General features: G+C 63.0%; 52 protein-coding genes (2 of these 52 cut by a window edge). 27 read left to right on the top strand and 25 right to left on the bottom strand.

The window, feature by feature from the left end; all coding sequences use genetic code 11:
- Window positions 1–9, bottom strand: the 5' end (the start) of a protein-coding gene (locus ACZ881_RS13335; protein ID WP_091466096.1) for a branched-chain amino acid ABC transporter permease. The gene continues 1389 nt to the left of window position 1, outside the view; 9 of the gene's 1398 nt are visible here — the first part of the coding sequence; its start codon is at window positions 7–9; its stop codon lies beyond the left edge, outside the window.
- Window positions 10–351: 342 nt separating this feature from the next.
- Between ACZ881_RS13335 and ACZ881_RS13330 the strand changes: the two genes are divergently transcribed.
- Window positions 352–1263 (top strand): Bax inhibitor-1/YccA family protein, encoded by a 912-nt coding sequence (locus tag ACZ881_RS13330; protein WP_476116123.1) that lies wholly within the window; start codon window positions 352–354, stop codon window positions 1261–1263.
- 59 nt (window positions 1264–1322) lie between these two features.
- On the opposite strand, the gene ACZ881_RS13325 is transcribed toward ACZ881_RS13330, so the two are convergent.
- From ACZ881_RS13325 to galT, 3 genes are all read right to left on the bottom strand, one after another.
- Window positions 1323–2561 (bottom strand): acetyl-CoA C-acetyltransferase, encoded by a 1239-nt coding sequence (locus ACZ881_RS13325; protein ID WP_476116121.1) that lies wholly within the window; start codon window positions 2559–2561, stop codon window positions 1323–1325.
- A 62-nt stretch (window positions 2562–2623) separates the two neighbouring features.
- The gene (gene galK, locus ACZ881_RS13320) at window positions 2624–3784 is read right to left on the bottom strand and encodes a galactokinase (RefSeq protein ID WP_476116119.1); all 1161 of its coding nucleotides are present in this window, start codon (window positions 3782–3784) and stop codon (window positions 2624–2626) included.
- Window positions 3781–4929 carry a galactose-1-phosphate uridylyltransferase gene (gene galT, locus ACZ881_RS13315; RefSeq protein ID WP_476116117.1) on the bottom strand — a complete coding sequence of 383 codons (1149 nt, stop codon included), beginning with the start codon at window positions 4927–4929 and terminating at the stop codon, window positions 3781–3783. Before galT ends, galK begins: the two co-directional genes overlap by 4 nt.
- An 80-nt stretch (window positions 4930–5009) precedes the next feature.
- Between galT and ACZ881_RS13310 the strand changes: the two genes are divergently transcribed.
- The 4 genes from ACZ881_RS13310 to ACZ881_RS13295 all read left to right on the top strand — a co-directional run bounded on the left by ACZ881_RS13310 (window position 5010) and on the right by ACZ881_RS13295 (window position 9237).
- Window positions 5010–5978 (top strand): aldose 1-epimerase family protein, encoded by a 969-nt coding sequence (locus ACZ881_RS13310; protein WP_476116115.1) that lies wholly within the window; start codon window positions 5010–5012, stop codon window positions 5976–5978.
- A gap of 92 nt (window positions 5979–6070) precedes the next feature.
- Window positions 6071–7351 carry an AI-2E family transporter gene (locus tag ACZ881_RS13305; protein ID WP_364308288.1) on the top strand — a complete coding sequence of 427 codons (1281 nt, stop codon included), beginning with the start codon at window positions 6071–6073 and terminating at the stop codon, window positions 7349–7351.
- A gap of 3 nt (window positions 7352–7354) precedes the next feature.
- Window positions 7355–8593, top strand: coding sequence for a threonine ammonia-lyase (gene ilvA / locus ACZ881_RS13300; RefSeq protein ID WP_091466109.1), 1239 nt, complete (start codon window positions 7355–7357; stop codon window positions 8591–8593).
- Between the two features lie 26 nt (window positions 8594–8619).
- Window positions 8620–9237: a rhomboid family intramembrane serine protease gene (locus ACZ881_RS13295; protein WP_476116113.1), complete on the top strand. Its 618-nt coding sequence runs from the start codon at window positions 8620–8622 to the stop codon at window positions 9235–9237.
- Between the two features lie 130 nt (window positions 9238–9367).
- On the opposite strand, the gene greA is transcribed toward ACZ881_RS13295, so the two are convergent.
- Window positions 9368–9862: a transcription elongation factor GreA gene (gene greA / locus ACZ881_RS13290; protein WP_026542824.1), complete on the bottom strand. Its 495-nt coding sequence runs from the start codon at window positions 9860–9862 to the stop codon at window positions 9368–9370.
- Between the two features lie 152 nt (window positions 9863–10014).
- Entirely contained in the window at window positions 10015–10473 is a 459-nt protein-coding gene (locus ACZ881_RS13285; protein WP_091466113.1) for a DUF4307 domain-containing protein, read from the bottom strand.
- A gap of 75 nt (window positions 10474–10548) precedes the next feature.
- Here ACZ881_RS13285 and mca point away from each other — a divergent pair, with 75 nt between their 5' ends.
- The 3 genes from mca (at window position 10549) to ACZ881_RS13270 (ending at window position 14024) form a co-directional block, all read left to right on the top strand.
- Window positions 10549–11454 (top strand): mycothiol conjugate amidase Mca, encoded by a 906-nt coding sequence (gene mca, locus ACZ881_RS13280; protein WP_364308292.1) that lies wholly within the window; start codon window positions 10549–10551, stop codon window positions 11452–11454.
- Between the two features lie 106 nt (window positions 11455–11560).
- On the top strand, window positions 11561–11872 hold the full coding sequence (locus ACZ881_RS13275) for a hypothetical protein (RefSeq protein WP_091466116.1): 312 nt from the start codon (window positions 11561–11563) through the stop codon (window positions 11870–11872).
- Window positions 11850–14024: a thioredoxin domain-containing protein gene (locus tag ACZ881_RS13270; protein WP_476116109.1), complete on the top strand. Its 2175-nt coding sequence runs from the start codon at window positions 11850–11852 to the stop codon at window positions 14022–14024. Before ACZ881_RS13275 ends, ACZ881_RS13270 begins: the two co-directional genes overlap by 23 nt.
- Before the next feature lie 21 nt (window positions 14025–14045).
- On the opposite strand, the gene trhA is transcribed toward ACZ881_RS13270, so the two are convergent.
- Window positions 14046–14687: a PAQR family membrane homeostasis protein TrhA gene (trhA, locus tag ACZ881_RS13265; RefSeq protein ID WP_476116107.1), complete on the bottom strand. Its 642-nt coding sequence runs from the start codon at window positions 14685–14687 to the stop codon at window positions 14046–14048.
- Window positions 14688–14795: 108 nt separating this feature from the next.
- On the opposite strand from trhA, the gene ACZ881_RS13260 reads away from it, so the two are divergent.
- Window positions 14796–15602, top strand: coding sequence for an isoprenyl transferase (locus ACZ881_RS13260; RefSeq protein ID WP_017198688.1), 807 nt, complete (start codon window positions 14796–14798; stop codon window positions 15600–15602).
- 237 nt (window positions 15603–15839) lie between these two features.
- On the top strand, window positions 15840–17234 hold the full coding sequence (locus ACZ881_RS13255; RefSeq protein WP_476116105.1) for a PhoH family protein: 1395 nt from the start codon (window positions 15840–15842) through the stop codon (window positions 17232–17234).
- Window positions 17235–17522: 288 nt separating this feature from the next.
- On the opposite strand, the gene ACZ881_RS13250 is transcribed toward ACZ881_RS13255, so the two are convergent.
- Together ACZ881_RS13250 and ACZ881_RS13245 are read right to left on the bottom strand one after the other, a co-directional pair.
- Window positions 17523–18167, bottom strand: a complete 645-nt coding sequence (locus ACZ881_RS13250; protein WP_476116104.1) for a GNAT family N-acetyltransferase — start codon at window positions 18165–18167, stop codon at window positions 17523–17525.
- A gap of 32 nt (window positions 18168–18199) precedes the next feature.
- The gene (locus ACZ881_RS13245) at window positions 18200–18961 is read right to left on the bottom strand and encodes a hypothetical protein (protein WP_476116103.1); all 762 of its coding nucleotides are present in this window, start codon (window positions 18959–18961) and stop codon (window positions 18200–18202) included.
- 59 nt (window positions 18962–19020) lie between these two features.
- Between ACZ881_RS13245 and ACZ881_RS13240 the strand changes: the two genes are divergently transcribed.
- From ACZ881_RS13240 to ACZ881_RS13230, 3 genes are all read left to right on the top strand, one after another.
- Window positions 19021–19572, top strand: a complete 552-nt coding sequence (locus tag ACZ881_RS13240) for a prepilin peptidase (protein WP_476116101.1) — start codon at window positions 19021–19023, stop codon at window positions 19570–19572.
- Window positions 19573–19908: 336 nt separating this feature from the next.
- Window positions 19909–20226: an META domain-containing protein gene (locus ACZ881_RS13235; protein ID WP_476116099.1), complete on the top strand. Its 318-nt coding sequence runs from the start codon at window positions 19909–19911 to the stop codon at window positions 20224–20226.
- A 4-nt stretch (window positions 20227–20230) separates the two neighbouring features.
- Window positions 20231–20707 carry an NUDIX hydrolase gene (locus tag ACZ881_RS13230; RefSeq protein WP_476116097.1) on the top strand — a complete coding sequence of 159 codons (477 nt, stop codon included), beginning with the start codon at window positions 20231–20233 and terminating at the stop codon, window positions 20705–20707.
- 2 nt (window positions 20708–20709) lie between these two features.
- On the opposite strand, the gene ACZ881_RS13225 is transcribed toward ACZ881_RS13230, so the two are convergent.
- The 5 genes from ACZ881_RS13225 to ACZ881_RS13205 all read right to left on the bottom strand — a co-directional run bounded on the left by ACZ881_RS13225 (window position 20710) and on the right by ACZ881_RS13205 (window position 26084).
- On the bottom strand, window positions 20710–22386 hold the full coding sequence (locus ACZ881_RS13225; RefSeq protein ID WP_091466130.1) for an MDR family MFS transporter: 1677 nt from the start codon (window positions 22384–22386) through the stop codon (window positions 20710–20712).
- Window positions 22383–23069: a TetR/AcrR family transcriptional regulator gene (locus ACZ881_RS13220; RefSeq protein ID WP_476116095.1), complete on the bottom strand. Its 687-nt coding sequence runs from the start codon at window positions 23067–23069 to the stop codon at window positions 22383–22385. The genes ACZ881_RS13225 and ACZ881_RS13220 overlap by 4 nt, the downstream gene beginning before the upstream one ends.
- A gap of 131 nt (window positions 23070–23200) precedes the next feature.
- Window positions 23201–24628, bottom strand: a complete 1428-nt coding sequence (locus tag ACZ881_RS13215; protein WP_091466132.1) for a class II fumarate hydratase — start codon at window positions 24626–24628, stop codon at window positions 23201–23203.
- Between the two features lie 87 nt (window positions 24629–24715).
- Window positions 24716–25330, bottom strand: a complete 615-nt coding sequence (locus ACZ881_RS13210) for a carbonic anhydrase (protein ID WP_011774029.1) — start codon at window positions 25328–25330, stop codon at window positions 24716–24718.
- Window positions 25331–25382: 52 nt separating this feature from the next.
- On the bottom strand, window positions 25383–26084 hold the full coding sequence (locus ACZ881_RS13205; protein WP_370629050.1) for a DUF4245 domain-containing protein: 702 nt from the start codon (window positions 26082–26084) through the stop codon (window positions 25383–25385).
- Window positions 26085–26284: 200 nt separating this feature from the next.
- On the opposite strand from ACZ881_RS13205, the gene glpX reads away from it, so the two are divergent.
- Window positions 26285–27307, top strand: coding sequence for a class II fructose-bisphosphatase (glpX, locus tag ACZ881_RS13200; protein WP_017198677.1), 1023 nt, complete (start codon window positions 26285–26287; stop codon window positions 27305–27307).
- Between the two features lie 582 nt (window positions 27308–27889).
- Here the strand turns inward: glpX and ACZ881_RS13195 are convergent.
- From ACZ881_RS13195 to ACZ881_RS13175, 5 genes are read right to left on the bottom strand one after another with little or no spacing between them, the layout of a single operon-like run.
- Window positions 27890–28825, bottom strand: a complete 936-nt coding sequence (locus ACZ881_RS13195; protein ID WP_476116091.1) for a lipid II:glycine glycyltransferase FemX — start codon at window positions 28823–28825, stop codon at window positions 27890–27892.
- Between the two features lie 3 nt (window positions 28826–28828).
- The gene (gene manA / locus ACZ881_RS13190; protein WP_476116089.1) at window positions 28829–30079 is read right to left on the bottom strand and encodes a mannose-6-phosphate isomerase, class I; all 1251 of its coding nucleotides are present in this window, start codon (window positions 30077–30079) and stop codon (window positions 28829–28831) included.
- Window positions 30080–30129: 50 nt separating this feature from the next.
- Window positions 30130–31752: an LCP family protein gene (locus ACZ881_RS13185; RefSeq protein WP_476116087.1), complete on the bottom strand. Its 1623-nt coding sequence runs from the start codon at window positions 31750–31752 to the stop codon at window positions 30130–30132.
- 14 nt (window positions 31753–31766) lie between these two features.
- Window positions 31767–32330, bottom strand: coding sequence for a 5-(carboxyamino)imidazole ribonucleotide mutase (gene purE / locus ACZ881_RS13180; protein ID WP_091466140.1), 564 nt, complete (start codon window positions 32328–32330; stop codon window positions 31767–31769).
- Window positions 32327–33514, bottom strand: coding sequence for a 5-(carboxyamino)imidazole ribonucleotide synthase (locus tag ACZ881_RS13175; protein ID WP_091466142.1), 1188 nt, complete (start codon window positions 33512–33514; stop codon window positions 32327–32329). The genes purE and ACZ881_RS13175 overlap by 4 nt, the downstream gene beginning before the upstream one ends.
- A gap of 179 nt (window positions 33515–33693) precedes the next feature.
- On the opposite strand from ACZ881_RS13175, the gene ACZ881_RS13170 reads away from it, so the two are divergent.
- Entirely contained in the window at window positions 33694–34260 is a 567-nt protein-coding gene (locus ACZ881_RS13170) for a GtrA family protein (RefSeq protein WP_091466143.1), read from the top strand.
- Window positions 34261–34280: 20 nt separating this feature from the next.
- Here the strand turns inward: ACZ881_RS13170 and ACZ881_RS13165 are convergent, their stop codons facing one another.
- Window positions 34281–34979, bottom strand: a complete 699-nt coding sequence (locus ACZ881_RS13165) for a TIGR03089 family protein (RefSeq protein ID WP_476116084.1) — start codon at window positions 34977–34979, stop codon at window positions 34281–34283.
- Window positions 34980–35355: 376 nt separating this feature from the next.
- On the opposite strand from ACZ881_RS13165, the gene ACZ881_RS13160 reads away from it, so the two are divergent.
- The 3 genes from ACZ881_RS13160 to ACZ881_RS13150 are packed head-to-tail and all read left to right on the top strand — an operon-like array spanning window position 35356 to window position 40983.
- Window positions 35356–35898, top strand: a complete 543-nt coding sequence (locus ACZ881_RS13160; protein WP_091466146.1) for a WhiB family transcriptional regulator — start codon at window positions 35356–35358, stop codon at window positions 35896–35898.
- An 11-nt stretch (window positions 35899–35909) separates the two neighbouring features.
- Entirely contained in the window at window positions 35910–39263 is a 3354-nt protein-coding gene (locus ACZ881_RS13155; protein ID WP_476116082.1) for a glycosyltransferase family 2 protein, read from the top strand.
- The gene (locus ACZ881_RS13150) at window positions 39256–40983 is read left to right on the top strand and encodes a DUF5719 family protein (protein WP_476116080.1); all 1728 of its coding nucleotides are present in this window, start codon (window positions 39256–39258) and stop codon (window positions 40981–40983) included. Before ACZ881_RS13155 ends, ACZ881_RS13150 begins: the two co-directional genes overlap by 8 nt.
- Window positions 40984–40988: 5 nt before the next feature.
- Here the strand turns inward: ACZ881_RS13150 and ACZ881_RS13145 are convergent, their stop codons facing one another.
- A complete protein-coding gene (locus ACZ881_RS13145) occupies window positions 40989–41507 on the bottom strand; it encodes a metallopeptidase family protein (RefSeq protein ID WP_091466152.1) in 519 nt (172 codons plus the stop codon).
- A gap of 121 nt (window positions 41508–41628) precedes the next feature.
- Here ACZ881_RS13145 and ACZ881_RS13140 point away from each other — a divergent pair, with 121 nt between their 5' ends.
- The 5 genes from ACZ881_RS13140 (at window position 41629) to ACZ881_RS13120 (ending at window position 46299) form a co-directional block, all read left to right on the top strand.
- Window positions 41629–42027, top strand: a complete 399-nt coding sequence (locus tag ACZ881_RS13140) for a DUF3499 domain-containing protein (RefSeq protein ID WP_091466154.1) — start codon at window positions 41629–41631, stop codon at window positions 42025–42027.
- A 150-nt stretch (window positions 42028–42177) separates the two neighbouring features.
- Window positions 42178–42396: a Trm112 family protein gene (locus ACZ881_RS13135; protein WP_017198664.1), complete on the top strand. Its 219-nt coding sequence runs from the start codon at window positions 42178–42180 to the stop codon at window positions 42394–42396.
- Between the two features lie 45 nt (window positions 42397–42441).
- Complete coding sequence (ahcY, locus tag ACZ881_RS13130) at window positions 42442–43920, top strand: adenosylhomocysteinase (protein ID WP_476116076.1); 1479 nt, start codon at window positions 42442–42444, stop codon at window positions 43918–43920.
- A 128-nt stretch (window positions 43921–44048) separates the two neighbouring features.
- Window positions 44049–45269: a L,D-transpeptidase gene (locus ACZ881_RS13125; protein WP_256870883.1), complete on the top strand. Its 1221-nt coding sequence runs from the start codon at window positions 44049–44051 to the stop codon at window positions 45267–45269.
- Between the two features lie 187 nt (window positions 45270–45456).
- Entirely contained in the window at window positions 45457–46299 is an 843-nt protein-coding gene (locus tag ACZ881_RS13120; RefSeq protein WP_476116074.1) for a pentapeptide repeat-containing protein, read from the top strand.
- 122 nt (window positions 46300–46421) lie between these two features.
- On the opposite strand, the gene ACZ881_RS13115 is transcribed toward ACZ881_RS13120, so the two are convergent.
- Window positions 46422–47228, bottom strand: coding sequence for an RDD family protein (locus ACZ881_RS13115; RefSeq protein WP_476116072.1), 807 nt, complete (start codon window positions 47226–47228; stop codon window positions 46422–46424).
- Window positions 47229–47333: 105 nt separating this feature from the next.
- Here ACZ881_RS13115 and ACZ881_RS13110 point away from each other — a divergent pair, with 105 nt between their 5' ends.
- Together ACZ881_RS13110 and ACZ881_RS13105 are read left to right on the top strand one after the other, a co-directional pair.
- Window positions 47334–48329, top strand: a complete 996-nt coding sequence (locus ACZ881_RS13110; RefSeq protein WP_476116070.1) for a stage II sporulation protein M — start codon at window positions 47334–47336, stop codon at window positions 48327–48329.
- Window positions 48330–48468: 139 nt separating this feature from the next.
- The gene (locus ACZ881_RS13105; RefSeq protein WP_476116068.1) at window positions 48469–49659 is read left to right on the top strand and encodes a TIGR01906 family membrane protein; all 1191 of its coding nucleotides are present in this window, start codon (window positions 48469–48471) and stop codon (window positions 49657–49659) included.
- A 54-nt stretch (window positions 49660–49713) separates the two neighbouring features.
- Here the strand turns inward: ACZ881_RS13105 and ACZ881_RS13100 are convergent, their stop codons facing one another.
- Together ACZ881_RS13100 and ACZ881_RS13095 are read right to left on the bottom strand one after the other, a co-directional pair.
- Complete coding sequence (locus tag ACZ881_RS13100; protein WP_476116066.1) at window positions 49714–51546, bottom strand: AMP-dependent synthetase/ligase; 1833 nt, start codon at window positions 51544–51546, stop codon at window positions 49714–49716.
- A gap of 13 nt (window positions 51547–51559) precedes the next feature.
- Window positions 51560–53377, bottom strand: a complete 1818-nt coding sequence (locus ACZ881_RS13095; RefSeq protein ID WP_476116064.1) for a dolichyl-phosphate-mannose--protein mannosyltransferase — start codon at window positions 53375–53377, stop codon at window positions 51560–51562.
- A 133-nt stretch (window positions 53378–53510) separates the two neighbouring features.
- On the opposite strand from ACZ881_RS13095, the gene rsmI reads away from it, so the two are divergent.
- Both rsmI and ACZ881_RS13085 read left to right on the top strand, forming a co-directional pair.
- Complete coding sequence (rsmI, locus tag ACZ881_RS13090; protein ID WP_476116484.1) at window positions 53511–54386, top strand: 16S rRNA (cytidine(1402)-2'-O)-methyltransferase; 876 nt, start codon at window positions 53511–53513, stop codon at window positions 54384–54386.
- A gap of 160 nt (window positions 54387–54546) precedes the next feature.
- Window positions 54547–56028 (top strand): NAD-dependent succinate-semialdehyde dehydrogenase, encoded by a 1482-nt coding sequence (locus tag ACZ881_RS13085; RefSeq protein ID WP_026542786.1) that lies wholly within the window; start codon window positions 54547–54549, stop codon window positions 56026–56028.
- Between the two features lie 130 nt (window positions 56029–56158).
- Here ACZ881_RS13085 and ACZ881_RS13080 read toward each other — a convergent pair whose 3' ends face one another.
- On the bottom strand, window positions 56159–57671 hold the 3' portion of the coding sequence (locus ACZ881_RS13080) for a transglutaminase TgpA family protein (protein WP_476116061.1). The gene runs 983 nt beyond the window's last position; only the last 1513 of its 2496 coding nucleotides appear in the window; its start codon lies off the right edge, out of view; it ends in the stop codon at window positions 56159–56161.

The following is a 57671-nucleotide window of genomic DNA, read 5'->3' as shown; positions in this document are numbered from 1 at the left end:
AACGGTCATGGGGCTTGTGAACAGTTCTTGCCTAGCTGCCTCGTTTGTGATCTAAGTCACCCATGTGTGGCCTATGTTACCGTCCGGGGGAGATAATAAATGCCCAGTTCGGGGGTGCGAAGATCGCGATCGGATAACAACTGTGAAGCTATAGGCAACTAGTGATGTAGAAATCCTTAAGTAAACCTTTGTTGTTTAAGGGTGCTACTAAACGTTCCCGAGGCGACAGTCTTCCAATTTCTTGTCACGGTTGAGTTTCGTCTCCGTGAACAAGGGAACTTTCCCTGCCGCGCGCGCGTGGTAATTGGTACCGTGAACTATCACTAGCCCTTTTTCAGGAGGACACCCGCAATGGCACTTGGCGGAAACCCAGTCTTCAACGGAAAGAATTTCCGTGGAGCAAAGCAGGCCCCGCCTGTACCGCAGAACCCGTACGGCCAGCAGTTCAACCAGGCACCCGGCCGTGCACCGAGCCAGGTCATGGACGGCCATGCAGCATGGTCGGCCCAGCAGCAGAACATGACCAATGAGCAGCTGCAGCAGATGTACAACCAGCCCGCTGCTGGCCCGGCCGACACCGGTCGCATGACCTATGACGACGTCATCATGAAGACTGTCGCCTGCCTCGTGGTTCTCATCATCGGTGCCGGCGTCACACTCTTCGTGGCGCCCGCCCTCTCCACCGTGCTCATGATCGTTGGTGCACTGGGTGGATTCGTCCTGGCACTGGTGAACACGTTCAAGAAGCAGCCTTCACCGGCGCTGATCCTTGCCTACGCCGGCCTTGAGGGCCTGTTCCTCGGTGGCCTCACCCGCATCCTGGACGGCATGTACCCCGGCGTCGGTCTCCAAGCCGTCATCGGCACGCTGGCAGTCTTCGGCGTCACCCTGGTGCTCTTCAAGAGCGGCAAGGTCCGCGCCACCCCGAAGATGATGCGCTTCTTCCTGATCGCCACCATTGGTTACGCGGTCTTCGCACTGATCAACATGGTGATGATGTGGACCGGCGCTGTGCAGGAGCCCTTCGGCCTCCGCACAAGCTTCGAGATCTTCGGCATCCCGCTGGGTGTCTTCATCGGCATCCTGGCCATCGGCCTGGCAGCGTTCTCGCTGATCATGGACTTCACCAGCATCGAAGAAGGCGTCCGCGCAGGCGCCCCGGAGCGTTACTCCTGGGTTGCGGCGTTCGGCCTGACGGTCACGCTGGTTTGGCTCTACGTCGAAATCATCCGCCTCTTGGCGATCCTGCGTGGCGACGACTAGCTACAAACAGCTCCAACGCGAAATGCCCCCGAGTTTTCGGGGGCATTTTTGCGTCCTGGCTAGCTCAATCGTTCGAAAACAATGGCCATCCCTTGACCGCCACCGACGCACAAGGTGGCAAGCCCCAGAGTTCCGTCTCGTTCCTTGAGGCCGTTGAGGAGCGTGCTTGTCATCCGGGCGCCGGTCATGCCGAAAGGATGGCCCAGGGCTATGGCCCCACCATGGACGTTGAGCTTTGCGGGGTCAATCCCCAACTCACGGGCGCTCGCCACCACCTGCACAGCGAAAGCTTCGTTGAGCTCCACCAGATCAATGTCATCCATGGTCAGGCCACCCATCCTGAGGGCCCGTCGCGTGGATTCCACGGGCCCCATGCCCATGAGCTCGGGAGAGAGGGCGCTGACGGCGGTTGAAACGACCCGCGCGAGAGGCTGCAGGCCCAGTTCGCGCGCGCGTGAGTCACTCATGACCACTACCGCCGCGGCGCCGTCGTTGAGCGGGCATGCGTTGCCGGCCGTGACGGTCCCTTCTGAACGGAAGACCGGTTGCAGGGCGGATACAGCTTCGAGGGTCACACCCGCGCGGGGGGAGTCGTCCCGCTCCACGACGGTGCCGTCCTTGCGTGTGTAGGGCGTGATGTCCCGGGCGTAAAACCCTGCGTCGATCGCGGCTTCGGCACGATTCTGGCTGAGGACGGCCCACTCGTCCTGCTCGGCCCGGCTGATGCCATAGCTGGTGGCAACGTTCTCGGCCGTCTGGCCCATGGAGATGTAGATGTCGGGCAGGCGGCCGCCAAGCCGGGGGTCGGTCCAAGGGATGTTGGACGCCGCGCGGGAGGCCGTACGTTGGGCTGCCGCCTCGAACAGCGGGTTGTGGTTGGAAGAGTCCGTTTCGCCGGCACCCGCCCAGTTCTGGTACCTGGACACACTCTCCACTCCCGCGGAGACAATGGCGTGGGCTTCCCCGGATCTGATGGCGTGGAAGGCCATCCTCAAGGTTTGCAGGCTCGAGGCGCAGAAACGGTTGATAGTGGCCGCTGGCACGCGGTCCAGCCCGGCAAGGACGGCCACCACCCGTGCCATGTTGGATCCGGCCTCGCCACTGGGTTCAGCGCAGCCCAGCAGGATGTCGTCCAAGCCTCGCCCGTCCTCCGCTGCGGGATCGAAGCCCGGAACCTTCGCGAGGGCGGCCTGCACCATGGCGGTTGCCAGGTCATCCGGACGTTCCTCCTTGAGGGAACCCTTGAAGGCGCGGCCAATAGGGCTTCTTGCAGTAGCTACGATGACAGCCTCAGTCATGGCCCCAGCTTACGCCCGGCATCAGGTGGGACGCCGGGCGCTCGCAGGAGAAACCGGACGCCTCAGGCCAGGCGAAGAGCTCCAGCGGCCGGGGTAACGGTGAAGATGTCAGGGGCAGTGAAGCCCGCCTTCGCGAAGGAACGCACGACGGCGTCGCGTACCTGTTGCTCCTGGCCAGCCGGGGTCAGTGCGATGGCGGAACCGCCAAAACCACCGCCCGTCATGCGGGCTCCGATCGCGCCGTTGGCCCGGGAAGTATCCACTGCAAGATCCAGTTCCGGACAGGAGATCTCAAAATCGTCGCGCATCGAAACGTGGCTGGCATCCAGTAAGGCTCCGATGGCGGCAGGGCCCTCGGTGCCCAGGACTTCCACTGTCTGGAGGACCCGATCGTTTTCCGTGACCACGTGGCGGACCCGCCGAAGGGTAGTTTCGTCGAGCAGGCCTGATGCTTCCTCCAAACGCTCCACGCCGACGTCGCGCAGTGCTTTGACGCCAAGAATCCCGGCACCCAACTCGCAGGACGCACGGCGGGAGGCGTATCCGCCGTCGGCATGCGAGTGCGACACCTTTGTGTCGATAACCAACAGGACCAGGCCGGAAGCTTCTGCGTCGAACGGGACCAACTCCACATGCTGGTCACGGCAGTCCAGGAACACAGCGTGTCCCTTGGCGCCGCGCAGGGATGCTGACTGGTCCATGATTCCGGTGGGTGCGCCAACGAACACATTCTCGGCGCGCTGTGTCGCGAGGACCAGGTCCTCGGCAGCGAAACCGGCGCCCGTCAATTCGTTAAGGGCTGAGATGACGGCGCACTCAATCGCGTGTGATGAAGAGAGGCCAGCTCCGGAGGGAACATCGGAATCAAGCAGGAGGTCAAAGCCGGGCACCTCGATGCCGCGTTCCTTGAGCGCCCAGGCGACGCCGAGCGGGTAGCGGGACCATCCCTCACCGGATCCGGGTTCCGAGTCCGCGAGGTCAGCTTCCACCACGCCGTGCCCGCCAAAGGTGGACAGCATACGCACCCTTGAGTCGTCGCGGACCCGCAGTGCCACCTTTGCCGTCTTATCGATGGCGAAGGGGAGCACAAAGCCCTCGTTGTAGTCCGTGTGCTCGCCGATCAGGTTGACGCGTCCCGGTGCCTGCCACACGCCGTCGGCAGCTGCGCCGAACGTTTCCTGGAAGCGGGCGGCGAGGACGCCGGTCTCGGTGGTGGTGGTCATGCTCGTGTGCCTTCCAGGGTTTTGTTCGAAGGTGATGCGGCGACGCTGCGTAGCCGCTCCGCCACCGCCTCGGGGGTGGTGTCGTTGATGAAGGCTCCCATGGCGGCCTCGGAGCCGGCCAGATACTTGAGCTTATCGGCAGCGCGGCGAGGTGAGGTCAGCTGCAGGTGCAACTGGCCCGCAGGGCGAAGAGCCGGGTCCAGCGGGGCCTGGTGCCAGGCCGAGATGTACGGCATGGGGGTGGGGTAGAGGGCGTCGAGCCGCTTCAGCAGGTCCAAGTAGACCTGCGAAAGCTCATCGCGTTCTTCCCCTGTAAGTGCCGCAAGATCGGGGACGCTGCGGTGCGGAACGAGGTGGACTTCCAGGGGCCAGCGGGCCGCGAAAGGTACGTAGGCACTGAAATGCTTGGCTTCCAGGACCATGCGGCTGCCGTCCTCGCGTTCAGCGTTGAGGAGTGAGGCCCCGAGTGTTTCCTTCGCGTCGACGTCGTCGTAGTACTTCCGTGCCACCGCACCGAGCTGGGCGGCGCGGGGAGTGACGTAGGGGTAGGCGTAGATCTGGCCGTGAGGGTGGTGCAGGGTGACCCCGATGTCCGCGCCGCGGTTCTCGAAAGGAAACACCTGCTTGATGCCGGGCAGGGCGCTCAACGCTTCGGTCCGCTGGGCCCACGCTTCAATGACCGTGCGGGCGCGCGTTTCGCCCAGTTCGGCAAAGGAGCCGGTGTGCTGTGGCGTGAAGGCAACCACCTCACAGCGGCCATATGCCGCTCCCTTGACGTTGTGGCCGGAGTGCCCCGGGGCAGGAATCGGGGGGATGTCGCCCAAGGCCGGGCCCAGCGACGGGAAGCGGTTCTCGAACACCACGACGTCGTAATCCGATGCCGGAATTTCGGAGGGGTTCGCAGCCGTGGTGGGGCAGATGGGGCACTGATCAGCAGGGGGAAGGTGCGTACGGGTCTGGCGGTGGGCAGCCACGGCCACCCAGTCACCCGACAAGGCGTCATAGCGGACCTCACCCGGCTCACCGCGGGCTGGAAGCTCGCGGTGGTCAACCAGCGAGTCCGGTGTTCGTTCCGGAGTCCCGGGGTCGTCGAAGTAGATCAGCTCTCGGCTGTCTGCGAGGCGGGTGCTGGTGATGCGGCTCATACGTCCATCATTCCACAAGCAACCAAAAACGCATAGTTTCTAACAAAAGCAAACATTTCCGGGTGGGGAACCGTCCTCTAATGCAGTACGGTATTGCCATGTCTGCCTCCCCGTCGCCTGCCGATAACCCCCACCAGTCCGAGTCCCGCCGCTATGCTACGGGGCGTCAGTTCGAGCTCCGCAGGGACGACGCGCTCGCCGTCATCACCGAGCTCGCCGCGGGTTTGCGGCTCTACTCCCGGGGTGGAGTGCAGCTGACTGAAAGCTATGGAGACGGCGAAATTCCGCCCGGAGCCAGCGGCATCACCCTGGCGCCGTGGGCCAACCGCGTAGAAGACGGGGTCTGGTACCTGGAAGGAAAAAAGCAACAACTCGATATCACTGAAGCGTCACGCAACAACGCCAGCCACGGCCTGTTGCGCAACACCGGGTACACCCTGGTGGACGAAACCGAGTTTTCCGTGACGCTGGAAGCCACGGTCTTCCCGCAACACGGCTACCCGTTCCTGGTGCGGCATCGGGTGCGTTACGAGCTCGATCAGAGCTTGGATCTCCGGGTCTCGCAGACGCTGATCAACGATTCCCAAGCCACGGCTCCCTTTGTCCTGGGCGCGCACCCTTATCTGCGCGTGGGCGATGTCGCCCCCGAGGACCTGGTCCTGACGGTCCATGCAGGCACCCGGCTGGTGGCGGACGAGCGACTCATCCCACGCAGCACCGCTCCTGCGGACGGCGGGTATGACTTCTCCGGGGGTGCCGCTGTGGGCAGCTTGTTGGTGGATGTTGCACTGACGGATCTGGCGTTCGACGGCGGGACGGCGCGCCACACGCTCACCGCACCGGATGGCCGCAGCGTAAGCCTTGAGCAGGACGAAAGCTGCCAATACGCCCACGTTTTCGTCACGGACACGTTCCCTGGCCGCTCCAAAGCAGTGGCTATCGAACCGATGACCGGCCCGGCCAACGCGTTCAATAGCGGGGATGGCCTTCGCTGGCTGGCACCTGGCGAGGCGTTCACCATGCGGTGGGGAATCACAGCATCCCTGTAGGCCCTTGGTCCGGGAGAGCTCGGAATGTCTCGGATTGTCTCGGAAGTGAGAGCCGGTTTCCCATACGGCCCGGGCTACGGAATTATGGGTTCATGACGCCAACACCGGACGCCAAAACACGTTCTGACCGCCAAATTGCCGAAGACATCCCCTACGGGGTGCGCATTGCTGCAGCCTGGTCCTGGCGGGCGGGCTTGATCCTTCTCATGATCGGTGCCCTCGTCTGGCTGCTGGGCAAGGTCAGCTTCCTCATTATCCCGGTGATGGTTGCCGCGCTGCTGGCCGGTCTGCTGCATCCGGTTGTGGCTTGGCTGCGCAATCGCAAGGTTCCCAACGGGGGAGCAGTCGCCATTACCGTGCTTGGTTTCATTGGCGTGATCGGTGGTGCCCTGGCGCTGGTGGGCAGGCAACTTGTTACGGGCTTCGGTGCGCTATGGCACGAAGCACTGGCGGGCATCCAGCAGATCCAAACCTGGCTGGCCGATGGCCCGCTGCACCTGACCGCGGACCAGATTGACCAGTATATTTCCGACGGGGCCGATGCGCTCCAGAACAACAGCAGCAGCATCCTCAGTGGTGCACTGTCCTTCGGCAGCACCGCCGGACACTTTGCGGCAGGTCTTGTTCTGGCTCTGTTCATCCTCATTTTCTTCCTGCTGGAGGGGCCCAGGATCTGGGCCTTCATGGTTCGTCTCCTGCCCAAGAGCGCGCGGAGGGCCACCGATGGCGCCGGGCGTCGAGGCTGGACGTCCATGGTCAGCTATGTGCGGATCCAAATGTTCGTAGCGTTCGTGGATGCTGTGGGCATTGGCGTTGGCGCTGCCATCATTCAGGTTCCGCTGGCTCTTCCCTTGGCTGTCCTGGTATTCATCGGCTCGTTCATCCCGGTGGTCGGTGCCTTGGTTACGGGTGCCATCGCTGTGTTGCTCGCCCTCGTTGCCAACGGGCCCATCAACGCCCTGATCATGCTGGCGATCGTTCTGGTGGTGCAGCAGTTGGAAAGCCACATCCTGCAGCCGCTGGTCATGGGCAAGGCGGTGGCACTCCACCCGGTGGCTGTGATCCTCTCGGTTGCCGCCGGTTCCTACCTGGCAGGCATCCCCGGGGCGCTGTTCGCGGTCCCTCTGCTCGCCGTAGTAAACACGGCAGTTCGCTACATTGCGGGCCGGACGTGGGAACATGATGAAGGATTGGGCGGTGTGGAGCTCCAGCCGGCAGCCGCTTCGGCGGGGCCAGGAGGCGACGCCAACTTCAAGGAGGTCCACCTTCCAAGGCCCGAATCCCGCCTCGGCAAAGGCGTCGCCGGCAAGACCAAGGCTTCGGGGAGCACCTCTGTTGAGGGGCCCCAAGCCGACACCAACAAAGGAGAATAGTCAGTGAATACCCTCGAAACCCTGCCCGTCACGCTGGACGATGTCCTCAAGGCGCAGGAGCTGCTCGAGGGCATTATTACCAAGACTCCGGTGGAGTCGTCCCGTGCTCTGGGCAGCCTCGTGGGCGGCAACGTCTTTTTCAAGTGTGAGAACCTGCAACGTGCGGGTTCCTTCAAGGTCCGCGGCGCCTATGTGCGGATGGCCCGGCTGACGGATGAGGAAAAGAAGCGCGGTGTGGTGGCGGCCTCGGCCGGCAATCACGCCCAAGGTGTGGCGGTGGCTGCCAAGAGCCTTGGCATCAATGCCCGCATCTACATGCCCCTCGGCGTAGCACTTCCCAAGTTGGCTGCCACCCGTAGCCACGGTGCTGAAGTCATACTGCACGGCCACAACGTGGATGAAGCGCTGGCGGAAGCGCAGCGTTACGCCAACGAAACAGGCGCGGTTTTCGTTCACCCCTTCGACAACGTGGACGTTGTTGCAGGACAGGGCACCATCGGGCTTGAAATCCTGGACCAGATCCCCAACGTGGACACCATTCTCATGGGAGTTGGCGGCGGCGGGCTGTTGGCCGGTGTGGCTGTCGCGATCAAGGCCAGGGCCAAGGAGCTCGGCCGTGAGATCAGGGTCATTGGCGTGCAGGCAGAAAACGCCGCCGCCTACCCGCCATCTTTGGCTGCCGATGCATTAGTGCCGCTGAAGAAGGTCACCACCATGGCTGACGGCATCGCGGTGGGACGTCCCGGGCAGCTTCCCTTCAGCATCATCCGCGAGCTTGTGGACGACGTCGTGACCGTGAGCGAGGACTCCCTCGCGCGGGCACTGATCTTCCTGCTCGAGCGCGCCAAGATGGTTGTTGAGCCTGCCGGGGCAGTCGGAGTAGCCGCGCTCATGGACGGCAAGATCGAAAACCCGGGGAACACCGCCGTCGTGCTTTCCGGAGGCAACATCGATCCCATGCTGATGCTCAAAGTCATCCAGCGCGGTCTTTCCGCCGCTGGCCGCTTCATGACGGTTCGGATGATGCTGGACGACCGCCCGGGTTCATTGGCCACCATCGCCCGCATCATCGCTGAAAACGATGCCAACGTCACCGGTCTGGACCACACCCGCTTGGGTGGTTCCATCAGCATGGGCGACGTCTCCATCACTATCAACCTGGAAACCAAGGGCCACGAGCACGGCGAGCAGGTTCTCGGCGCGCTCAGGGCCGAAGGTTTCCAGCCAATCGTGGTGCACTGACAGGAGGGGCGCCCGTGGTGCTTGGAATGCCTGAGGGCTCAAAGGAAGCGGCTAGAGAGTCGCTCGCTGGTCGGGCGAAGGGCGGGCTGCTCTTCATGGGCGGATTCGTTATTCTGCTCTACGTCATCGAGATCCTCAACACCTTGATGCGCCACGGGCTCAATCCAACCTTTGGCTTGCGACCCCGTTCCATGGACGGTGTGCTGGACATCCTGACGTTTCCGTTGCTGCACGCGAACCTGAACCATCTGCTGTCCAACACGCTGCCGTTGATCATCTTCGGTTTCCTGGTGTTCCTGTCCGGAATCCGGGTGTTCATCACAGCGTTGGCCTTCAGTTGGCTCGGATCGGGACTTGCGGTGTGGCTCATTGGCGGGGGAGGAGTAACAGTCGGAGCTTCCGGCCTGGTGTTCGGCTTCTTTGCCTTCCTGTTGGTGCGGGGATTCTTCAACCGCAGCTGGTGGCAGATCCTGCTCTCGGTGGTCCTGTTCATGGCCTACGGCAGCATCCTCTTCGGCGTTCTACCCACGGTGTTGGGCTACATCTCCTGGCAGGCGCACCTCGGCGGGGCCGTGGGGGGCGTCGTAGCGGCCATCCTGCTCCGTCCCAAGGCCAAGCTCACCCCCTCCAACCCAACTAGGTAACAGCAAACGTTGCACTGAGGGCTCAGTAGGACGTTTGTTGTTACCTAGTTGGGTACACACACGAAAACGCCGGCCCACCCCGCGAAGGGGTGGGCCGGCGTCGTGTATTTCAGGCCGTTTTAGCCGCTGCTTAAGCGACGTAGGGCTTGGCGGAAACGATCTCCACCGGGATTTCCTTGCCGTTGGGGGCGACGTAGCTCAGGCTGTCGCCTTCCTTGTGGCCGATGATTGCGGCACCCAAGGGGGACTTTTCGCTGAAGACGTCAAGGTCGGAGTCTCCGGCGATTTCGCGGGAGCCCAGCAGAAACGTCTCTTCGTCGCCGGCGATGCGGGCAACAACCAGCATGCCGGGTTCGACGATTCCGTCGTCGGCGGGGGCTTCGCCCACCTGGGCATCGCGCAGGAGGGCGGTGAGCTGGCGGATGCGGGCCTCGATCTTGCCCTGCTCCTCCTTGGCGGCGTGGTAACCGCCGTTTTCCTTGAGGTCGCCTTCCTGGCGTGCAGCTTCGATCTTCTGGACGATTTCCGCCCGGCCAGCGCCGGAAAGGTGGTCCAGCTCAGCCTGCAAGCGGTCGAAAGCTTCCTGGGTAAGCCAAGCCGCAGTGGCGCTATTGGTGGTAGACACGGATTTCTCCTCTAGATCTGACAATGCAAAAGACCCCGCCGAGTTGGCCACTCGTGAATCTCAGTAACCAACTTAACGGGGTGAAGGTTTCATCCATTGTAGTAAATCCTCTGGACGAACCCAAACCGGTTGAGTCGTGGGTCACATGATGGCTATTTCCCGCTGTCCACGATCCAGCAGTTGTCCACGATTCCGGAGACTGCCGGTGACTCGGTCCTCAGGACAGTCCGCTGCATGGTGGTGCTGCCACCGTCGGGATCGTCCTGGGGATCGTTGGGCCCGATCTCCACCACTTTCCAGCCGACCACTGCGAACTTGGAATCCAGGGCTTTGATGGCGCATTTGGCGGTAGCTCCGGGGTATTTCGTGACCTGGTAGTCCACCTCAGCCTGGGTGTCGTCCACGGTGCTGTAACCGATGTCCTTGAAGGTGACCGGGGCCTGGGCTGAGCCAGTTGCTACATAGGCGGCGAACCCGATTCCGAGGACCAAGGCGGCGATGACAATGTTCCGCTTGGTTTTGCGGGTCATGGCGCGCTTTTGACCGCCGTAACGATTGGCTAGGCTGGTGCTTGCCGGTACTTGGGTGGCCGATAGGTCCTCTGAAGTCACCCATCCAGTTTAGTGCCGATCCCGGCGCCCCATCACCGCCCACAAAAGCATGATCCATGAAAGAGGAGCCGTCACGTGACAGCGTCCAGCAGTTCCGAGCAGCAGCTGCGTCTGCTCGCCGTCCACGCCCATCCGGATGATGAGTCCAGCAAGGGCGCAGCAACCATGGCGATGTACGCCGCGGCGGGAGTGGACGTCATGGTTGCCACCTGCACGGACGGTTCGCGCGGTGACATCCAGAACCCCGCCCTGGAGGACGCTCCCCATCCCAAACGTGACATGGCTGGCGCAAGGCGCCTTGAGATGGCCAACGCGGCAGCGGTCCTGGGTATCCAGCAGCGCTGGCTCGGTTTTGTGGATTCGGGCCTACCCGAAGGCGATCCGCTTCCGCCCTTGCCTCCGGGTTGCTTCGCCCTGCAGCCGTTGGAACGCGCCACGGCGCCCTTGGTCCGGCTGGTCCGTAATTTCAAGCCCCACGTCATTCTTAGCTACGACGAAAACGGTGGCTATCCGCACCCGGACCACATCATGGCCCACAAGGTTGCGGTGGAAGCTTTTGAAGCCGCAGGCGATCCCGAGCGCTATCCCGGCATGGGCGAGCCATGGGCGCCCAGCAAGCTCTACTACGACCGCGCCTTCAGCCCTGAACGATTCCGTGCGCTGCACTTCGCCTTGGAAGAAGCGGGGCTGCAGTCCCCGTATGCCGAGCGGCTTGCGGCATGGCTGGAAGCTGACGCGGAAGGTCACACTGCGCCGGTGGCGGGGCACCAAACCACCACGCAAGTCGATTGTGGTGACTTCTTCGAGGCCAGGGATGACGCCCTGCGGGCTCACCGGACCCAGATCGATCCTCTCGGCTTCTTCTTCGCGGTATCGCCGGACCTGCAAAGGACCGCCTGGCCGTGGGAGGACTACACCCTGATCAAGTCCAGGGTCCCTTCCGAGCTGCCGGAGAAGGACCTCTTCGCGGGGATAAGATAGGAATGCCGGTAGTTTCTATCGCTCGTAGAAATTACCGTGTGGCCGGCCGGTTTCCCGGTTACGCGCTGCCAATCGGCACGCACCAGCTCCCATAGAAGGTTTGAAAGTGCATCACTTGATTCTTGCCCTGACCGTCACTCCGTCGCCCGATCCCACGGGCACGCTGCGGCCCGGCCTGTCCGAGGATCAGGTGACGCCCGGTACGTGGGGCTTCGTCCTCACGGCCTTCATCGTGATCCTCACAACCTTCCTGATCGTGGACATGGTTCGCAGGATCCGCCGCGTTCGCTACCGCGCCCAGGTGGAAGAAGCACGCTTGGCGGCAGAAGCGGACAACGCGGACGGCGGAAGCGAAAGCGCTGTCGAAGCAAGTAGCTCCACCGACGAGAATGGCGATGGCGGTCCCCGGACCCGCTGAATCGGGTCAACCCGCTGAATCGGGTCGACCCAACTGGCCCGGGGCAAGTAACGCCCTGGGTTCGGAGCCTTCTGCTTATCTGCGGCAGCACGCGGACAATCCCGTGTTCTGGCGCCCGTTCGGTGATGAGGCTTTTGCCTTTGCTGCCGAGCGTGATGTCCCCGTCTTCCTCTCCATCGGCTACGCGGCATGCCACTGGTGCCACGTCATGGCCCACGAATCCTTCGAAGACCAGGAAACTGCCAGTTACCTGAACGCCCATTTTGTCCCGGTGAAGGTTGACCGGGAAGAGCGGCCCGACGTCGACTCCGTGTACATGGCGGCCACCCAGGCCATCAGCGGCGAAGGTGGGTGGCCGATGTCCGTCTTCCTCACCCCCGACGGGCTCGCCTTCCACGCGGGAACGTACTTCCCGCCCATTCCTTTGCCCGGCCGTCCCTCGTTCCGCAATGTCCTGGAGGCAGTCCATGAGGCGTGGCTGGAGCGCCGCGATGCCGTGGAGCAGAATGCCAGGGGACTGGCAGCGAACATGGCCGATGCACCTTTTTCCGGTGCGGTCCGGCTGGACGGCCCGCCCGAAATGCTGGAAGCAGGCCTCCTCCCGGAGGCCGTAGCGCTGCTGGCCCGTTCCGAAGACCCCGACGCCGGTGGGTTCGGCAGCGCTCCCAAGTTCCCGCCGTCGGCGGTTCTTGAGTTCCTCATCCGGCACGCAGCCGCACCGTCGGATACTGCCCTTGCTGCCCGCGACATGGCAGCCCGGGGTCTTGCCGGCATGGCCCGCTCGGCCTTGCGCGACCAGCTCGACGGCGGATTCGCCCGCTACTCGGTGACGGCGGACTGGTCCGTGCCGCACTTCGAAAAAATGCTGTACGACAATGCGCAGCTGCTGCGCGTCTACGCACACTGGGCCCGGCTTGGCGGCAATGAGGTCTTCCCGGCGGACGAAGCAGCATCCGTGGCCTCGAGGTGTGCCGAGTGGCTGTTGGGTTCCCTCAAGCTGTCCAACGGCGCGTTGGCGTCCTCCCTGGACGCTGACACCGTGGTTGGCGGCGTGCATCATGAGGGCGCAACATATTTGTGGACTCCCCAATCTCTCGTGGACGCCCTTGGCCCGGGTGACGCCGAGGCTGTGGCGACCATGATGAACGTCGGTGCAGAGGGGACTGTTTCTGAGCTGGGTTCGCCGCTACATCCTGGCCGGGCGTTGACGGACGCAGAGAGCAGGCTCTGGGAGCGGGTCCGACCGGTGCTGTTGGCCTCCCGTAATGTTCGGAACCAGCCGGCCAGGGACGACAAAGTGGTGGCCGGCTGGAATGGCCTCGCCATGGCCGCCCTCGCCGAAGCAGGCGCCATCCTGGACCGCCCTGACTTGGTTGCCGCGGCTGAAGCCGTGGCGGAGTACCTCGCGGACGTTCACTGGAAGAGCGCGTCACAGGTACTGGTCCGCGTTTCACATGACTCGCGGGCGCGGGGCATTGGTGGTCTGCTTGAGGACTACGCCTTCTGCGCCGATGGCCTCCTGGCGCTTTATGGCGTCACGGCAGCCACGCGCTGGTACCGCTTCGCGGAGGAGCTCATTCTGGCCGCATGTTCACGTTTTGTGGAGAACGGGAAATTGGCCGACTCTGCGGGGGAGTCCGCGCAGGTTTTCAACGCCCAGGGCCAGCAAACTGCGCTGGACCCGTTCGACAATGCCACGCCCAGCGGTGCCGCCGGTTTCGCGGGCGCCTTGTTGTCTTTCGCCGCTTACTCCGGTTCCCACGAGCATCGCCTGATGGCCGGCAATATCCTCGGCCTGTTACCACCCCTCGCCACGCGGGCGCCGCGTGTTGCGGGTTGGCTGCTGGCTACCGCGCAAGCTGCACTGGCCGGCCCGGTAGAGGCCGCCGTCGCAGGTCCGGACTCGCCGCTGCTACGCGAGTTGCACACTGCGCTGCTGAAGTCTCCCAGCCCCGGCCTGGTTATCGCCGTGAAAATGGACGACGGCGCGTTCCCGGCCGGGGAGGTGGAAGTTCCTCTGCTGCTCCACAGGTCAGGCGCGCCAGACGGATCGGCGCAGGTTTACTTGTGCCGCGACATGGTCTGCGAGAGGCCGCTGAGCGATGTGGCAGCGGTTCAGTACCGGCTGGCGTCGATGGCGGCAGGCGACTGACACGGCCTTTCCAGCTCAGGCCTAGCTGAGCACTGCCATCATGATGGCAGCAAAATGCGCCGCGAACGCCAGCACTGTGAAGGCGTGGAAGAGTTCGTGGAAGCCGAAGTGCTGGACGCTGAAGTTCGGTTTTTTTATGGCGTAGAACACCGCGCCGGCGATGTACAACGCTCCACCGACGCAGATGAGTATTGCTGCCGGGGCATTGGCGGTGAAGAACTGGGGCAGGTAGAACAACGCTCCGCAGCCTAGTGCTATGTAAACCGGCACGTACAACCAGCGTGGAGCGTGTGTCCACAGAATTCGGAAGAGCACCCCGACTATTGCTCCGGACCACACTAGCCACAGCAACGTCACGGCCTGTGATCGCTCCAGCAAGGACCACGCCAGGGGGGTGTAACTGCCGGCGATCACCAGCATGATGTTGGTGTGATCCAGTCGTTTGAGCAGCATTCGGACCTTGGGCGACCAGTTTCCGCGGTGGTAAACGGCGCTGACGCCAAACAGCAGGAAGCCCGTCAAGGCATAGATGGCGGAGGTGATCTTGCGGTCGGGGGTGGGTGCGACGGTCACCAGGATGATCCCTGCCGCGAGTGCAAAGGGGGCGGCGATGGCGTGGATCCACCCACGCCATAGGGGCTTGGTTTCGAGGAGCTCAGCCATGGGTCAAGAATAACTTACGTTTCGGTAAGTTACCCACTGGTAACAAGTCCTGAAGACGAATTTGACCGTCTTCTGCACCGGCCCGGCAGCTCGGGACGGTAGCCTTGGATGTGCGCCGTCGTCGTACAAGCAAGGAAGTCAGGTGAGAGTCCGGTGGAGCTGCCCGGTTTCCTCTATGGCTTCTACGAGCGCAAACTGCTGCGATCGCTCAAGCAGGACAGAATTCCGCGGCATATCGGCGTGATGGTGGATGGAAACCGGCGCTGGGCGCGCCAGTTCAACGCACCGACCAGCCAAGGGCACCAGGCGGGCGCGGACAAGATCCACGAATTCCTCGGCTGGTGCCAGGAACTCGGCGTCAAAGTCGTAACCCTCTACATGCTCTCCACGGACAACATGAGCCGCTCCGGCGAGGAACTGGATCTGCTCATGGGCATCATCGCGAACACCATGGACCGGCTGGATGAAGACGAGGATGTCTCCGTCCACGCAATGGGCGCACCGGAACTCCTCCCGGACTACCTGGCCGAACGCCTTAACAAACTGACCGCCCGCACCCCGGTCCACGAAAAGATCCACGTGAACGTGGCCGTCGGCTACGGCGGACGCCGCGAAATCGTCGACGCCGTCCGGGAACTTCTCCACGATGCCGACGCAAAAGGACGCAAGATGTCCGACGTCGCAGATGAACTTTCGGTGGACGACATCTCCCGGTTCCTCTACACCCGCGGCCAACCCGACCCGGACCTCGTCATTCGCACCTCCGGCGAGCAGCGGCTCTCAGGGTTCCTCATGTGGCAAAGCGCCTACAGCGAGTTCTACTTCTGTGAAGCCCTCTGGCCTGCCTTCCGCAAGGTCGATTTCCTACGTGCGCTCAGGGATTATGCCGGGCGCCAGCGGCGATTCGGGACCTAACCTTGCTGCGGTTCATCAGGAATTAATCAGCTGGCAATGCGACTTGCCGACGCAGGTTGCGGAATTTTCTGTGAGTAGGATTACGTTAATCCCATCAGCAGGCAAAACCGCCCGCTGATCGGGGAGGCCAGTATATGGAGCGGACTATCGCACCAGTTACATGGGAGGCCACGCCCGGCCTTCCGGCCGAGCCGCTTCACCATTAGGCCGGGCGAACTGCCCGGGGCTGGAGTCGATGTGGCTATTTCTGAGCAACTGCCCGCAATGGTTTCCGACGGGGAAAGTGCAGCTACCTCTCGCACCAAGCGGGCCTCACAAAAAGCGCGGACCGCACCGTCCGCCACAGGCCGCAGCTACGTGATCGATACGTCCGTCCTGCTATCCGATCCACACGCACTGTTGCGCTTCGCTGAACACGAAGTCATCGTCCCCATCGTGGTCATCAGTGAACTGGAAGGAAAACGCCACGATCCCGAACTGGGCTACTTCGCCCGAAAAGCCCTAAGGCTCCTGGACGACCTCAGAATCGAACACCGCGGCTTGGACCACGCCATCCCCATCGGGAAAGACGGGGGCCTCCTCAGGGTGGAAATGAACCACATCTCCACGGAAGTGCTGCCCGCAGGATTCCGCGGAGGGGACAACGACAGCCGCATCCTGGCCGTCGCCAAAAACCTGGCAAACGAAGGCCACAACGTCACCGTCGTCTCCAAAGACCTCCCCATGCGCGTCAAAGCCTCCGCCATGGGTCTCCACGCCGACGAATACCGCAACGAACTCGTCAAAGACTCCGGCTGGACCGGCATGGCCGAAGTGGACGCAACCGAAGAAGAAATCACAACCCTCTACGGCCACGAACCCGCCTTCATCCCGGCAGCCGCAGAACTTCCCGTCAACACGGGACTGGTTCTCCTGTCCAACCGCGGCTCCGCCCTCGGCCGCGTAGGAGCAGACAAACATGTCAGGCTCGTCAAAGGCGACCGCGACGTCTTCGGACTCCACGGACGCTCAGCAGAGCAACGGCTCGCCATCGACCTCCTCATGGACCCCGCCGTCGGGATCGTCTCCATAGGTGGCCGCGCAGGCACAGGCAAATCCGCACTCGCCCTCTGCGCGGGCCTGGAAGCCGTCCTGGAACGCCGGGAACACCGCAAAGTAGTGGTCTTCCGCCCCCTCTACGCTGTGGGCGGCCAGGAACTCGGCTACCTCCCCGGCTCCGAATCCGAAAAAATGAACCCCTGGGCGCAGGCAGTGTTCGACACCCTCGGGGCGCTCGTCAGCCAGGAAGTCGTGGAAGAAGTCATGGACCGGGGCATGCTCGAAGTCCTGCCGCTGACCCACATCCGCGGGCGCTCCCTGCACGACGCCTTCGTGATCGTGGACGAAGCACAGTCACTCGAGAAAAACGTGCTCCTCACCGTCATGAGCCGCATCGGACAAAACTCCAAAATCGTCCTCACCCACGACGTCGCCCAGCGCGACAACCTCCGCGTGGGGCGGCACGACGGGGTGGCCGCCGTAGTGGAGACGCTCAAGGGCCATCCGCTGTTCGGGCACATCACGCTGACCCGCTCTGAGCGGTCGCCGATTGCTGCTCTTGTGACTGAGTTGCTCGAAGGGGCTGAGATCTAGGTCATCCTGGGCTGGGCCGTGGTTCGGTTCGCCGGGCCACGGCCCTTCGCCGTCGCTTAGACACACCGCAAAAGGACCCCGAAGGTCGCTGGGCGACCTTCGGGGTCCGATGCGTCGCGATGCGCTCCTCTGCGAAGGACCGCAGCTCGGCTTGCGGTATTGGTCGCCGCCGCCCCGAAGGACCTTGCACGCTCGCCGAGGTGTTTTAGGTTAGTGGCACGCTACTACGTTGCTGGGCCGCTGTTTCGTTGCTGGGCGACAACGGGATAGCGGGCCGGGGACGTGGTTCTAGAGCTTCAGATAGGTTTTCAGCTCTTCGTGGCCTTGGACTTTTAGGGTCCAGTGGGGGCGGGTGAATGTGGTGGGGGTGAGGCGGACTCTTTGGACTTCCTCCACTTTTTCGCCCCAGCCGTCGCGGAAAGTGCCGTTCAGTTCGTAGCCGAGGCTGGTGGAGACGCCCAGGGACTGCTGGTTCCAGACCGCCGCTTCGGACTCGGCTACTTCCGCGCCCAGATGGTCAAAGGCGAAGCTCACGACGGCGGCACGCATCTCCTTGCCGAAACCCTGGCCCTGCGCGGACTGCTTGAGCCACGAGCCCGTGCTCACTGTTTTCAGGGTTTTGAAGCTCTTGGCGCCGACGTCCTGGACACCGAGGAGCTCGTCGTCATGCCAGACGCCGAGGAGAAGGGTCCAGGAGTCCTTTGTGAAGTTGGCGCGGCAGCGCCAGTACCACTGGGCCATGTTGGGAGCGAGCTCGTCGTCGGGAAGTTCTGTCCACGGCACGCTGAACGGGCTCTTGCCGGGCTCGTGGACACCGGAACGGGCCGCGGCCACGGCGGAAGGGATGTCTTCGTCGAGGACGGGACGGATGGTCAGCCTCGGAGTGGTGAGGGTGAGTCCGAAAGGGGGCCATATTTCTGCCAGCGATGTCATCGCCGTAGCTTAGCCCGGAAGAGAGCCACCCCTCAGGCGGCAGGGCCGATGTCCCACGAGATGTGGCGCCTGACGTCCGTGAGATTCATCGATTCTGCCAGGAAGAGGTCGTCAAGCATGTACTCGTCCACTGCCAGGATCTTGAGCCAGTGCCCCTTGCCCGCGGTGTCGCCGTCCAGGCTCTGGCTGGCCACGCAAACGCCTGTGCCGATGTCGATCCTGATCAGTGTTCTGCCGGGGTGTGCCAAGGGTTCACTGGGGTCGGAAGGGACATACGTCCGGCTGGGAGTAACGATGGTTTCCAAGGCAAGGCGGCCCTCATGGTCCACCTCGCGCGGTTGCTCCAGGAAGACCCGGTTGGTGTCCGGGAACTCCAAGGGGACTGGGGCGTTGCCGGCAAGCTCTACGGGGTCGAGGGCGGCGGCCAGGCGACCGTTACCAAAGGAGGGCTCACCGTAGGCGGCCTCAGGGCGCCGGCGGACAAGGCCGGCGTCGTCATAAACCGGCGTCACAAGGTGAGCCGGAAGCAGCCACGAACGGCGCGTGGAACTGATGTAAAGATCGTCCCGGGAGTCGTTGATGCCGGTGGTGCTGTGCAGAAGTTGGCCGTCCGGCGTCTCGAGGCGGAGGGCACCCGGGCGCCTAAGCCAAGCCCGGACCATGGCGGCGCCGGAGCCGGGCCGTTCGAGGTACTCAAAGCGGAGGCTGGTCCACTTCCACGGCGATGAACGGCAAAGATTGCGGAATGTGGAGGACAAGTCAAAACCCGGTCCAGCTGCACTGTAGCGCCCCATATCCACAGTTTACCTACGGGTTCAAGCGGGAATGGCGGCCACCGGGATAGCATCCGAAGGTGATCCGACGACTCTCCGACCTCTGGGATGCCAATCCACTGGGCTTCTGGCTCGTGATGGCGGCATGCCTGTACTTCGTGGTGATGGCCGTCCGGCTCACAGTGATAGATATCCGGAGCCACCTGTTGCCAAACCGGATCGTGTTTCCGTCCTACGCCGTGGCTGGGGTGCTGCTGCTGGCTGCGGCACTGGTGGTGTACTTCGCCGATGCACCCACGGAAGGTGCATCGGCGGCTGTGCTCTTTGGTGTGCCCGGCCTGGGCGTGATGGCCGGCGGTGTCGTGCTCTGGCTGTTCTACTTCGTGCTGCGGCTCGTTCACCCGCCGGGGATGGGCTTTGGCGACGTGAAGCTGGCCGGAGTGCTGGGCCTCTATCTGGGCTACCTGGGGTGGAGCCATATTTTTGCGGGGACGTTCGCTGCCTTCCTGTTGGGAGGGCTGTGGAGCCTGGGTATCCTGGTGGCCCGGCGAGGCACGCTGCGCTCGGCCATCCCGTTCGGCCCGTTCATGCTGGCAGGCGCGGCTGCCGCAATGCTGATCCTTCCTGCGTGAAGCCATGCAGCGCTCGTTCCGGCCCAACTGCGGCCAAATTGCAACGCTCCCCGTATTCTCGGCGTTCACCGGGCTGGGTCATGCTTAGCCCAGCGAGTGTTGGGACGTGTTTGAGGGCGTAGGAGGGTTGCAGTGCGGCGGAAAAGCTTGGGTTTCTTGCTGGGAGCGTCTCTTTCCTGTGCCGTCCTGCTGACTGGATGCGGGCAACCAGGCATCGCTACTGCTGGAACTTTGCCAGTAGAGACCGCTCCGGGACCTACTCGACCGCCGGACATCCCCGATGGGGCGGAGCCGTCCTGCGAGGGTGGCCCGCTGGGTTGTTCCCGGTTCACGTCCGTGCGGGGAACTGACGCCACGGGAGATGTGGCGTGGCTCGGAACGGACCCGCTGCGGATCCGTTCGTCGAAGATGAATTTTGAATGGATCCTGTATGTTTCGACGCCATGCAACGGGCTGCAGGTGACGGTTTGGGTAGGCGATGATGTCCTGACGCCGAGTTGGAGGACCGCTACTGACAGAGGCTGTGAGGGGTCAACCGGCAGCTATCAGGCCTGGACAGAGCAGCTCTTTGAACAGCCTGTTCAGTGGAAGCTGGACGGCGACACCCTCACCTTGCACAACTCACATGCCACCATCGAATTGAAGGAAAGCTGACACCATGGGTGCACCCGAATTTGTGCTCAAACTACGGGAGAAGATCGGCAACGACCCCCTTTGGCTTCCGGCTGTGCGGGGCGTGGTGTTTGATGACGAAGGCAGGGTGTTGTTAGGCCAACGTGCCGATAACGGCCATTGGACACTCATCACCGCCATGCTGGAACCGGGAGAACATCCTGCGCCCGGGCTCGTGCGGGAAATCTTTGAGGAAACAGCGGTGGTGGCCGAGACCGAGCGCATCATCGGGGTTGGAGTCGTGGGGCCGGTGACGTTCCCCAACGGCGATGTGTGCGATTTCCTGGACATCACGTTCCGCTGCCGCTACGTCTCGGGGGAAGCTCAAGTCAACGATGACGAATCGTTGGCCGTCGGGTGGTTCGCGCTGGATGAGCTTCCGGACATGAGCGCCGGAAACCTGGAAGCCATCAGGCTCGCCACGGAGCCCGAAGGCCCCGTGGCGTACCAAGTGGAGGACTAGCCTTACCGTCTGCCCGCGTCGGCCGTCGGGCGATCCTTTTCGATGCCATCCGAGGCAGCCAACTCCGCTTCCAGCCGTGCAGTCTCCAGGCGCTCGGCCTCAAGCCGGTCCGCCTCTTCGCCACCCACAGCCTCGCCGCGTGCCACCATGCCGGCGGTGTCTGAGAGCGGGATCTGCTTCAGGGTGATGGCAAGGATCAGTGCGATGGCAATGAACGGCACCAAGTACCAGAAGACGGGCGCCAGCGAGTTGGCGTAGGCGTTGACGATCGCATCACGCAACTGTTCAGGCATCTGCGCCAAGGCTTGGGGATCCAGGGTACTGGTGGACTGTGAAGCCTGCTCGGCGGAGGCACCGGCACCTGTGAAGGCGTCGGTGAGTGATTCGGCCAAACGGTTGGTGAAGATCGCTCCAAAGACGGCGACACCCAGCGATGCCCCTACCTCGCGGAAGTAGTTGTTGGTACTGGTCGCCGTACCAATCTGGTCAGCAGGAACGGAGTTCTGCACTACCAGGACAATGACCTGCATGATCAGGCCCAAGCCGGCGCCGAAGATGAAGAGCTGCACGCAGATGACCCAGATGGGGGTTGCCGCTGTGAGCGTGGTCAGCCACAGCATTGCAGCGATGGTGAGCGCAGCACCCAGGATGGGGTACATCTTGTACTTGCCGGTCTTGGAAATGCGGATACCGGAGTAGATGGACGTGCCCATCAGGCCCACCATCATGGGCAGCATCAGCAGGCCGGACTCAGCGGCCGACGTTCCGGAGGACATCTGCAGGAACGTGGGAACGAAAGCAATGGCGGCGAACATACCCAGGCCCAACGTAAAGCCGATGGCCGTGGCGTTGATGAAGATGGGGTTCTTGAACAGGCTCAGCGGAATGATGGGGTCCTCGGCGCGGCGTTCAACCATCACGAAGGCAAAGGCGGCCAGGACCATGCCGGCCCCAAACGCCCACGTAAGGGGTGAATCCCAGCCCTCGTCCTTCTTGCCGCCAAAGTCCGTGAAGAAGATGAGGCAGGTGGTGGCAGCGGAGAGGAACAGGACACCCAGGATGTCGATCTTCTTCTCTGCCTTCTTATTCGGCAGGGTCAAAGTGAACCAGGCGGTGATGAACGCAGCGATGCCGATGGGGATGTTGATGTAGAAAGCCCATTCCCAGGTGAGGTGGTCAACGAAGAAGCCACCCAGCAGCGGTCCGGCTACAGCGGACAGGCCGAAGATTGCGCCCAACGGGCCCATGTACTTGCCGCGCTCCTTGGCGGGAACGATGTCGGCAATGATCGCCTGCGAGAGGATCATGAGGCCGCCGCCGCCCAGGCCTTGAATGGCGCGGAAGATCACGAAGCCCCAGAAGTCGGTGGCAAACGCGCAACCCACGGATGCGAGGGTAAACAGGGCGATTGCGACGAGGAACAGGTTGCGACGCCCAAGGATGTCACCGAACTTGCCGTAGATGGGCATCACGATGGTGGTGGCAAGGAGGTACGCGGTGGTGATCCAGGCCTGGTGCTCCACGCCGCCCAGCTTGCCCACGATGGTAGGCATTGCGGTGGAAACGATCGTCTGGTCGAGGCTGGACAACAGCATGCCTGCGATCAGCGCAGAGAAGATGATCCAGATGCGTTTCTGGGTCAGCAGCAGCGGTTCGGCTGCTTTGGAGAGTGTACTCATGCGGGGTCCTTCGTGGTTTCAAGGGGGTTGGCGCCCAACTCTTGGTTCGTGGCCAGTGGTTGCGCAAAAAGTTTCCGTGCGGCGTTGAGGTTCTGTTCGAGGATCCCGCGGTAGGGGCGCGAATTATCCTCCGAGAAGAATTGCTGTGCTGTCTTCTTGGAGACCGCCCCGAACACCACCGTTGCCGTCATGACTTCGGGGTGCTCGGGGTCCAGCCCTTCGCGGGCGGCCACCAGCGCGGCGAATTGTCGTTCGCGGGCTTCCCCTTCGAGGGTGAGCCGCGCCAGTAGCTGTGGTTCAGCCGTAATGGCAGCGATGAACTGTTGGACCTCGGTCCGGCTGATGGATGAACGCTCCATCAGGGTCACGGTGAGCACGTGCAGGGCTGCCAAGAGAGTCCCGGAGATGCTGTCCGGTGTGGGGGAAGGGTTCTGGTTGAACGTTTCCAAGGCGTCCTCGGGCAACTCATCCGAAAACGAACCGATGACGGCGTCTTCCTTGGAGTGGAAGTAATTGAAGAAGGTCCGGCGTGAAATCCCCGCCTCTTCGCAGACTTCTTCAACGGTGAAACCGCTCAGGCCACGTGCCGCGGTCATGGAACGCGCGACGGCGGTGATCGCCGTCCGCGTGGCAGCCCGCTTGCGCTCACGGAGGCCACCATCAGTATTTGCACTATTGCTCACAAAGTAAAGTTTTGCACACAAGCACTAAAAGTGCAAAAAGTTTCGGGGTATGGCTTTACTCATACGTCCGGGCACGACGACGGCCGGCACCTTTCGTGAGAAAGGTACCGGCCGTCGTCGTGCTTTGAGTATTAGTTCTTGTGAGCGGGGGACGTCATAGTGGTGACGTCAAGGGCCTTGTCGAGCTCTGCCTCGGTAACCTTGCCTTCGCCCTCGCCGACGAAGCCAAGCTTCTCGGTGGCCTGGCGGATGGTCAGGCCCTCCTTCACGGCGATCTTGGCGATCTTGGCAGCGTTCTCGTAACCAATGAACTTGTTCAGCGGGGTCACGATGGACGGGGAAGCCTCTGCGAGGAAGCGCGCACGCTCAACGTTGGCGGTGATGCCGTCGATCATCTTGTCGGCCATGACGCGGCTGGTGTTGGCCAGCAGGCGGATGGACTCGAGCAGGTTGGCGGCCATCACGGGGATGCCGACGTTGAGTTCGAAGGCGCCGTTGGTGCCGGACCAGGCGATGGCGGTGTCGTTGCCGATGACCTGGGCGCAGACCATGATGGACGCTTCGCAGATCACCGGGTTGACCTTGCCCGGCATGATCGAGGAGCCCGGCTGAAGGTCCGGAATGGCGATTTCGCCGAGGCCCGTGTTGGGGCCGGAGCCCATCCAGCGGAGGTCGTTGTTGATCTTCATGAAGGAGATCGCGATGTTGCGGAGCTGGCTGGAACCTTCGATCAGGCCGTCACGGTTTGCCTGTGCTTCGAAGTGGTCGCGTGCTTCGGTCAGCGGCAGGCCGGTGTCGGCGGCGAGGAGTTCGATGACGCGCTCCGGGAAGCCGGCCGGGGTGTTGATTCCGGTACCAACAGCGGTGCCACCCAGGGGAACTTCGGCAACGCGGGGGAGTGCGGCGTTGATGCGCTCGATGCCGTACCGGACCTGGGCAGCGTAGCCGCCAAATTCCTGGCCGAGCATGACCGGCGTGGCGTCCATGAGGTGGGTACGGCCGGACTTGACGACGTCCTTGAACTCCACGGCCTTGCGATCGAGGGAAGCTGCCAGGTACTCCAGTGCCGGGATCAGGTCGTTGATCAGGGCCGAGGTGGCGGCGACGTGTACGGACGTCGGGAAGACGTCGTTGGAGGACTGCGACGCGTTCACATGGTCGTTCGGGTGGACAACTTTGTCACTCCCCGCGGCCGCGAGGGCGCGCGATGCCAGCTCCGCGATGACCTCGTTGGTGTTCATGTTGGAGGAAGTGCCCGAGCCGGTCTGGAAAACGTCAATCGGGAAGTCGCCGTCGTACTTACCGGTGGCAACCTCATCGGCAGCGGCGGCGATAGCCTCGGCGAGCTCACCATCGAGCACCCCCAGTTCGGCATTCGCCAGTGCAGCTGCCTTCTTCACGCGGGCAAGAGCCTCGATGTGTGTGCGCTCAAGCGTCTTGCCGGAGATCGGGAAGTTCTCCACAGCACGCTGCGTCTGGGCGCGGTACAGGGCGTTCACGGGGACGCGAACTTCGCCCATCGTGTCATGTTCAATACGGAACTCAGTGGTGGAAGTCATGGGGCTAGCTTAGGGCGATTGGACGCTCCACAGAAAACCCGGAGAGGAGTGCTACGTGCTCCGGCGCTGAGGCCGGAGCACGTCGTCCTAGAGCTTGCCGATCCCGGAAACGAGCGCCGCACGGCCTTCGTCGAGCTTGTATGACAAGCCGATCACGGCAACCCGGCCGTCGTCGATGGCGTCGGAAATCACACGTGAGCTGTCAGCCAGGCGGGCAGCAGTCTGCTTGACGTGCTCCACCACCATGTCGTTGACGTCTTCCTGGCTATTGCGCTTGGCGGTCAGGACGGACGGTGTGATGCGCTCTACGAGGTCGCGGATGAAGCCCGGGGGCATCTCGCCTGTTTCAACGGCCGCCTTGGTGGCCTTCACGGCACCGCAGCTGTCATGGCCGAGGATGACGATCAGCGGAACCCGGAGTTCGCTGATGCTGTACTCGAGGGAACCCAAAACCGCATCATCAATGACCTGGCCGGCAGTGCGCACCACGAAGGCGTCACCGAGCCCCAGATCAAAGATAATCTCTGCAGCGAGCCGTGAATCCGAGCAGCCGAAGATCACGGCGAAGGGGTTCTGGTTCTCAATGAGAGAAGATCGTCGCGAAGCATCCTGGTTGGGGTGCAGGGATTCGCCGGAAACAAAACGTTCGTTACCCTCGCGGAGACGGCGCCACGCCAGGGCTGGAGTCAGGTAAGTAGGCACGAGCCTTACTTTACGACGCGGACGGGGCAGTCCGTGAAACTGTTGCGCCGGGTTAGGCGGAGGGCTGCGCAGAAGTAGTGGCGGTAGCCGGTGCGCTTGCAGGCGGTGCCTGCTCTGCGGACTTCACGACGGCGGCCGCCAAAGTTGCGAACTCATCCAGGTTTGCGGTGCCGTTCAGAATGATGGTGGTACCGCGGTACTCCAGGACCATGCTGCGTTTTTCCTTGCCTGAGTCGCGCAGCTCCCACTCCTGGCCGCCTGCACTACGCGTGCCAGTGACAGGAAGGTTCTCCGTTTTCTGCAGAACCCATGTGGGGTTTGCCTGGCTGGTCTGGGTGAGCCCGATGAAGTTTTCCTTGGGCGTCAGGAAACCAATCTCCCAGGTAGGAACGCCGCTTCCGCTGCCGGACTCCCAACGGGCGTAGTTGGGCTTGAATGTGTCGCCCGTATCCGGAGTGACAGGTGTGAATCCCGCCACACCCGTGGCATTGCGGGCGATGGACGCGACGTCAACATCCGGCCTGAAACCTTCGCCCTTGGGAGCCGGGTTCATCAAAACGATGGGGAGGAAAGCCAGTACACAGACAAGCAGCGCTATGACCATGCCGATGACCGAAGCGTTGGCCCGCTTGGCAGCTTTCGCCGCAATGACGGGTTTATAGGGGGCATCCGGGGATGCCTGGGCGCTTGTTTGGTTAGCCTCCGCGGCGTCCGGCTCATTGCCGGCAGCGGGCTTGTCCTGCGTTTCACTCACCCCTCCATGATCGCTTATCGAGGCAGGGAACACACATCCGGCAACCTCACCGCCGGTATTGCGGGCCGTGGTCATCCAACGACTCCCGGACCACGTGGCGACTATGATCGTTGATAGAGGAACCCCGGGTTGCTTAGTGCAACCATGTCCGGTCCCGTGAATCGTCACTCGAAGAAGAGGTTCAAGTGTCTCCTGCACCAATGACCCAGCAGTATTCCACGATTTCGCCGTCGCTTGCCGTCGGCCTCGACGAACCCGACCGCAACCTTGCGCTTGAACTCGTCCGTGTCACCGAAGCCGCGGCAATTGCCGGTGGCCACTGGGTAGGTTTCGGCGACAAAAACAAGGCAGACGGTGCCGCCGTCGATGCCATGCGTTCGTTCCTTCACACCGTCCACTTCAACGGCGTCGTGGTCATCGGTGAAGGCGAAAAAGATGAAGCCCCCATGCTGTTCAACGGCGAGCAGGTTGGTGACGGCACCGGTCCCGAGTGTGACGTCGCCGTGGACCCCATCGATGGAACACGCCTGACCGCCCTGGGCATCAACAACGCCCTCGCAGTGTTGGCAGTTGCCGAGCGCGGATCCATGTTCGACCCTTCCGCTGTGTTCTACATGGAGAAGCTCGTCACCGGCCCCGAAGCCGCCGACATGGTGGACTTGCGCCTGCCCGTCAAGCAGAACCTGCACCTCATCGCCAAAGCCAAGGGCGTCAAGGTCAACCAGCTCAACGTCATGATCCTGGACCGCGACCGCCACCGCCCCCTCGTGGAAGAAATCCGCGAAGCCGGTGCCCGCACCAAGTTCATCATGGACGGCGACGTCGCCGGCGCCATCGCAGCAGCCCGCTCCGGTACCGGCGTTGACGCCTTGATGGGCATCGGCGGCACCCCGGAAGGCATCGTTGCAGCCTGTGCCATCAAGTCGCTCGGCGGTGTGATCCAGGGCCGCCTGTGGCCGACGTCGGACGAAGAGAAGCAGAAGGCCATCGACGCCGGACACGACCTCGACCGCGTCCTGTCCACCAACGACCTCGTCACCTCGGACAACTGCTACTTCGCAGCAACCGGCATCACCGACGGCGACCTCCTCCACGGTGTGCGCTACCAGAAGGACCGCGTCATGACGCAGTCCATCGTGATGCGCTCCAAGTCCGGGACGGTCCGCTTCGTAGAGGCTGAGCACCACGCATCCAAGTGGGAGACGTACGCGCGCAAGCCGTAACCTCCGCACTTAACAGAAGGACGGCGAGCATCGCTCGGCGGCTATCTCCTCGTAACTCGTCGATGTGATGCCGCTTTCGCGATACTCGCCGTCCTTCTTTGTGCCCGGGCGGCCCCGGTTGCGCGCGAATTTGGGGTGGGCTATGCGCGAGGTGTGCACTCACCACATACTTTGACTTTGAAAACCTGCGGACACGCCGGGTGTGTGGGTGTGTCGTGATGCAGGCGCCCTCAAAGTAGGTGGTGGGGGTACGGGTTCCTCATCGCGCCCTGCACAATTTCGCTACGCAGATGGAGTGGTGGCGCCTGGACCACGGTGTCCATGGGAATTAGGGTGGCCTCGCCGGTTATGCGCACGGTCCGCCGAGGTGCCGACCGGTCAACACGCAATGGTTCGACGACGGCGCTTCGGTGGTGCCGACGTCGGGCGCTCCTGCGCAGCAGTGAGCGAGCTGCGCCGTCATCACCTACTTTGACTTTGAAAACCTGCGGACACGCCGGGTGTGTGGGTGTGTCGTGATGCAGGCGCCCTCAAAGTGGGTGGTGGAGGTACGGGTTCCCTGTGCTGACTCCGGGAGCTGGCCTAGCGCAGTTTGTCGCGGAGCTTCCTGGCAAGCTGGTACGCGCCGTAGCGGAGCTTGTTGACCGGGAGGTCCCAGGTGCCCGGGTAGGAGACTTCGCGGCCTCCGAATGACTTTTTGAACGCAGTGAAGCCCGCCCATTTGTGGTCCGGCTGGTCTTCCGGCGCCACACCCCAAAGATCTACGTGTTTGAGGCCCTTCTCCTTGGCGTCAGCCATCAAAGTCACCAGGAGCGGGATGCCAGCGCTGAGCTTGCGGTGGGCATCGTCCAAAGCGGCATGGGCGTACACACGGGTATCAGCGGAGTCATAGGCGAAAGCAGCGGCGATCGGTTCGCCCTCAAGCTCCGCGATGAACAGCGTTCCCGCGCCACTGGGCAGCAGGGAAGCGGCTACTTGCGTGAGGTACTCGTCGCTTTGGGGCTTGAAGCCGTTCCGGGCAGCTGTCAGATGGAGGAAATGCAGAAGCACAGAGATGTCGGCGGGATCCTGGGAAGCGCGGAACGTGACACCCTTCTTGTGGATGTTCCGGTAGAGGTTCCTGTTGGTGGGCTTCATCCCGGCCAGGACGTCTTTGAAGTCGCCGTCAAGGTCCACGATCCAGCTGAGCTCGGGCTGCTGGTTGACCGGCGCAGGCGTCATACCGCGGGCGCGAAGGAGAGCATCGGCATCGGACGCTGTGAATCCGGCGGCAGCGGGCTCCATCCGCACGAACACAGCACCCTCCGCCTTTGCCAGGGCCACCAAGGCAGCAGTGGCGGCGTCGAAAGCTTCCACGGACTCCGCTACGGGGCCATAGGGGGCGTAGATGACCTTGCCGGCGGGGTTCTTCTCCTCGATCGCGAGGAAACTCCAGCCCGGCCCGGACTGCTCATGGACACGGCGTCCCAAGGAACGCTGGACAGCCGCCCATGCGGGCGTTTGCAAGAAAAACTCCATGAATCAGTTCCCCAGCCCCGTGGTCACCGCGAAGGCAACACTGGTGTCCGTCGCTCCCTGCACGGGGTGGACGTTCACGGGGGCCTCGATGTCAGGGATGAACGCTGCAGCGCCACGCTGCAGCCTGAGATCACTCTTGGGGGAGTCGAGCAACACCGAACCAGACACCACCACGACGACGGCGGGCCCGGTTTGCGCCAGCGGCACCGGCTCGGCGCCCGGGCCAAGCTCAATCCGCTGCAGCTGGAATTCCTTGAAGGGCGGCCGGTACAGTTCCTGCCCGAACTCGGTTCCGCTGGCCTCGATGCGGGGCACGCCGAGTGCTTCGAAGCGTACAGTCTTCAGCAATTCCGGGACGTCCACGTGCTTTGGTGTGAGTCCGCCACGGAGAACATTGTCAGAGGAGGCCATGACCTCCACGCCCAACCCATGGAGGTAAGCGTGCACGTTGCCGGCCGGCAGGTAAACCACGTCACCAGGCTGCAAGGAAAGATGGTTCAGAAGAAGGGAAATGAGGACGCCGGAATCTCCGGGGAAGGCTTCATTGATGTCCACCATGGCGGTCAACGCTTCGCGGTGCGGCTCCAGCGGTCCGCCGGCGGACAGGACGGCGACTACCTCGTTGATGGCGTCGGAGACGCCGGTGCCACCCTCGATGAGTCTGCTGAAGGCTGCTTTCAGGGCTGCAGGCTCATCAGGCTGGCCGAGATCTGCGATGACGCCTTTGATGACATCGGGAACGTCCACTGCCGCGGAATCAAGGACGTGGGCCAGGTGCCCAAAGATGTCCTTGGACTCAGCAGGTGAACGGAAACCACACAATGCCCTAAATGGAGTGAGGGCGAAGATCATCTCCGGTTTGTGGTTGTCATCCCGGTAGTTGCGGTCTGCTGCATCGGCGGCGATGCCGGCCGCATTCTCCCGTTCGAATCCTTCCCGGGCCTGATCAAGGCTGGGGTGCACCTGCAAGGACAGCGGCTGCTCTGCGGCCAGGAGCTTGGTGAGAAACGGCAGCCGTGGGCCGAACTCGGCGAGGCTTTCCGAGCCCAGGCAGCGCAGGGGATCCGAGGCGATCAACGCGTCCAATGGCTGGGTGACACCGTTGGGGTGGACGGCTGTGGAGGGGGAGTCCGGGTGGGCTCCGATCCACATTTCGGCTTCGGGACCACCTGACGCCGGCCGGCCAAGCAAGCCGGCGATCGCCGTCGTCGAACCCCACGCATAGGGTCGCAAAACATTCTCAATCTGGTACACGAAAGAAAGTCCTTATCGTTGCGCTGAACGTGGGATGGGCGGAAGGCGGCTTACAGCGGTGCGCACTGTCCGTTGGTTGCCACGAGGTCACGGATACCTTGCTCATCGCCTTGGGCCTTGAGGCCGTTCAGCAACTCGATGGTGATCGGGGTGCCGTCGGGCGTGGTGGTCACCGGGGTGAAATCGGCCGAAGGCGACGGCAGCTGGCTCACCGGAACGGAACCCGCAACCGGACCCGCGGCCATAAAGGCTCCGGCCCCGGCTCCGTCATAGGAATCGACGGCGTCGCTCGCCTTGGGAGTGTTGGACGAAGCCAGCACTTCCTGGACCTTGGAATGGATCAGGTCAAAGTCCGGCACCGTGGAGAAGGACGCGTCAAAGTCCGGGGGGCCGATGGTGAGGCGCTTGACGGGCTGGTTCTTGGACTTCAAGGCGAGGTCCACAAAGCTGCCCAGCTGGTTCGAGGAAATGTTGGAGTCAACCACCTTGGTGCCGGCATTGGCGATGTCCTCGAACTTGGTGAGGAGCGTGGCAGGATCCAACTGCTTGAGCATGGCCTGCTGTACGCACTGCTGGCGCGCGATGCGGGCGTAGTCATCCACGAATTCGCGGGACCGTCCGTACCAAAGGGCCTGGAAGCCATTCAAGTGTTGGTCGCCGGCAGGAATCCAACCGTCCGGCATGCCGTGGATTCCGTTGGCCTCGTCAGTGACGGGACCACTGATGGGCACCCAGCCGCCGGCTTTGATACGGATGCCGCCCATGGCATCGATGAGTTTGGCGAAACCGTCCATGTCCACCAGGACATACGCCTGGACGGTGATGCCCAAGGTGCCGGACACGGCTTCGAGCGTGGCCTGCGCTCCGGGATCCGCGACCCCTGGATAGAGGTCCTGGTGGTTATTGGTGACCTCGGTGTTGACAGCGTTGATGAGGCATTCGTCCCCGCAGTTGTAGCCATCGGGGTAGATCCCGCGCATAGGCGAGCCCTCGCTGAATTGGGCGTTCTGAAGGTTGCGGGGGACAGAGATGATGGCACTCTCGCCGGTTTTCGCGTCGACGCTGATGACGGAGAGGCTGTCCGGGCGGCGGCCGGTCCTATCGTCCCCGGCATCGCCACCCATCATGAGGAAGTTGTACCGTCCGTCCACTGGATCAATGGCGGGACCGGCATTGAAAATGCTGCCGATTGCATTGCGGCTCACGTTAAGGACGTAGGCGAGATAGCCCAGCGATCCGCTGGCGAGGACCGTGGTCACCGCCAGGACGACGGCGATGATGGGGCGCATTCCCGGTGCCAGGAGCGCAGGCCTGATGATCCTCAGGGTATTGAGGAACAAGAAGGCCCACCCCAAAGCCAACGCCACGAGGATCACGATGATGAACAACGAACCCACCGGATGCGTGACGACGCTGAGCAGCATCGTCCGGTTCACCAAGGCAATGAACAATGTGAGCAGGGCAAGGGCCCACACCGTGATAGTGACGCGCAAAGCGATGCGGCCAAGTTTGCGGTCCCCGGCAACAATTTGGGCGCTGCCGGGAACAAAGAGAGTGAGGAGGACCAGCACGAAGGCGCGTTTGGTCCGCACCGGAGCGCTGGCACCGGACGGATAGCGGACGGGATCAGTCAGGGCGGAACCGGGCTGACTCGGGGTCTTGTGCATGGTCATCAACCGCTGCCTTCCTAGCGGGGGCTCCGGGCGGAGGCATTCGCAGGGGAAAAGACCTCTTCTACTTTGTGGCGCAGGTTTTCGCCCTTCTTAGTGGCGACGTCGTTCAACTCCTGGGCGAAGGTGAGGAGATCCGCGCGGAGCTTCGATGCAAGTTCGTCAGTTCCTGACGCCAACATGCGAACGGCGAGAAGACCTGCATTGCGGGCACCGGCGATGGACACAGTGGCCACGGGAACGCCTGCAGGCATCTGGACGATGGACAGCAGGGAATCCATGCCGTCCAATGTTTTGAGGGGGACGGGGACGCCGATGACGGGAAGGGGCGTGACCGAAGCCAGCATGCCGGGAAGGTGCGCAGCCCCGCCGGCCCCGGCAATGATGACGCGCAGGCCGCGTTCGTGGGCAGTCTGGCCGTAGCGGATCATCTCAGTGGGCATGCGGTGAGCTGACACGACGTCTGCCTCAAAGGGGATGCCGAACTCGGCCAGGGCGTCTGCGGCGGCCTCCATCACCGGCCAATCGGAGTCCGAGCCCATCACGAGCCCAACCAGCGGGGCTGTTCTTTCCGAAGTCATGCGGTCTCCTCTAGGGTGGTCTGCTCGGGCTTTCGGCCGTCACGGATGATGTTGGCCACGGTGGTCGCGCGCTGCCTGACGGAGTCGACGTCGGAAACCGAGCTGCCAACCAGGTTCACGTGGCCGATCTTGCGGCCCGGGCGAACGGACTTGCCGTAGGAATGCACTTTTGCCGCGGGCTCGAAGGCCAACGCCATGGGGAAAGCCTTGAAGAGGTCCTGATTGTCGCCGCCCAGGAAGTTCTTCATGACCACCACCGGGGCCAGGGCATCCGTTGCGCCCAGCGGAAGGTCCAACACGGCCCGCAGGTGCTGCTCAAACTGGCTGGTAATGGAACCGTCTTGCGTCCAGTGCCCGGTGTTGTGCGGACGCATGGCGAGCTCGTTGATAAGGAAGCCTGCTCCGACTCCCGGAGTTTCGAACAGCTCTGCGGCCATGACCCCGGTGACGCCGAGTTCGTTGGCAATGCGCAGGGCAGCCTCTTCAGCCGCAGCAGCCACTTCAACGGAAATGTTTTGGGCGGGTGCGATCACTTCGTCGCAAACTCCGTCCACCTGAATGGTGTGGACAACCGGCCATGCACGGGATTCGCCACTTGGGCTGCGTGCCACAAGGGCCGAGAGTTCGCGGCTGAAATCAACCTTGGCTTCTGCCAGCAGGGGACTCATAGCCTGGAACCAGTCGGCAGTTTCCAAAGCATCGTCCGCGGAGTCAACAATCCTGACACCCTTGCCGTCATAACCACCGCGAGGGGTCTTCAGAACCACGGGCCAGCCGATCCTGTCGCCAAAGGCCACCAGATCCTCAACGCTGTGGACAGCCGACCACTCAGGGTTCGGCAAGCCCAAGCGGTCAATTGCAGCCCGCATCACCAACTTGTCCTGGGCGTTAACCAACGCGTCAGGGCCGGGTTGGACGTTGACGCCTGCGTCCAGGAGGGCTTGCAGGTGTTCCGTGGGGACGTGTTCGTGATCAAACGTGAGCACGTCCAGGCCCTTGGAGAACTCAAGAAGAGCATCCAGGTCCTTGTAGTCGCCAAGAGGCGCAGTGGCCACTGCGGCCACGGCAGAAACGTCCTCACCCTCGGCCAAAACACGGAGTTCGAAGCCCAAGGCGGTAGCGGGCGGAGCCATCATTCGTGCGAGCTGGCCGCCGCCAACAACGCCAATTACTGGAAAAGTCACAAGGTTCAGCCTACCGAACCGCCGGCAGGATCACTGATTCTGCCGTCCTTTGGGATGGTTTTCTGCGGCGTGAGGCGCCAGTATCGGCGTTCTCACAGCCCCTTCAAAGGCAGCACATGGAAATCGGCGCTAAAATGGGTGAGGCCCATCGGCCCACTTTTCAACGGCCATGGAGGGTCATGATCACCACACTTGCAGATCGCATCCGCGGACTTGCCTCACTTTTTTGGCGTGAGGTAGCAAAGTTCGGCGCCGTCGGCGGTGTTGCTTTCGTCATCGACTCGGCGGTCTTCATCTGGCTCTTTTCGGGCCCGATGCACGGCAGCGAAGTGTGGGCCAAGGCCATTGCAACCATTGTTGCAAGTATTTTCTCGTGGGTCGCGAACCGTTTCTGGACGTTCCGGCACCGTAAACAGGCCAACGTGGTTCGTGAAGCCGTGCTGTTTGCCATCATGAACCTTGTCGGGCTCCTGATTGCGTCGGGATGTGTGTGGTTCGCAAAGTACATCCTGGACCTCAACGACAAGCCTTCACTGTTCATCGCCGGCAGCGTCGTGGGCCTCATCCTGGGCACCATCTTCCGTTTCTTCGCCTACCGCTTCTGGGTGTTCAACGAAGAACTGGATGCCGAACCCGAGTTCTCGCATGACCACGAGATCATCGAGCTGCACCACAAATCCAAGACCAATTCCGAATCCGGGGCCAACCCGGCGACCGGCGAATTCCCTTCAGTCAAGAACCTCTGACGCCCAAGAACCTTTAGAGGTTAAGAACGGCTGACGCGCTCGTTCTCCAGAAGGTGCTCGGTCACATCGAGGTCGGGGTGCACGAGTACTACGGAGCCGTCCTCTTTCCAAGCCCCCAGAGAAGCTGCCAGGCATGACTCCAGGCCGTCCGCCGCGCGTACCAAGAGCCGGACGCCTGGTTCCTGGGCGGCAGCAGCAAAGCCTTCAATAAGGTCCTCATGGGGGATTCCTGATGTTCCGCGTACGGCGGGCAGGGTTGCCTCGGGTTCGTTGTGCGCCATGAAGACATCGCCATGGGAGCGGACTTCTGCCGCATAATCCACGACGCCGGACGGCAGCTCACCCGGCCAGCGCATGGCCAGTGCAGCCAGCGGCACAGCGACCACAGCTTCGAAGCCGGCCCCGGCGCCGTCGTCGGGCTTGTCGGTCGCCAGCAGATCCGCCGAGGTGTCGTCAAAGACCACCTCCATTCCCAGTTGCCACGCCGCCAGGGCCCAGACGAAGGATTTCCAATGTGCCGGGAGGTCCAGCCTGATGGACATTCCGGGTTCGGCGTCCAGTTCGTCCTGTAACAGGTTGCTGGTTTTGGCTACCCAGTTATCCAGGACACGCCCCGAAAGCTCCACACGCTCGGAGTCGGGGCCATACCAGGTGAGTCGTGGTGACGTTGAATGACCTGATCGCAGGGCGGTCATCAGGTTCGCTGCCGGGATGCTCATGCGTCAATCTTGCCACGGTGGCCCCGGAGCGTCCCCGGGCCGTGCGCCGTGATTGTGAAATGCGACACACAGGAATTTCTCAAGTCGTTGGGCTCAGGGGCGTACCGGAGTCCATTTCCGCGGAAATTCAATGAAAGTTCACCTGAAGCGATCCAGTGCTTCCATTTCCCGCAGGGACACGCGGCGGCGCGGCCAAAATGTTGGGCGTGGCGCATCCCACGTTTCTACAGATTCTTGATTATTATCCCGGCGCGGCTTGACTGGCGGGTAGTTACACGCGTGTAATTAGTAATCAACGCCGCTGCACAGATTCCCGGAACGACACAGGGAATCGGAAACACATCCAAGCAGCAGCTGCAAAATCAGGAGGGACGCCATGGGGCAAGCGTTGCGTATCCAGGAAGATGCAGTCGTCGCAGAACATGCGTCGGTGAAATACCGTTCAAGGGAAGTGCCGGGAGATTGGTACGTAGACCCGGCGGACCCGGAAGCGGCAGACCGATATAACCAGAATGTGCAGCAGTCCTTGGAGGATCAGGCAACTGCCCTCCTGGCAGCACATGAGGCGTTGGTGGGTGACCTGCCCGCTGGACCGGATGAAGATCTGGACGACCCTCCCATGGAGCTGCGTCGTCCGCTTGAAACTCCGGGGCAGCCCGTGTGGATCGGCTTGCCGCAAGGGGACTTCGATGACGAGGGCGAACTTGGCTGGCAGACGGACGCGCTGTGTGCACAGACCGACCCTGAAGCTTTCTTCCCCGAAAAGGGAGGATCAACGAGGGACGCCAAGAAGGTCTGCGGTGCGTGCAACGTCCGCTCGCAGTGCTTGGAATACGCTCTCGCGAATGATGAACGGTTCGGAATTTGGGGCGGACTCTCCGAGCGGGAGCGTCGTCGGCTAAGGAAGCGAGCGGTCTAATTCTCAAGGAAGTGCATGTTACCGCCGTCGTGGTTTCCCACGACGGCGGCAACTATCTGCCCAGGACATTGGCGGCATTGTCGGACCAGACGCGTTCGGCCGATGCCGCCATTGGCATTGATACAGGTTCCACCGACACATCGCTGGACTTGCTCCGCGAGGCCCTCGGCCAGAACAGCGTCACCTCTTTCCAGCATGCGAGGTCCGGTTTCGGAGCGGCTGTTCGCGCTGGCCTGCAAGAGCTCGCCCCCGCCGACAGTGACACGCAGAGTGATTCCGTGCAGTGGATCTGGCTTTTGCACGACGACGCCGCGCCCGCGCCTGATGCGCTGGCAGAGCTGCTCCATGCGGTTGAACGCGCCCCCTCGGTAACTGTGGCCGGCTGTAAGCAGCTTGGCTGGGACAATAAGCGGCACCTGGTCGATGTTGGACTCTCAACAAGCCGCTGGGCTGAACGCCTCACCTTGATCGACGCCGACGAAGTGGACCAAGGGCAATACGATGCCCGCACGGACACCTTCGCGGTGAACTCCGCAGGTATGTTGATCCGCCGCGACGTCTGGGAACTGCTGGAAGGATTTGACCCGGCCTTGCCTGGCAGCGGCGATGACGTGGATTTCTGCTGGCGTAACTGGCTTGCGGGCAATCGCGTAGTCGTAGTCCCCAGTGCCCGCATGTTCCATGTGGAGCACCGCCCGAATGGCCTGGGCACATCCTCCGCGGCACGTAAAGCCCAGATCCATCTGCGGCTCAAACATGCTTCCTGGTGGAAAGTGCCGTTCCAAGCCGTGGGCGCCTTGTTCGGTGCCATCATTCGACTCATGCTGAGCATCCTGGTTAAGGAACCGGGATATGGATTCTCCCAATTCACCGCCACCATCGCTGCCCTTGTCCGGCCGGTGGCCATAGCCAGGGGCCGCCGCGTTGCGGCCAGGACACGCCGGGTACACAGGTCCGTGGTCCGGGGACTTCAGACACCCACGCGGGAGGTGCGTGCCAACAGGCGCTCCTTATTGGAAGCAATCCGGCCCGCAGAAGAGACTCCCGCTGTCTCTGACCTTCTGGCCCCTGAACCCAGCGGAGATGCGGCGGATGACTTCGCCGCACTGGCCACCAGCGAACGTGGCTGGGTGGGCACGGGTGCCGTTGCAGCTGCATTGATAGCTCTTGCCGCAGCACTTGTGGGACTGCTGGGGCTGCTCCGTTCAGGCACCGTTGCCGGTGGTGGGCTCCTCCCTCTGTCGGCGTCACCAGGCGACATCTGGGCGAATGCGTCCACTTGGTGGATCTCATTGGGTGCAGGCCTGCCCGGACACGGTGATCCATTCGGCTATGTCCTGTGGTTGCTTTCCCTCTTCGGGGGCGGGGATGGCAACGCCGCAATGGTGTGGCTGCTGATCCTTGCCATGCCGTTATCCGCATTGGGCGCATGGTTCGCGGCGGGCGCGCTAACTACCAAGCGTCGCTTCCGGGTTGCGGCGGCCCTCGCCTGGTCCGGTGCTCCCGCACTTCTGATCTCCATCAACGAGGGTCGGGTCGGCGCCTTGGTGGCGCACGTCATGATGCCGCTGCTGCTCCTCGCGCTGTTGCGTGCCTCGGGATCGGCAGTCGCCCAAGGGTCCGCTTCGGCGGGGACGCAACTCAGCCGCCGTCCGGCCCTGATAGTCGGTAAGCCCGGCATCAACGGAACACCGTCATGGACTGCTGCAGCTGCCGCAGGTCTTGCCATGGCCGTTGTCACGGCCTCTGCCCCGTCATTGTTGGGGCCTATCGCCGTTGCAGTGATACTGGCTGCAGTAGTCCTCGGGCATCGGGGCAAGACGCTGTGGTGGTCGCTCCTGCCAACTCTCGCTTTGTTCCTTCCGTATGCGATATCCGTTTTGGACAGGCCGCGCTCGTTGCTTGCCGACCCTGGTTTGCCGCTGACCTTTGAGGCTGCTCCGTTGTGGCAACAGCTACTTGGCCAGCCGCTGGCCTTCGACATCGACGGCGGCTTGACCGGTTTGGCGGCCTTCGGTCCTGGCGCTGTGCCCTGGGCCCTGTTGCTGGCTCTGCTGGTCATCGCACCAGTCCTGATCCTGGCTGTTGCCGCCTTGTTCGTACCCGGTAAACGCGCTGCGCTGGCCCGGGTGTTCTGGCTGGTCGCTTTGGCTACGCTTTCGAGCGCTTGGCTGGTGGGCCACGTAGCTACCGGGGTTAATAACAATGTGATTGTTGGACCGTTCACCGGCCCGGCCGTATCGGCGGCGGGAATGTTGCTTCTGGGTGCTGCCGTTCTCGGTGCTGAGAAGCTCTTCACGGCACCGCTAAAGACGCCCAAGGCTTCCCGGCGCCACTTCCCGCTGCGGCGCGTAGCTTCGGCCGCGGCCATGGCGCTTCTGGTTGCCGGCCCTCTTGCCGGCATGGCTGCCTGGACTGCTCAGAATGTCCTGCAGCCTACGCCGACTGCCGTAACCATTGCGGCACCCGACACTGCCGAAAAGACGTCGTCCCTTGGCGCCGGCCGACAAATATGGCCGGTGGATACGGGCACGTTGCCTGCCACCGCCGTCGACCGTGGCCAGGGACCGGAGCGAACCCGAACGTTGGTCATCACCAGCGGTGAGCAGGGCGCCTTTTCCTCGTCCCTGATGCGGGGAGCAGGAACCACGTTGGACAGTTTGTCCACCATTGCCTCTGCGCGGACCATCATTGGCGCGCCGGGACGCGAAGAAATCGCGGCCGATGACGCTGCCACCACGTCCCTCCGCCGGTCCGTGGCCACCATCGTGGCGGGAACCGGCGTGGATCCCCGCGCCGACCTGGAACAACTTGGGGCCGGATTCGTGGTCCTCAAGGCAGCAGACAACGCCGCCCAGTTGACGGCCAGCCGGATCGACGCCGTCCCAGGGCTCGTGGCAGTTGGCCAGACCGACGCCGGGTGGCTGTGGCGGGTGACGCCCCGGAGCCAGCCCGCGGCTACTGCCGCGGACACGGCACACCGGGTACGCATTGTGGACTCCGAAGGCGCTCTGCTACGTGCGCTGCCATCCGAAGAAGTGGATGTGGATGCCACTGTTGAATCAGGCAATGAGGGCCGAAAGGTGGTCCTCGCCGAACGGTCCGATCCCGGTTGGAGCGCCTGGTTGGATGGCCGCCAACTGCAGGCCACCACATCCGGCTGGTCACAGGCATTCGAGTTGCCTGCCAGCGGCGGCGACCTTGAAATCCGCTACACCAACCCTTGGGCATTGTGGATCGGGATCCTGCAGGCTGTGGTGATTGGATTGACGGTCCTTTTGGCCGTTCCAATGCCCGCACGCCGCAGCCGAACCGGCATGTCGAGGGATGAAGTCTCCCTCCGTAAGGAGTACAGCAGTGTCTGAGGACCAGAAGAACGAGTCCGGCGAAAGCTCTGGAACCTCGGAAGCCCCGAAGTCCCGTGCCGGGAACAACGGAGAAACAAGCAGGTCGGGTAAAGGCCCGCGGAGTCCGAGTTCCCGCGACTCCGGTTCCCGCGGCACGAAGTCCCGCAGCTCCAACAGGGGAGTGGTCACGGGCGTCCTGTCAGCAGTGGTCATCCTTGCGGCTGGCGGCGGTGCCGTGGCCGCGACGTCGATGGTCCCGGAACCTTCCGGGGGTACCACCATGGATATCCGCCAGGCCGACGTTCCCGCGGGCCGTTCCATGGGTGTCTGTCCGGAACCTGCGAGGCTTGTGAGCGGAACCGTGGTGGGCACGGATGCTGACTTCAGCCCGGTGTCCACCACTGCCACCAGCGCCTTGAACGCCGTGGTGCTGAGCAACCCGGCCGGTACGGTGCCCGAAAGCGATGTGACATCGCTGGGTGGCGAGATGGTGGAGTTGATCGCCAAGGCTCCTACCAGCACGCCCACACCCACGGTTGGTCCGCCCGTGCTCGCGGCCGGAGTGGCGAACATCAGCCCGGTGGCGTCTCCCACCGTTGTGGGTGCCGAGGCCCTTGGAAACGAACAAGCGTCCTTGGCGGCCAACCTTAGCTACTCAGCGACGGACGGCGACCTTCGCGGCCTTGCGTCTACCCAATGCCAGCCGCCGGGCAATGACGCGTGGCTCCTGGGTGCCAACACTGCCGTGGGCCGAACTGCCGTCCTGAACGTGAGCAACGCCTCCGAGACCCCGGCCACAGTAAGCCTTGACCTCTACGGATCCGAGGGACAGATCCAAGCTCCCGGTGCCCGTGGTCTCTTGGTGGCTCCCGGAACCACCCGCTCGGTGAATCTGGCTGGGCTCGCCCCGGGCGAATCGCAGCTTGCCGTGCACGTGCGCAGCACGGGCGGTCCGGTTGCCTCCACTATCCAGCAGAGCGTGTTGCGTGGAATCGCCCCAGGCGGTGTGGAGTACCTCTCGCCGGGTGCGGCGCCGTCCAACCTGCAGGTGATGTCCGGCGTCGACATCCAGGACCCGGCGGCCATCAAGGCGCTGGCCGGTAAGTCGGGTTTTGCGGACGCCGCACCGGCACTGCAGATCGCAGTGCCCGGATCCACCGACGCCGTTGTGCAAGTAAGCCTTTACGGCGCCAACGGTGAACGAAAGATTCCCAATGGGGGAGTGGTGACGGTCAAGGGTGGGACAGTATCAACACTTAACCTTGAGGGCGTCCCGGCTGGCAGCTACACCGTCAGAGCCAGCTCGGATGTCTCGTTCCTGGCATCGGCGAGGGTTACCCGCGGTTCCAAGGCCGAGGAAGCAACCGACTTTGCGTGGTCGCCGTCGTCGGCCCGTCTTGGCAGCCAGCACTTGGTGGCCGTACCACGGGAAGGCCAGCGGTCTTTGAGCTTCGGTGTTCCCGAGGGGCGTGGCACGGTCAGTTACGCTCCGGTGACCGCTGATGGAAAAGTCGGCAAGGCCATTGACGTGGACATGTCGGGCGGGACGACGTCGGTGATCGGGTTGCCGGACAAGTCCGGTAGTTCGGCTGTGGTGGGCTACGTGGTTTCGGCCGCGGGTGACCCGGTGTACGGTGCGCTGGTACTTGGAAAGCAAGGACGGACAGACGTTTCCGTCGTAGCAATTCAGGACGCAGCGGCCGGCCTTGAGAAGGTTCCGGTCTCAGTCGGCTACTAGCTAAGTTATTGGTAGCGGCGCCGGTAGACCGGGTCCAAGGTCTCCGGGGGCACGCCGAGCATCTCGGCGGTGTACTCCACTACGACGTCGTGGACAAGGTCCTGCAGTTCTTCGCGAGTGGCAGCGCCCTGCTCAACTACCCGGCGGTACACCGTAATCATAGGTGCCTCGCCGCGGCCACCAGGGGTGTAGGAGCCCATGGGGGCAGTGTTTCCTGTGGCAACCAGCTGCTCAAGGTTGGGTGGAATTTCATCGACTGCAAAGAGAACGCCGTCGAGCTGTTTGCCCCACATGTCCTGGAGCCGTTCGGCGGAGTCCAGCACCATGTCATCAAAGCGTTCCGAGCGCGTGCGGAAGCCGGGGAGATTGGGGAGCATCAGCTCTCCACGCAGTCCCCGTCCGTGCCGGTTTCGCCGGCGTCGCCGGAAGCCCCTCGCTTCCGAACCGGCGTGTTCCTGGGCCTGATCGCCATCGGCGTCAGTCCACCGGATGTTGAACCCGGGAACATGTGGCTGTGACTGCATATATCGACTTTAGTCCTGAGGAACCGCTAGCGCGACATCAAGGCCCGCAGCGCGCCGCAGCGGCGGATACTCGCTTGGAGTTCGCGGGGCACGGGCGGGCAATGCGCAATGAATGCGCCCAATGGCGCTAATCTGGGATGTTGTGGGTGCCATTCGTCAGTGTTCCAGATCAGCCTGCCGCCAGTCCGCGGTGGCCACTTTGACGTACGTGTACGCAGAGTCAACCGCAGTTTTGGGTCCCCTGGCCACGTACGCAGAACCGCATGCGTACGATCTTTGCTCTCAGCACGCTGAGTCACTCACGGTTCCGCGTGGCTGGGAAGTCCTTCGCCTTGCCATGCCCACAACGCCACAAGAGCCGGGCCCGGATGACTTGCTGGCACTTGCCAACGCGGTCAGGGAGGCGGCTTCGGCCACCACCGAAACTCCAGCCCGGCACAGCCACCCTCAGATGGAGCCGCCCGCCGGCACCGAAGGAACCCGTCGAGGGCACTTGCGCATCCTCCGCGAGCCGTCTTAGCCGGACCGTGCCCGTTTCAGCTGCCGGGCTTCGGCTACCGGACGCAATTCGTCGTCGGGACCAAAACAGGATCTCCCTGCGCGGTAGTCTGGAATCTGCAGATATATCCGCCAGCGGCGCCATGCCGGCGCCACCCAGGGAGCATCATTCATGCCAAAGGTCAGTCCTGAACTGTTGTCCATCCTGCGCTGCCCCGTGACGGGTTCACCGCTGGTCCAGGAGGGCGATGAGTTGGTTTCCACCGATGCCGCTGCGGACGGCGAAAAGCTCCGCTACACCATCGAGGACGGCATCCCGCTGCTCCTGCCACCCGAACTGCTGGCCGCAGCCAATGCGGCAACCTCAGGCCAGCACGATTCCAAGGCCTGACGCGCTTTCTTCCATCAAATCCGCACGGTACCCCTAAGGACTTCCATGACTTTTGACTTCAAAGTGGCTGACATCACGCTTGCGGAGGCCGGCCGTCACCAAATCCGTCTCGCCGAGCACGAAATGCCGGGTCTCATGTCGCTTCGCGCGGAGTTCGGTGCAGGGCAGCCCCTCAAGGGTGCAAGGATTGCCGGTTCCCTGCACATGACGGTCCAAACCGCAGTACTCATCGAAACCCTCACTGCCTTGGGCGCGGAAGTTCGCTGGGCTTCCTGCAACATCTTCTCCACCCAGGACGAAGCCGCTGCCGCCGTCGTCGTCGGCAAGGGTACCCCGGAAAACCCGCAGGGTGTTCCGGTTTTCGCCTGGAAGGGCGAAACCCTTGAGGAGTACTGGTGGACTGCGGAGCAGATCCTCACCTGGCCTGGTGCCGACACCAACCCGGAGTTGGGTCCCAACATGATTCTCGACGACGGCGGCGACGCCACGCTGCTGCTTCACAAGGGCGTCGAATTCGAAGCCGCAGGAGCCGTGCCGACCGCCACTGAGGACGATCCGGAGGAATACGTCCTCATCCTGGACCTCCTGCGCAGGACCCTTGCCGCTGATCCGCAGAAGTGGACCCGCCTGGCCGCCCGCATCGAAGGCGTCACCGAGGAAACCACCACAGGCGTGCACCGTCTGTACCAGCTCGCGGAGCAGGGCAAGCTGCTGTTCCCGGCCATCAACGTCAACGACTCCGTGACCAAGAGCAAGTTCGACAACAAGTACGGCATCCGCCACTCGTTGCCGGACGGTATCAACAGGGCCACGGATGTCCTGATGGGCGGCAAAGTGGCGGTTGTATGCGGCTATGGCGACGTCGGCAAGGGCGCCGCTGAGGCGCTGCGCGGCCAGGGCTCGCGCGTCATCGTCACTGAAATTGATCCCATCTGCGCTCTTCAGGCCGCTATGGACGGCTACCAGGTTGCCAGGCTGGAGACGGTGCTCGCCCAGGGCGACATCTTCATCACCACCACAGGCAACAAGGACGTCATCATGGCCGAGCACATGCTGGGCATGAAGAACAAAGCGATCGTTGGCAACATCGGCCACTTCGACAACGAAATCGACATCGCCGGGCTTGCCAGGATTCCGGGCGTCAAGAAGGTTGAGATCAAGCCGCAGGTCCACGAGTGGGTCTTCGAGTCCGGGACGGATTCCGAGCGGTCCATCATTGTGCTGTCCGAGGGCAGGCTGCTCAACCTGGGCAACGCCACAGGACACCCTTCGTTCGTGATGAGCAACTCGTTCGCCAACCAGACCATTGCGCAGATCGAACTCTGGACCAAGAAGGACCAGCCCGCCGGTGAGCGCGAGTACCGGAACCAGGTTTACGTCCTTCCCAAGATCCTTGATGAGAAGGTTGCACGCCTCCACTTGGATGCTTTGGGCGTGGAGCTGACGGAGCTGAGCAAGGACCAGGCGGATTACCTGGACCTGGATGTTGCGGGTCCGTACAAGCCTGAGCACTACCGCTACTAAGCTGCACTATCCGCCCCCGGCGGTACCCAAATCGATGGCGAAAGGCCGGACACGCAACCAGCGTGGCCGGCCTTTCCGGTAGAATTGGGTGTTCGGTAATGCTTGTGGGGGACAGGATGACAGGAACCATGACGGAAGTCGCCAAACGTAAAAAGGGCAAGATCCTTGCCATCATTGGAGTCTGCGCAGCCATTGTCGTGGGTGGAATTGGCGTGGTCGCAGTGCCGGGCCTGCTGGCAGGTTCTCCGCAGGATGCGGCCGTAGCGCCGTCACCGACTCCCACGGTGGAAGCCAAACCCGTTGAGCTGGGCATCACCCCGCTGGATGGCGCCGTGGAGTGGAACCCTGTTGTGGGTCCCCAGATCAAAGCAGTCAACGGGAAGCTGAAGGACGTAGTGTTGGCGCCGGTGGGCGGTGGTGCGCCTGTGCAAGGCACCACCAGCCCTGACGGCAGCACGTGGACAACTCTGGAAGTCCTGAAGTTCAAAACCCAATACAGCTACTCCTTCACTGTTGTGGATACGGCGGGGAAAGAGACTAAGAAGTCCCAAACTTTCACCACGGTTTCCGCCGCCTACGAGGCCGACGCTTCCATCTACCCCCGCCACGGCACCACGGCCGGCTCCGGTCAGCCCATAGAAATCAACTTCAGTGAGCCCGTTGTAGACAAGGTGGCAATGGAGAAGCGGGTGGCCATCACCGTTTCCTCCGGCCAGCCCGTTGCCTGGCACTGGTATTCGGACAAGAAGGTCCGGATCCGTCCCGAGGCTTTCTGGGCGTCCGGCACCACCGTCACCGTGGATATGAAGCTGTTGGGCGTGGATTTCGGGAACAACATGATCGGCAACGCCGACGTGGTCTCAACGTTCACCACCGGCCCCCAGCGGGTGGCTGTGGTTGATGACAAAACCAAGACCATGAACGTGTACTCCGACGGCCAGTTGGTTCACACTGCACCTGTGTCCCTCGGCGGGGAAGATTGGCTTTCTCCCACCGGGTACGCGGTAATCATGGAACAGGAACGCCACTCGAACTTCAACGCCGGAACAATTGGCCTGAAGCCCGGCGACAAAGGCTACTACCCGCCCCTCGTAGTGGAATATGCCAACAGGCTCACATGGTCCGGTGTGTACGTTCACCAGGCCCTTGAAGCCGCATGGAGCTCCATCGGGGTGGCTAACGTCTCGCATGGCTGTGTGGGCCTGCTGCCGGCGGATGCTGAGTGGTTCTTCAACAACATGAAGACCGGTGACGTTGTCCAGATCCTGAACACCGGCGCACCGGCAGTGGAACCGCTGGAAGGCTTTGGCGACTGGAACATTCCGTGGGCTAGCTACGCCCAGCGGTAGTCCTGCTGTTAAGATCCTTGTAGTGATTATTTCCTGCGCACTTTGACCCATTGCTCCAGCGCTGACACGACGTCGGCCCTGCTATTTGTGCTGCCCTCCAAGATGATTCCGGGTGTCCCTCAGGGGAACCCGCTCATGGGTTCCCCGGCTCCTTCCACCGGACCCTTTCTTATCACTTGGAGCACGCATGACCATTTCACCTACGCTCAGCCCCGACTGCGGCAATTGCTTCGCCCTTTGCTGCACCGCGCTCGGATTTACCCGATCAGCTGACTTCGCCATCGACAAACCTGCCGCTTCGCCGTGCCCGAATATGGCGGACGACTTTTCCTGCACCATCCACCAACGCTTACGGCCGAGAGGCTTCCGCGGTTGCACGGTATTTGATTGTTTCGGCGCCGGCCAAGTAGTGTCCCAACACACCTTCGCCGGCACCAGTTGGACGCAGGACCCTTCGTCCAGGTCCTCGATGTTCGCCGTGTTCAAGGTGGTCAGGCAACTCCACGAGATGCTCTGGTACCTGGACGAAGCCCGGCAACGGACGTTCGATCCAGACCTTGCATTCACGGCGGAGCACCTTTCCGAGCGCATAGCGGCCGCCGCACAAGGTGATGCGTCTACGGTCCTGGCCACCGACGTCGAAACTCTCCATGGAGAAGTCCGCGCACTCCTGATGGAGGTTAGCGAAGAACTACGCGCCTCCTACGGGGCCGAGGACAAGCCAAGGCTCGACGCCGGCCGCCAACCGGATGCCGACGCCAGGCTGGGCGGCGCTGATCTGATGGGAGCCAACCTTGCGAACCAAAGCCTGTGCGGAGCGGACCTCCGCGGTGCATACCTGATCGGAGCCAATCTACGGAAGTCCGATCTCACAGCCGTGGACCTCCTGGGAGCAGATCTTCGCGGAGCACAACTCCACGGAGCCGACCTCTCCACTGCGCTCTACCTCACCCAACCGCAGATCAACGCCGCCGAAGGCGCCCCCTCCACCCTCCTACCCCCACGACTCACAAGACCGGATCACTGGTGACTGCAGCGGAATCGGGACTAGCCGGTCGGCCGGCGTCCGGCAGCGTGCGTCTAAGCGAGGAACGAGCGAGCACGCCGAGGACGGCGGCCGACCGGCGATGGCTGGTAACAGCCGCGCCAGAGTTACGACTCGTGAGTGAACGGCAGCTTCCTGAGTCGTTCCCCTACGGTCGCATTCCGCTGCTCCGCTTGGCGGAGTCGTGTGAGTTCGCGGTTGCGCCGTTCCCCGAGGACTGCGCCTATGTAGTCTTCGGGGATGGTGCCGGTGGGCGGGGGTGGGGCGACGTACCTTGCGAGTTCCGATGCGAGCGAGGCGGCCATGTTGACGCGTGAGGCCGGTGCCATGAGGTAGGCCTGCTGCACGAAGGTTCCTGCCCGGCGAGCGGTGGCATCCGGCACCCTGCCGATATCTGCTATCGCAACCCATGCTTGCAGGTGGTGCGGTGCTACGGGCATGATGCGGGGCGTTGCGGGTACTCGTTGCCGGAGGGAGTAGGTGCCTGCAACGATGTCGCCGAGGCGCTTGGATTTGTCGTTGAACAGTGCCACGCCAATTGCGAGGCCGCCGAAGGTCAGGTAGATCTCCAGGAAGCCGAGGAGGCCGCGGATGAGGGCGTGCCGGAAGCGGATGGAGCCGCCGTCGTCGCGCACTATGCGGAGCCCCGTTGCGAGCTTTCCCAGGGACCGCCCCCGTGTCAGGGTTTCCACGGTGACGGGGACGATGACCACCGAGAAGACGACGCTGCTGAGGACCATTGCCTGTATGGCGGCGTCGTCGAGATCCCGGGAGGCGCTGGTGATCAGGATGATCAGGAGTATCGCGAGGGCGATGTGGGAGATCACGTCAATGATGAGCCCCAGTGCTCGCGCGGCGAAGGAGGCCGGGCGAAGCTCGAGGACCACGGCCTCGCCTGTGATGATTGAACTCATGCCTGCCCCCATGTTTCGCCAACGCTTCGGGCCACACGACTGCCCTCATCAACGAGTCTAGCGGCGGGCTGACCTGCCGGTGGATGCAGGCGCTAGGGTGGTGGCGTGGACATAGATGCCTTCTCGGCCGTACATGGGGACAAATGGTCGCGGCTTCATTTCCTGGCACATAAGCGAAAGCTTACGGGTGCCGAGGCCGATGAGCTTCTTCGCTTGTATCAAACGGTGTCCGGGCACCTGTCGCTGATCCGGTCTGTGGCGCCGGAGACGGGGTTGTCCGCATCCTTGTCTGCAGCGTTGGCCCAGGCCCGGACGAGGTTCACGGGGGCCCGCTCCAATTTCATGGAGGACCTGGCGCGGTTCTTTGTTATTTCCCTCCCTGCGGCCTTCTACCGGATCCGGTGGTTGACCATATGGTGCGGGCTTGCCTTTGTCCTGGTTGCGGGTGCCTATGCTTTGTGGATTGGCACTTCTCCGGAGGCCCTGAGGGCCGTAGCATCCAGTGATGCGAAGGTGCAGCAGTATGTGGAGGAAGACTTCATCGACTACTATTCCGAGAATCCTGCGGCTTCCTTCGCCGGGTTGGTGTGGACGAACAACGCCTGGATTTCCGCTCAAGCTGTGGCTTTTGGCATTACCGGATTCTGGGTGCCATTCATCTTGTTCATGAACGCGCAGGGGCTGGGAATCGCGGCCGGCCTCTTCCTGGCCACCGGGAAGATGGACATTTTCTTCAGCTACATCCTTCCGCACGGCCTCATGGAACTCACAGCCGTGTTCATCGCTTGCGCGGCGGGGCTCAAGATTTTCTGGGCCATGGTGCGGCCGGGCCCACGGACAAGGCTGCAGGCTGTGGCCGATGAAGGCCGTTCGTTGATCACCATTGCCTTGGGGCTGGTGCTCGTCCTGCTGGTTTCGGGCATTGTCGAGGGCTTTGTGACGCCGAGCCCGCTTCCCGTATGGGCCAAGATCACCATTGGTGCGCTGGTTCTGGCCGGGTACTGGGCGTACACCTTGGTGCTGGGTGGGAAGGCAGTCCGTGCAGGTGTCACAGGAGACATGGATGACAACGACGCCGGTTATCGCAGCATTGCTGCGTAGAGCTTACAGTTGCGTTTCAATCTGGTCGCGGCCGGGGTGGCACCGCGTGTCTCTGTAATGCCGGGCGGTAGGCTCGAATGCAGACAAGAGAGCCGGCAGCAAGCAATCGCCGGTGGATGCCTACGGAAGTGAACCCGCTGTGAGCGACAAGAGCCCAAAACCACAAGAACCGGACACGGAAGTCCACGAGGACCCCAACGAACCGGCCTTCGACTGGATGAAGCCGAAGACGTCCAGTGGTGCTTCTCCGGCCACTCCTGCAGCCACACCCAAGACCGGTGCCACACCGTCGGACAACAAGCCGTCGGCCGCCACCGCTTCTACTCCCACAACGCCTGCCACCGGCCAGCCCGGGAGCCGCGCGGACCGGAAAGCGGCAGAAGCGGCCGACGTCGAGGTTGAGCCGCCGCTGTTCGCCGACACCTTGGCAGGCGCTTCCACCACCAAGCAGCCGTCGCACTATTCGGAACCCTTGCCGACGTCGGCTCTTCAGATCCGCCCGCCGGAAGACGAAGTGGCGCGACGAAACGCCGAACGCGAGCAAGCAGCAAAGGTGAAGCCGGTAGGCCCGCGGATCTTCCAGGTGCTTTTGGCGGTCTTCTACCCGGTGATCCTCCTGGTGCTTGCCGTTCGGGCAGTCACCAGCCCGCTGTTCCTGTGGGTGGAGTACAACCGCCCGGGTTTCCCCGGCGACGGCTACGGTTTCAGCACTGACGACCGTATGACGTACGGCTCATACGCCGTTGATTACCTCAGCAACTGGGCCGGCCCGCGCTACCTGGGGGGCTTGGTCAACCTGGACGGCGACAAGCTCTTCACCGACAGCGAAGTTTCGCACATGGCAGACGTGAAGCTGGTCATTCTGTCCGCCTTCGGGGCCGGGCTTTTGCTCATCGTCCTCAGCATCATCGCCATCCTGTATCTGCGTAAGCGAAGCACAGGCGGGATCCGCCGCGGTCTCTTTGCGGGCTCAATCGTCACGCTGGTCATCATCATCATTGGCCTCGCAGTATTGGCGGTCCTGGGCTGGCAGCAGTTCTTTACCGAGTTCCACCGCATCTTCTTTGCCAATGGAACGTGGACTTTCTCGCTGGAAGACACCCTTATCCGGCTCTTCCCCGGGCAGTTCTGGATTGACGCGGGCATTGTCATCGGGGCCCTGGTGTTCCTCGCAGCGACGGTGACGTTCATCCTCACGTGGCCTACCAAGCGGCGCCGCGGCCTTGCGTCGGCACAAGCGGACGAGGATCGCGAGGAATCTGACGAGGCAACTCCCACAAACGACGATGCCGAGAGCCTGCGGAAGGAACCGACGAGCGCTGCGCGCTAGCGGGCTCGTTCCGCAGGGGGCTGCGCCTGCGGCGGCTGAGCCAGGCGGGGAAAGCTACTTCCTGTACAGCTTTTCCACAGCCGCGGAGAAGTCGTTGAGCACCGCAGCCCGCTTCAGTTTGAGCGACGGCGTCAGGTGCCCTGACTCGACGCTGAGATCCGCCGTGATGAATGCGAATTTCTTGATGGACTCAGCAGCTGAGACGAGTTTGTTGGCCTCGTCCACTGCCGTCTGAACGGCCGCCTTTACGCGGTCATCGGCAGCGGCTTCATCGGGGGTCATGGCCCCCGCCTTGTTCTCGGCGCACCAGTCCGCAAGCCCTTCGGGGTCCAATCCGACTAGTGCCGCCACGAAGGGCCGGCCGTCGCCGACTACTACTGCCTGACCCACCAAGGGGTGCTCGCGCAGCTTCTCCTCCAAAGGAGCCGGTGCCACGTTCTTTCCAGCGGCGGTGACCAGAAGGTCCTTCTTTCGGCCGGTGATGGTCAGGAAGCCGTCGGCGTCGAGCTCTCCGAGGTCGCCGGTCCGGAAGAAGCCGTCAACGAAGGCAGCCTGCGTGGCCTTGTCGTTGTTGTGGTAGCCCTTGAAGACTCCAATGCCCTTGACCAGCACTTCGCCGTCCTGCGCCACCCTGACGGTGGTTCCAGGAAGAGGAATGCCCACCGTGCCTATGCGGGACATGCTGGGAGTGTTGACGGTGCAGGGTGCCGTGGTCTCTGTCAGCCCGTAGCCCTCAAGAACGGGAACTCCCGCGCCGTGGAAGAAGTGGTTGTCCCGGAGGCTCAGGGGACTGGCTCCGGAAACCGTGTAGCCGACGTCGCCGCCGAAGACGTCCCGCACCTTCGGATAAAGGAGCTTGTTGAAAGTGGAGTGCTTCAGGCCCAGAAGCCAACCCGGACCCGGTCCTTCGCCACGGTTGGCGAGGTCCACCGCCGTCGAATATTGCACCGCGGTGGTCGAAGCTGCCGAGAAGAGCGCGGACTTACCGCTCATGGCCGCTTTGTGGCTGGCACCAGCGTAGACCTTCTCGAAGATGCGGGGCACAGCGAGCAGGAAAGTGGGCTTGAATGATCCGAGATCCGCCATGAGTCCGCTGGCGCCGGCACTGTGACCCAGCGTGATGCCCGCCGTGAGGCAAACAACCTGGACAGCCCTGGCGAGGACGTGCGCCAAGGGCAGGAACATCAGCGTCCGTGCGCCTTGCTGCATGAGCAGCTCGGGGAGGAAAGGGATGACGTTACGCGCCACGAGGACAAAGTTGCCATGGGTGATTTCGCAGCCCTTGGGCTTGCCCGTGGTTCCGGACGTGTAAACGATGGATGCGACGCTCGCCAGGTTTGCCGCGCTGCGCTGGCGCTCCAGTTCGGCGTCCATGATGCCGATTCCGACGGCGGAGACGCTGGTCAGGTTGGGTGCGTCGCCGTCGTGCTCCATTCGGATGATGGTCACTGGGTCCTCGCCCAAGGCCGGGGACTGTTCCACCAAGGCACGGACGAGGCTCTCCTTGGCGGTGTCCTCCACAAAGATGCGCCGGGCGCCGGAATCCGTGAGGATCCACTCGATCTGGCTCGCCGAAGACGTCTCATAAATGGGGACAGTGACTCCGCCGGCCATCCAGATGGCGAAGTCCACCAGCGTCCACTCAAAACTTGAGCGGGAAAGCACGGCTACCGGATCGCCGGGGTTGAGCCCGCCCGCGATCAGGCCTTTGGCCAAGGCAGTGACGTCGGCAAGGAACCTGGCTGCCGAAACGTTAAGCCAACCGTTCGCGGTTTTATGCGCGTACAGGTTACCGAACGGATCCTTGTGGCAGCGTTCCAGGAGGAGGTCCGTCACGTTGGTGTTCGGGTCCGCCTCGACCAGAAGCTCCGTGCTTGCTTCCCTCACTGCTTGCCTCCTCCTAGATCCACGATGGCATCCACATTCTCATCCGCCACTCCTGGTAGCTGATGACCTCCGCCGTGAGCACGGGATAGAAGAATGCCGTTGCGAGCACGGCCAGCACCAGGACGAGCGCAACTATGTACAGGCCCGATCGTCGCCGCCAGACGGGGTCGCCGCTGCGTCCCAAGACCAACCCCAGCACATACGTCAAGCCCAGAACCAGGAACGGCTCGAAGGACACCGCGTAGAAGATGAACATGGTGCGTTCCGGGTACATGAACCACGGAAGATATCCGGCGGCCACTCCGGCAAGGATGGCACCTGCACGCCAGTCCCGGCGGCCTGCCCACCAGAACAACAGGATGACCAAGGCGATGGTTCCACCCCACCACACCACTGGATTCCCCACTGGCAGGATGGCCGAGGAACACGTTTCAACAACACAGCCCGGGGTGCCCTGCTTCGGGGTCTGGTAGAAAAACGAGGTGGGACGGCCCATGATGAGCCACGTCCAGGGACTGGACTCATACGGATGGTCGGAGCTGAGGCCTTGATGGAATTTGTAGGCTTCCAGGTGGTAGTGCGCCAGGGACCGTACGGAGTTGGGCAGCCAATCCCAGCCCGGGGCCGGGTTGGTGGCAGCCCATTGCCGGTAGTAGGCGTCCTTCGAGAGGAACCAGCCCGTCCAACTGACCACATAGGTCACGGCGGCAATCGGGATGATGGTCAGGAAGGCGGGGAGGCCGTCCTTGATAATGCCGGCGCTGAACCAGCTCCGGATGCCTGCGATGCGCCGGGCGCTCAGGTCCCACAGCACGGTCATCAGCCCGAAGGCGGCTACGAAGAAAAGCGCCGACCATTTGGTCCCCACTGCCAGGCCGAGGCAGAGGCCTGCCACCAGCCGCCACCACCGCATGCCCAGCCAGGGGCCGGCAACCAATTGGGTGGGTGTGGGGCGGCCTCCCGGCGAAGCAGCCGCTTGGGCGGCGAGCCGGAATGCCAGACGACTGCGGCCGTCGTCGCGGTCCATCAACAAGGCACCGAAAGCGGCCAGGATCCAGAGCGCCAGGAAGACGTCAAGCAGCGACGTACGGGAGAGCACCAGATGGTGGCCATCAACGGCCAGCAGGAGCCCGGCGACGGCACCCAGGGTGTGCGAGCGGAACAGCTTCAGTGCGATGAGTGAAACGAGGAAGACCGTCAGCGTGCCTGCCAGGGCCGCACTGAACCGCCAGCCGAAGGGGTTGTCCCCGCCGAACAGCCACATGCCGAAGGCAATCATCCATTTGCCCACCGGCGGGTGGACCACGTACTCCGGAGTGTTGAGGAGGATGTCCGGGTTGCCGGCATTGAAGGAATCGTTGGCGTTGGCCGGCCAACTGCGTTCGTAGCCGCTCACCACATAGGAGTAAGCGTCCTTGACGTAGTATGTTTCGTCGAAAACCAGGCTGTGCGGGGCATCAAGCCGGAAGAAGCGGAGAACGCCGCCCAGGATCGCCGTGATGGTGGGGATCAGCCAAAACCACAAGCGCAACGAGGCCGGGTAGTCGCGCCAGCTTTGGACACCACCGATCAGGCGTTCCTTCAACGCTTGGGCAGTGTAGGCCTCGGTCGGTCGGGCGATCCAACGGTGACCTTCCAGCCCACGGCCGGGAAAAGTTCCGCCGGGGCTGTCGGTCGGCGCCGCCGCCTGCCGGGGCGCTGACCCGACGGCGCGTTTCGATGCATCCTGCTGCCTGCTGCTTAACTCCACAGTTGTGTCTTCGGCTTCAGGGGTCGCCGGGGACGCCGCCGGGGATCCGGAAGCGGTAGCAGGAACGGGCGACTGGTTCACCCGCCCATGCTACCTTTCCATCCTTGCTGTATCCCTGAACCCCGCGGCTGCATCCTTGAAGCGCGTGCGGCATTAGGCTTGGCAGGTGGACGAACAGCGCAGCACCCCGGATGAGACTCCCTTCAACGACGACCTGGATGAGTCAGCTTCTGCTGCCGATTCCGGTGCAACTCCCGGCGTCGGCAGGATCGTGCTTGCCGCTACGCCCATCGGCAACGTGGGTGACGCCTCCGCACGCTTGATTGAACTCCTTGGCACCTCGGACATTGTGGCCGCAGAGGACACCCGGCGTTTGCACCGGTTGGTAACGGCACTGGGCGTCGAGGTCACCGGACGCGTCATCAGCTACCACGAGCACAATGAAGTGGCCAAGACCGGTGAACTCCTGGACCACGTGCGCGCCGGCAAGACCATCCTGATGGTCAGCGACGCCGGAATGCCCGCGGTTTCCGACCCGGGTTTCCGTCTGGTGGAGGGCGCAGTTGCCGCCGGACTGACCGTCACAGCCGTTCCCGGCCCTTCTGCGGTACTGACGGCCTTGGCGCTGTCCGGCTTGCCCACCGACCGCTTCTGCTTTGAAGGCTTTCTTCCCCGGAAGTCGGGGGATCGGAACTCACGTCTCGCCGACCTCGCAAATGAACGCCGCACCATGGTCTTCTTTGAGGCGCCGCACAGGCTCGAGGTCATGTTGCGCGCACTGCACGAGCGCTTCGGGGCCGATCGCCGGGTTGCTGTGTGCCGCGAACTGACCAAGACCTATGAGGAAGTCATCCGTGGCACCTTGCGTGAACTGCTGGAGTGGGCGGAGAACAACGAGGTCCGCGGCGAAATAGCAGTGGTGGTGGGCGGTGCACCTGAGCAGGAACCGGGCAAGCCCGAGGATCACGTCGCCGCGGTGAACGACCTCATTTCCCAAGGCATCCGCTTGAAGGAAGCTGTGGCCGCAGTGGCCGACGATGCCCGGGTCAGCAAGCGGGAGCTCTATTCGGCAGTCCTCGCAGCGCGCTGACGTCCGCTGTGCAGCTGCACAAAATAGCGACCATGCGGCAGTGCGTGAAGGCGTAGACACTGCTTCTCGCGGGGCAGTACCGTGGCAGTAATTCAAGCCACTTCCGGCAACGAACCCCAGTGGTGCAATTCTCCAAAGCACCCAAGACGAAGGAGTCGCCATGACTGTCACGGTTGAACGCGAAAGCGAACTGCTGGCTTCCGTCCCTACCGGCCTGCTGATCAACGGTCAGTGGCGCCCGGCCGGATCCGGAAAGACCTTTGATGTTGAGGACCCGGCCACGGGCAAGGTCCTTCTCAGCATCTCCGACGCCGGTGCTGAAGACGGCGCTGCCGCCCTCGATGCCGCTGCTGCCGCCCAAGCCGATTGGGCCCGCACCGCACCGCGCGAACGCGGCGAAATCCTGCGCCGCGCCTTTGAACTGGTCACCGAGCGTGCCGAAGACTTCGCACTGCTGATGACCCTCGAAATGGGCAAGCCCCTTGCCGAAGCCCGTGGTGAAGTCACCTACGGTGCCGAGTTCCTGCGCTGGTTCTCCGAAGAAGCAGTCCGCGTGTCCGGCCGTTACTCCGCAGCACCTGATGGCAAGAACCGCCTCCTCGTGCAGAAGAAGCCGGTAGGCCCCTGCCTGCTGATCACCCCGTGGAACTTCCCGCTGGCCATGGCCACCCGCAAGGTAGCCCCCGCCGTCGCCGCTGGCTGCACCATGGTGCTCAAGCCGGCCAACCTGACCCCGCTCACCAGCCTGCTCTTCGCCCAGGTCATGCAGGAAGCCGGCCTCCCCGCCGGTGTCCTCAACGTCATCCAGACCTCCACCGCCGGCGCCGTCACGGGCCCGCTGATCAAGGATGACCGCCTCCGCAAGATCTCCTTCACCGGCTCCACCCCGGTGGGACAGGCCCTGATCCGTGAAGCAGCGGACAAGGTCCTGCGCACCTCCATGGAACTCGGTGGCAACGCACCGTTCGTGGTCTTCGAAGACGCCGACCTGGACAAGGCCGTTGAAGGCGCCATTGCTGCCAAGATGCGCAACATGGGCGAGGCCTGCACCGCAGCGAACCGCTTCATTGTGCACGAGTCCATCGCCGATTCCTTCGCCGAGAAGTTCGCCGCCAAAATCGGTTCCCTGACCACCGCCCGCGGTACCGAGCCCGAATCCAAGGTTGGCCCGCTCATCGACGGCAAGGCCCGCGACGGCGTCCACGCCCTCGTTTCCGAAGCCGTAGCAGGAGGTGCCACAGCTGTCACCGGTGGTGCCGCCGTGGACGGTCCCGGCTACTTCTACCAGCCCACCGTGCTGAAGAACGTTGCAGCTGACGCCCGCATCCTGCAGGAAGAAATCTTCGGGCCGGTAGCGCCGATCATCACCTTCTCCACAGAAGACGACGCCGTTCGCTTGGCCAACAACACCGAATACGGCCTGGTTGCCTACGTCTTCACCAAGGACCTCAACCGGGGCTTGCGCATCAGCGAACGCATCGAGACCGGCATGCTCGGCCTCAACGCCGGTGTCATCTCCAACGCTGCCGCCCCCTTCGGTGGCGTCAAGCAGTCCGGCTTGGGCCGCGAAGGCGGTTCCGAAGGCATCGAAGAGTACCTGTACACCCAGTACGTAGGTATCGCGGACCCTTACGCCGACTAGGCCGCACAGGATCCGGTCCACCGCTCTCGCAACAAGAACGGTTGACACACGCAGGGGCCCGGCCCCGGAACCACAAGTTCCGGCGTCGGGCCCCTCGCTGTCTGTAGCTGAACGCTGTCTGTACCTGAACCTAGCGGCGCTGGGGGATCAGGCCCCGGAGCCTGTGCCACCACCGGCCAACCGCCCGGCCCATGGCTTTGCCGAGCCTTCCAACAGCCCGGAACGGCGCGCCCAGCGCACGGACCCAGCGCTGCATCATCGACGGCGGCAGCCAGTCAGCGCGGAAGCGCACCAACCAGCGGGCATTGTTCCGCAACGCCTCACGGACGACGGCGATGCGGCCCGCCGCTGCCGGGGCCGGGGCCGCCGTGCGACCGTAGCGTTGCCGTTCGAAGTCCGAGGTGAGGGAAGCCACTGCTGCGTGTGCGGCGTCGTTGAGTCCTCCTGTGTCACCTAGTGCGGTGCTGGACCGCAGCCGGGCGGAAAAATGCCTCGGCGTCTCGCTGGATGTCGATGGCACGCCGTAATCGGTAGCGAGGTCCTGTAGCTCCGCCCAGGCAAGTTCAGGGGCAGGATCCTTGTAGCCAGGTGTGCCGGCTTCATCCGGAGGTTTTTGGTTCAACCGGCGTCGCCGGAGGACCGTCCTGCTCAGCCTCGGCGACCAGAGGAATCCGGCGAGCAACAAAATCCCCGCTGCTGCGGCGCCGATAGCCGGGAGCGGGTTCGTGGTGGCCGAACCCGCGGCAGGGGTCTCCACTCCAGGAATCGGGACGGGGGCTGCTGCCGGCGGCGCGGGGGTTGTGAGGACGTCTTTCTCATCGGCGTTGGTGCTGAGATTACTGGGAACCGAGGATTCGATGGCGTAATCGGGGACGTGGCCCCGAGACGGCGTTGGTTCAAAGGGAACCCAGCCCAGGCCCTCAAAATACAGTTCGGGCCATGCGTGGGCATCCCGGGCGTCCACCTCGTACTCAGGGAAGGATCCCTGACCGACCAAGGCCACGGACTCGCCCGTGAGCCGGCCCGGCGCGTAGCCCACCGCGATGCGGCTCGGAATGCCCTCGGCCCGTGCCATGACGGCCATGGCCGAGGAGAAATGAACACAATAGCCGCTCTTGACGGCAAGGAAGTCAGCCAGGACCGAGAGGCCGTTGCCGTCATAGCCGTTCTGCACGGGAGCTTGCAGGGAGTACGTGAACTCGCCGGAACGCAGGTAGTTCTGGAGGGCCAGCGCCTTGGCGTAGTTGCTGCCCGCGGATGCCGTGACGGTATCGGCTGTTTGCCGCACGATGTCCGGAAGGTTGCCCGGAATCCTCAGGAAGTCTTCTGAAATGCCCTTCGGTACGGAAGCGGCTTGGGACAGGGACTCTGATGTGATCCTGGGGGCTGCGGAGAAGACGACGTACCGTTGCGCGCGGGTGGTGGTCTCAGTGCTCATGATGCTCAAAGTGGCCGGATCCCAGGTCCAGCGTCCGTTGAGCCCGTTCACGGAGGCCGGCGCAAACGGGGCAGGGAGGTAAGGGCTGGTGAACAGGCCCGCGTTTATCGAGGTCACGGCGTTAACCACTTCGCCCTGGACGGCGTACCCCGTCTCGATCCTGTCCGCACCTACGCGACGCTCGGAGGCACGATCATCCGGAGCC

The sequence above is a fragment of the Paenarthrobacter sp. TE3676 genome, assembly GCF_056279165.1.
This window is presented reverse-complemented; position numbering and strand designations above follow the sequence as displayed.

Coding starts and splice junctions, on each gene's coding strand:
- ahcY (WP_476116076.1), top strand. CDS start 42,442: ATGACTTTTGACTTCAAAGTGGCTGACATCACGCTTGCGGAGGCCGGC.
- ACZ881_RS13185 (WP_476116087.1), bottom strand. CDS start 31,752: ATGACCATGCACAAGACCCCGAGTCAGCCCGGTTCCGCCCTGACTGAT.
- ACZ881_RS13145 (WP_091466152.1), bottom strand. CDS start 41,507: ATGCAGTCACAGCCACATGTTCCCGGGTTCAACATCCGGTGGACTGAC.
- ACZ881_RS13270 (WP_476116109.1), top strand. CDS start 11,850: ATGGCGGTCCCCGGACCCGCTGAATCGGGTCAACCCGCTGAATCGGGT.
- purE (WP_091466140.1), bottom strand. CDS start 32,330: ATGACTTCGGAAAGAACAGCCCCGCTGGTTGGGCTCGTGATGGGCTCG.
- galT (WP_476116117.1), bottom strand. CDS start 4,929: ATGAGCCGCATCACCAGCACCCGCCTCGCAGACAGCCGAGAGCTGATC.
- ACZ881_RS13215 (WP_091466132.1), bottom strand. CDS start 24,628: ATGACTTCCACCACTGAGTTCCGTATTGAACATGACACGATGGGCGAA.
- glpX (WP_017198677.1), top strand. CDS start 26,285: ATGACCCAGCAGTATTCCACGATTTCGCCGTCGCTTGCCGTCGGCCTC.
- ACZ881_RS13310 (WP_476116115.1), top strand. CDS start 5,010: ATGCAGTACGGTATTGCCATGTCTGCCTCCCCGTCGCCTGCCGATAAC.
- trhA (WP_476116107.1), bottom strand. CDS start 14,687: ATGGCTGAGCTCCTCGAAACCAAGCCCCTATGGCGTGGGTGGATCCAC.
- ACZ881_RS13325 (WP_476116121.1), bottom strand. CDS start 2,561: ATGACTGAGGCTGTCATCGTAGCTACTGCAAGAAGCCCTATTGGCCGC.
- ACZ881_RS13225 (WP_091466130.1), bottom strand. CDS start 22,386: ATGAGTACACTCTCCAAAGCAGCCGAACCGCTGCTGCTGACCCAGAAA.
- ACZ881_RS13125 (WP_256870883.1), top strand. CDS start 44,049: ATGACGGAAGTCGCCAAACGTAAAAAGGGCAAGATCCTTGCCATCATT.
- galK (WP_476116119.1), bottom strand. CDS start 3,784: ATGACCACCACCACCGAGACCGGCGTCCTCGCCGCCCGCTTCCAGGAA.
- ACZ881_RS13305 (WP_364308288.1), top strand. CDS start 6,071: ATGACGCCAACACCGGACGCCAAAACACGTTCTGACCGCCAAATTGCC.
- ACZ881_RS13330 (WP_476116123.1), top strand. CDS start 352: ATGGCACTTGGCGGAAACCCAGTCTTCAACGGAAAGAATTTCCGTGGA.
- ACZ881_RS13250 (WP_476116104.1), bottom strand. CDS start 18,167: ATGACATCGCTGGCAGAAATATGGCCCCCTTTCGGACTCACCCTCACC.
- ACZ881_RS13140 (WP_091466154.1), top strand. CDS start 41,629: ATGGCGCTAATCTGGGATGTTGTGGGTGCCATTCGTCAGTGTTCCAGA.
- ACZ881_RS13165 (WP_476116084.1), bottom strand. CDS start 34,979: ATGAGCATCCCGGCAGCGAACCTGATGACCGCCCTGCGATCAGGTCAT.
- ACZ881_RS13195 (WP_476116091.1), bottom strand. CDS start 28,825: ATGGAGTTTTTCTTGCAAACGCCCGCATGGGCGGCTGTCCAGCGTTCC.
- ACZ881_RS13295 (WP_476116113.1), top strand. CDS start 8,620: ATGCCTGAGGGCTCAAAGGAAGCGGCTAGAGAGTCGCTCGCTGGTCGG.
- ACZ881_RS13115 (WP_476116072.1), bottom strand. CDS start 47,228: ATGAGTTCAATCATCACAGGCGAGGCCGTGGTCCTCGAGCTTCGCCCG.
- ACZ881_RS13120 (WP_476116074.1), top strand. CDS start 45,457: ATGACCATTTCACCTACGCTCAGCCCCGACTGCGGCAATTGCTTCGCC.
- ACZ881_RS13085 (WP_026542786.1), top strand. CDS start 54,547: ATGACTGTCACGGTTGAACGCGAAAGCGAACTGCTGGCTTCCGTCCCT.
- ACZ881_RS13160 (WP_091466146.1), top strand. CDS start 35,356: ATGGGGCAAGCGTTGCGTATCCAGGAAGATGCAGTCGTCGCAGAACAT.
- ACZ881_RS13135 (WP_017198664.1), top strand. CDS start 42,178: ATGCCAAAGGTCAGTCCTGAACTGTTGTCCATCCTGCGCTGCCCCGTG.
- ACZ881_RS13170 (WP_091466143.1), top strand. CDS start 33,694: ATGATCACCACACTTGCAGATCGCATCCGCGGACTTGCCTCACTTTTT.
- ACZ881_RS13245 (WP_476116103.1), bottom strand. CDS start 18,961: ATGGGGCGCTACAGTGCAGCTGGACCGGGTTTTGACTTGTCCTCCACA.
- ACZ881_RS13260 (WP_017198688.1), top strand. CDS start 14,796: ATGTGCGCCGTCGTCGTACAAGCAAGGAAGTCAGGTGAGAGTCCGGTG.
- ACZ881_RS13230 (WP_476116097.1), top strand. CDS start 20,231: ATGGGTGCACCCGAATTTGTGCTCAAACTACGGGAGAAGATCGGCAAC.